Source organism: Arthrobacter sp. H20 (assembly GCF_000520515.1).
Lineage (GTDB): Bacteria > Actinomycetota > Actinomycetes > Actinomycetales > Micrococcaceae > Arthrobacter_D.
On record NZ_KI914712.1, the window covers coordinates 135,680 to 193,350 of the forward strand.

The window sequence follows — 57,671 nt, forward strand, 5'->3', positions numbered from 1 at the left end:
GGTCGTGGCGGGCTTCGTCGAGCCTCGAGAGTACGTCGCTGGCGAGGTCGCCGCTGCTGGCAACGACTGCCTCAGCCAGGTCCACCTCATTGACACGGGTCAGGGTGAGCTGCTTCAGCCCGGCACCTGAACCGATGAAGTTTTCGACGAACTCGTTGGCTGGATTCGCAAGAATCCGCTCAGGGGTGTCGTACTGCACCAGGTGGGCGCCGTCGGTGAAGATGGCAATCCAGTCGCCGAGCTTCACCGCCTCGTCGAAGTCATGGGTCACGCAGACAATGGTCTTCTGCAGCTCTGCCTGGATGTTCAGCAGCTCATCCTGCAGCCGCTGCCGGGTGATGGGATCCACTGCCCCGAACGGCTCGTCCATCAGCAGGACTGGGGGGTCAGCTGCCAGGGCGCGGGCTACGCCGACACGCTGCTGCTGCCCACCGGAGAGCTCCTTGGGAAAGCGATCACGGTACCGCGCCGGATCCAGTGAGACCAGTTCCAGCAGTTCATCGACCCGAGCCGCAATCTTGTCCTTGCTCCAGCCGAGCATCTTGGGAACAATGCCAATGTTGGCGGCGACACTCATGTGCGGGAACAGGCCGCCGGCCTGGATAACGTAGCCAATCCGGCGCCGGAGGCTATCACCGTTGATGTCGGTGACGTCGTCGTCGTCAAGGACGATGCGCCCCTCAGTGGGTTCAATCAGCCGGTTGATCATTTTCAGCGTGGTGGTCTTGCCACACCCGGAGGGGCCGACCAGCATGATGATCTTTCCGGCCGGAATCTCAAGGGTCAGGCCGTCCACCGCCGGGGAGTCCTGACCCGGATAGCGCTTGGTGACCTTATCCAACAGGATGCTGGCCCCGGTGATGTCATTCCCGGCGTTCTCGGAGTTGTGGGTTGCTGCGGAAATGGGCTCAGACACGGATACCTCGCGGGGTGGTTAGTCGGCCGAGGCCGATGAGCAGGAAGTCGAGCACAATGGCAAGAATGATGACGGCGATGACGCCGGTGGCTACTGACTCGAGGGCGTTGGCGCCGCCCAACCGGGATAGCCCGGAGAAGATGAAACCGCCCAGTCCGGGGCCCAGGGCGTAAGCGGTAATCGCCGCGATGCCCATCACCATCTGCGCGGAGACGCGAATGCCAGCCAGGATGACCGGCCAAGCGAGTGGAAGTTCCACCTGCACCAACGTGCGGAAACGGCTCATGCCGATTCCCCTGGCCGATTCAACTACTGAGCTGTCTATCCCGGTGAGCCCCACTACTGCATTCCGCAGAATCGGGAGCGCGGCGAAAAAGGAGACAACGATGACGGCAGGAGTGACACCAAACCCGAACGGGGCAATCATGAGCCCGATAAAGGCGAAGGAGGGGATGGTCAGGCCTACGGCTGAGACGCTGTTGGCCACCGACCTGAAAAAGCTGCTGCGGTAGACCAGGGCTGCAATGCCCACCGCAATGACCGTCCCAAGAATCAGACACTGAACCACCAGGGAAAAGTGCTGCCAGCTGGAGAACAGGATTTGAGGAAGCCGGTCTCCAAAGAAATCCAACAAATCAATACCCTCTTCACATTGGTTACGTGTCAGCCCGAAGGCACATTTCCGAAATTGTTCGGGGCGCACTGAATCAGCCTCCTTATCACCCAACCACAGCATTATTAAGGGACCGTCACGGGACGGTCACGATTAGCGGTCGATCCTGGAGTGAGGTGCATCACAAACCCCGCCTGGCCATGACTATCGCCCACACCCGGAGCGGGAAGATGGGGACCAGCGCGGCGAGAATGACCGCCCACAGGAGTCCATACCCGAAGCGGGATCCAGCCACGAGCGTGGCAACCATGTCGGCGGCGGCTGGGCCCTAGGTATCCTCTCATGATCCCTCGGGCGCTGTGGGGTTACACACATAGCCGGGGACGGTGCCCCATCTAAAGAGTGCATGCAGTTCAATCGATGCATGCACTTTTGGATCCGGAAATGCATGCAGTGCCTGCACTGCATGCACGTTATGAAAGAGAGATACCCATGCCGAACCTCACCATCCGCCAAGTGGACGCGGACGTCGTGGACCAGATCAAGGTCATAGCCGCACACAATGGCCGGTCGATGCAGCAGGAATTGCGCCTGCTCGTTAATCGATTCGTTAACCTACCGATCGAGTCCCGTCGAGCGCTCACTCCAATCGCTGCGCTGCCGTTGCCCGAGTGGTACACCAAGCTCTGGAATGTCCGCCTCTCGGTTGGGGCGGTCCCCAACAGTGCTCTGCCGCTAAGGAAGTCGCAGTTCCGGCGTCAGGAAGTTTCTCTATCGAGGCACCAGTCATGAGCATTCTGGACTCGGACGTCCTCCTGGCGCTCATCAGCTCCACCGAGGACGAGCAGGTGGCGGAATGGGTGAAGCAATTCCCGTCGAGGCCGCAGACCACCGCTTTGTCAGTGGCCGAGGTGACGGCAGCCATCCACTCGGCCTCTCACCCTCTGAAACACTTCGCGCAGGAACGCGCATTGGAGGTGCTGTTGGACGGGCTGTTTAATCGGCGGGTCCTCCCGTTGGACGTGGAGTGTGCAGCCCTTCTGGCGAAACTTTCGACGGCGAAGACTCCTGAAGGGGTGCACTACCCGTTGGGGGTGTTGATTCAAGCCGCGATTTCCCTCCGGTTTCGGATGCCGCTGGTGACAGGGCGGCCGCGCGACTACCTTGGCCTCGATCTGGAGCTGCATCAGCTGGTGCTCGATACCAGCAGTAATCCCGAGGCCAGTGGTGCCACGTTCGAGGCCGACTCGCCGGGTGCGGGAGCCAGCTAATGTTGCACTTATGGACTCTCCTATTGAAAATTATCTCCAGCGCATTCACCGGGAGATCGCTGAGCTGAAGGACGGCAAGCCGTACAGCACCATCCCTGCGATGGCCAACGTTGATCCGAACAACTTCGGTATCTGCCTCACCACGGTTGACGGCTACATCTACGAGATCGGGGATACCCGGGACGAGTTCAGCATCCAGTCCATCTCCAAGCCCTTCACCTACGGGCTTGCCCTCGCCGATCTCGGGATGGAGGCGGTCGACGAGAAGGTCGACGTCGAACCGTCAGGAGATTCCTTCAACGAGATTTCGCTGGCCGAAGGCACTGGCCGGCCCTCGAACGCCATGATCAACGCTGGCGCCCTGACCGCTACCTCCCTGATCAAGGGTTCGGGTGGCAACGGGCGGTTCAAGCGCATCCTGAATACGTACTCGGCCTTCGCCGGGCGCCAGCTGAGCGTCAACAACGAGATCTATGAATCAGAGCTCAAGCACGGCCACCGCAACCGTGCGCTGGCCCACCTGCTCCGCTCGTTCAACATCATCGAGGACGATCCCACTCCGGTGATCGAAGACTACTTCCGCCAGTGCTCCGTCCTGGTGAACTGCCTCGACCTGTCGGTGATGGCAGCTACCCTGGCCAACAGCGGCCGCAACCCGCTCACCAATCGTCAGGTGCTGGAAATCGGCCCGATCGAACGCGTCCTGTCGGTCATGACCACCTGCGGCATGTACGACGACGCCGGCGCGTGGATCAGCACCGTCGGCATGCCCGCCAAGAGCGGCGTGGGAGGCGGCACCATCGCTGTCCTTCCCGGCCAGGTAGGGCTCGCTGTCTATTCCCCTCCCCTCGATGAGCACGGGAGCAGCGTCCGCGGTATGGCCACCAGCCAACGGCTGTCCCAGGACATGGAACTGCACTTCGTCAGGGCCGCCCGCACCGGTAAATCGGCCATCCGGTCCACCTACGACATCTCGGCATCACCGTCTGGAATCCGCCGTAACGACGAGGCAATGGATATCCTCCGTGACAACGGCCACCGCGCCCGCGTGATCGAGCTCAACGGTGATCTGCTGTTCGCCGGCACAGAATCGATGGTCAGGGAACTGAGCTCGCTGGATACGACTGTCGAACTGGTCATCCTCGACCTCCGCCGCGTGGACGAGGTAGCTGACGTGTCCCTGCGCCTGCTGGCAGAGGCACGCGAAAATCTCGTGGACGACGACAGGGAACTGGTCCTCATCGACAGCGACGGCACCCTGGCCGAGACCTTCGAAGATGTGGACCGGGACGTACCTACCTTCGACACCCGCACGGCAGCGGTTGAATGGTGCGAAAACCGGCTGATTGCGAAGTACGGTGACGAACTGTGCCTCCCGGCGGTGGTGACCGTCACCGATTGCCCAGCGCTCAGCCCACTTACCGCGGCCGACGCCTCCGCCCTTGCCGACCGCATGGAGCAGCGGGAGTATGACGACGGCCACGTGATCCGCCGCGTCGGCCAGCGGTTCGGCGGGGTCTACTTCATCCTGTCCGGGAAGATCACCACCTCGGTGCCGGGACCCACCGGAGACCGGGTCCGCCTGACCACCCTGAGCGCCGGCATGACCTTCGGCGAGCTTGCGCTGGGGAGCGACGACCGCCAGGAAACCACAGTGAAGGCAGAGGGCGCAGTTAGGGTGATGGTGCTGACCGCCGATGCGATCTCCCACCTCGAGTCCGAGGACCCCCGCCTGGCCGTCGAACTCTGGAAAGCCCTGACCCGCGATGCGTACACCCGTGTGGATCTCTACCTGCGCGAGACAGCAGTCCGGGTCCGCGACTAATGGCACACTGGAGAACATGATCCGTTCCGCTGACGGCTTCGCCGGCCACTCACAGTCATGCCCTGATGACTGGGTGACCAAATGAGCTCCCGGTTTGAAGAACTCGACTGGCGCAAGACCCGGTTGGGTGAGATCAGCCTCCGACGGCGCTGGGACCCGACCTTCGACAAGGAGGTCTACGAGGTCAAGCTCGACGACGACTTTCTCATGTCCAGCCTCTTCACCGTCGCCGAGATCGAGTTGGCGGAGCTGGCGCTCGCTGAACTTCCTGGTGGCGGGCTCGACGTCGTCGTCGGCGGGCTGGGCCTCGGCTACACGGCGCAGGCAGTGCTCGACAGCCCGCGGGCGCAGTCGCTGCTGATCGTCGAAGCGCTCGGCGAGGTCATTGAATGGCACCAGAGCGGGCTCATCCCGGCCGGGAAATCACTGACCGCCGATCAGCGGTGCCGCTACATCAACGGCGACTTCTTTGCCATGGCCGCGTCAACCGAGGGATTCGATCCCGAGTCGCCGGGTCGGCGGTTCCACTCAGTGATCCTCGACGTCGACCACTCCCCGCGCCATGTCCTCCATCCCAGCCACTCAGCGTTCTACGACCCGGCCGGCACTCACCGCCTGGCTGACCACCTGCACCCCGGCGGGATCTTCGCCCTCTGGTCCAATGACCCGCCCGACGATGCCTACCTTGCCGTGCTGGGCCAGGTCTTCACCGAGGTGCGTGCTGAAGTGGTCAGTTTCGACAACCCGCTGCAGGGCAGGGACTCCACGAACACTGTGTATCTCGGGCGAAAACCGCTTGCCGCTTCCTGATGCTGCGCCGGTCCCCTGAATCCCGGCTACAGCCGTGCAATGAGTTCGATATCTTCGCTGAACTCCTGCGCTACCGACGCTGACACGGTGGTCCGCGTTTCGGCGATAGCGCTCAGATAGTCCTCGCTCGTGGGTCCGGCGGCCGGTGTGTCACCGTCGGCCGAGCCGAAAACCGCCTTCTCCAGCGCACGCTGGGATGCCTTACGTGCAGCAAATTCGATATCCGCCGGTGAAAAACCGTCGGAGGTGTCAACCAGGCGCGCAATGTCCACCTCGGATTCCACCTCCCGTGGAATGTACCGCTGCCAGATCGCGTGGCGAGCGGCGTCGTCGGGCAGGCCAATGGGGATGACATAGTCGAATCGGCCGTGCCGCAGGAACGCAGTATCCAGCGCGCGAATGAAGTTGGTCGCGCACACCAGCAGTCGTCCCGGCCGCTCCCGAAACGCGGGAATGATTTTCAGCAGCTCGTTGGTGACCCCCTGCAACGGTGACGGCGGTTCGCCCTGCCGCTGAGCGGCAATTTCTTCGACCTCATCGATGAAGACCACGGCGTGTTCCAGTTCAGCGATCTCAAGGAAGGTCTCGCGCAGCGCACCGGCGAGCCCCTTGGAGTCACTGGCGAGCCGCGATGGGAAGACCTCAACGAACGGCCACTCCAGCCGTGAGGCGATGGCCTTGGCGAAGGTCGTTTTGCCGGTTCCCGGCGGGCCGAACAGCATGACAGCTCGAGGCGGAACCACCCCATACTGCTCGGCGAGATCCGGGTTGGCCAACGGCAGGACGAGCCGGCGTTCAAGCAACTCCTTCTCCCGCTGCATTCCGCCCACGTTGTTCCACAGGTTGCGGGGCATCAGCCGACCACCGAGCTCGCTGAGGAGACCCATCTCCTGCCGCTGCACCGGGATGTCCCGTTCGAAATACCGCAGGTGCTTCCGGTCCTGGAACCCGGCGTTGAGCAGGGCATCCACCCGGTGCTCGGTGTCGGGCACCAGGGCGGATAGCTTGGTCAGGCCGTGCGGTGCCATCCGGCCCTCGATGGCAGCGAGGAGCGCGCTCCCGATGCCCAGTTTTCGCCAGCCCTCGTCGATGGCGAAGAACACTATCCACCCCTGATCGTGGGCGGCGCGGGCCACAGCCGTGCCAACGACTGCTTCGCCATGGACGGCGACGACGGCGTGGTCCTTCTGGCAGGACGCCAGAACCTCGGCGAGCGCGTAGACCGGTTCGACGCCGGCGCTGCGGGATTCCTCCCACAGGTGCAGGATTGCGTCCATGTCTGCCGAGTGGAAATCCCTGATTCTCCAACCGCTCATGCTGGTGACTCCTTCGTCGCGCGTCAATGCTGGCTGGATCTGATCATGGCATACGCTGCGAATCCCCAGAAGGATTGTGACGCCCCAGACCGCTGATGCCATGATGCTGTGATGCAGCTCAACCGGTTCCCCATTAAACGGGTCACCGCCCACCCGGCGTATCCGCTGGAGCCAGGGCGCTGGCCGGGTACCCTGGCGCCCGTAGCGCAACTGTTGGACGACGGTCTGGATCTCGGTGTTGCCACGGTGCTGGTCGGGGAGAACGGCTCCGGCAAGTCGACCTTGATCGAGGCGATTGCGCTGGTCTTCGGTCTCTCGCCGGAAGGCGGGTCCGCCGGCGCCCAACACTCCACCCGCCCCTCCGAGTCGGAGCTATCGGACCACCTTCAGTTGGCCCGCAACCCCGGTGGCAGCAAACGTGGCTACTTCCTGCGGGCCGAAACCATGCACGGGTTCTTCACCTACCTTGAGCGGAACCCCGGCATGAGGAAGGAGCCAGAGTTTCATTCGATGTCCCACGGGGAGTCGTTTCTGGAGCTCACTGTTGACCGGTTCCGCGGTCCAGGCCTGTGGGTGCTGGACGAGCCGGAGTCGGCGTTGTCCTTCGGGGGCTGTCTGGCGTTGCTCGGCATCCTGAAGGAACTGCTGGCCGACGGAAAATCGCAGGTGCTTCTGTCCACCCACTCACCGCTCCTCGCCGCACTGCCCGGGGCCTCAATCCTTGAGCTGGGGCCCTGGGGGTTCAGGGAAAGGCACTGGGACGAGTTGGAACTGACCACCAACTGGCGCAGCTTCATGAACTCACCCGACCGGTACCTGCGTCACCTCTGACCTGGTGTCCGAGCGCTGGCACCCCACGCGTCCCGAAGTCCGGATAGGCTCTTGATTATGCGTCTACACCACCCAAAGCATATGTTTGGCTTTGCCCGAACAGTTGTTGGAAGAGCTGCCCTGGCGCTCGGAGCACTGCAGGCAGCCGTCGCAGCAACACTGGTGATCATTGACGCGGTGCAGAAGAAGATCAGAACCAAGCGCGAGGGCTTCCCCAGACCCGGCATCTTCAAGGGCCACGTCGCCGGTTCGACGACCACCGTCTATACCTACGGGGAAGACCTGTACGAGGCGATGCTCGAAGCAATTCGGTCCGCCGAACATCAGATTCTGATGGAGACCTACATTTGGAAGGGCGACGCCGTCGGGCGCATCTTCCGTGACGCGCTCAATGAGGCGGCGGCCCGCGGAGTCAAGGTCTACGTGATCTATGACGGGTTCGCGAACATGGTGGTCAGACCCTCCTTTTACTCGTTCCACCCCGATGTGCACGTCTACCGGTTCCCGGTGCTCAGGCCGTCAGTGCTGTTTACAAATATTCGCGGGACGGGGTTCGACCACCGCAAGCTGCTGGTGGTGGACCAATCGGTTGGGTTTGTGGGTGGCTACAATATTGGCAGCCTGTACGCCACTAAGTGGCGGGACACCCACCTGCGCATTGCTGGCCCCTCGGTGTGGGAACTGCGCGAGGCATTTGTCAGCGTGTGGAACCTGTCAGCGTCCCGGTCGCGGCCGCAGCTGGGCGACGTCAGCGCCGATTTCTGGGAGCCACGCCTCCGAGCGGTCAACAACATCCCGGCGAATCTGGTGTTTCCCATCCGCGGCGTGTACCTCGATGCGATCAACCGGGCCAAGGAGCGCATCTTCATCACCACCGCCTACTTCATCCCTGACCAGCAGATTTTGAACGCCCTCCTGCGGGCCAGCAAACGGGGAGTCGATGTTCGGGTGATTCTGCCGGAGAAATCCAACCACGTGCTGTCGGACTGGTTGTCCCGCGGGTTCTACTCCTCGATGCTGGAGAACGGGATTCAGGTGCTTCTCTACCAGAACGCAATGATCCATGCGAAGACAGCCACCGTGGACGGCCAGTGGTCAACAGTGGGCACCGCCAACATTGACCGGTTGTCCCTGACCGGCAACTACGAGATCAATATGGAGATTTTCGATGAGGATCTGGCCAGCGATATGGAGCAGATCTTCGCAATCGACAGTGGTAACAGCCGCATCCTGACGATCAAGGAGTGGGAGCGGCGTCACATTGTGGCCCGCTTCAGCGAAGCCATCCTCGCCCCGCTCCGCCCACTCCTGTAAGCCGCAGCACCCCACCGCGGCGCTGCCCGGATCAGGGCGTGGCGAACCGGTCCAGGTATCCCACCCGGGACTGGTGGACGTGGCCGGCCATCAGCCGTTCGGCCTCGGCCGGGTTGCCGGCGTCGATCGCGGCCATGATGGAGCGGTGTTCGCTCCAGGACTGCTTGCCCCGGTGGTCAACGTCGGTGGCGTAGAGCCATTCGATCTTTCCGGAGATCTGGCGGAGCAGGGCGGTCAGGGAGGCGCTGCCACTGAGATCGGCGATCCCCAGGTGGAAACGGATGTTCAGTTCCGGCAGCAACTGAAGGTTCCCCGCAGCCACTGCCTGGTCGCCGTCGTCTAGCAGGTCAGCGAGCAACCGGCGCGCCTTCCACCATTCGGCGCTCGGCTCGCCGGCACTGAACTGGGCAGCAGCCCGCCGCGCAGCCCGCCGCGCGGTGGCTGCCTCAAGCGCTTCGCGCACGGAGAAGAGATCATCGGCGTCGTCAACGGGAATCTCCGAGACGGTCGATCCGGCGTAGGGCTTCGACTCGACGAATCCTTCGGCCTCCAGCGCGCGCAACGCCTCGCGCACAGGGATGCGCGACACCCCGTATTTGGCAGCGAGCACCGCTTCGGTCACGCGCGTGCCCGGCTGCAGGGAACCGAAAATAATGTCACGCCGGATCTCGTCCTGCACCCTTTGCCTGGGGGCAGGATCCGCCGGTTTGGGATCAGGCAGCAAAGGCAGCACCGGGGATAGCTCCCAGCAGTTCACTGGTGTACTCGGACCCGGGCCGGTTATAGACCTGATCCACACTTCCCGCTTCCATCACCTCGCCTGCCTTCATGACCACCACAGTATCGGCAATCTGCCGGACAACGGCCAGGTCGTGGCTGATGAACAGGTAGGTCAGTCCCAGCCGGTCCTGCAGATCGGCCAGCAACCGCAGGATCTGATCCTGCACCAGCACGTCAAGGGCCGATACCGCCTCATCGAGGATGAGCATCTCGGGTTCCAGGGCCAACGCCCGCGCGATGGCGACCCGCTGGCGCTGCCCGCCCGAAAGTTCGTTGGGCCGGCGCTGCGCCACGGCGTGCGGCAGGCCCACCTGGTTCAGCAGGTCGGCCACCTTGCGCCGGCGGTCGTCCTTGTCCCCCACCTTGAAAATCCGCAGTGGTTCATCGATCAGCCGTTCAATGCTGAAGGTCGGATCCAGCGAGCCGTAGGGGTCCTGGAACACCGGCTGCACCATGCGTCGCAACGCCCGGCGCTCCTGCCCGCGGCTCGCCGTAATGGCCTTCCCATCGATCAGCGCCTCACCCGATGTGGCAGTTTCCAGCCCGAGGATAATCCGCGCAACAGTTGTCTTACCTGAACCGGATTCACCCACCACCGCCGTCGTCGTCCCCCGCTGCACGCTGAAGGAAACATTCTTCACCGCCTGCACTGTGCTGCCCCGCTGCCCGCGCAGCTTAAACTCCTTGAACAGATCACGGATCACAAGGATCGGTTCCGGCCCGGCGATTGACGACGTTCCCCCGCCTGCCGGTTCCCGCCCCAGCACAGCTGCCACCGAGGGAGCAGCGGCGACGAGAGCCCTGGTGTAGTCCTCCTGGGGGTTGAGCAGGATCTCGCGGGGTGTGCCCACCTCCACAATGCGGCCCTCCGACATCACAATGATGCGGTCGGTACGGTCGGCGGCCAGCCCAAGATCGTGGGTAATGAACAGCAGCGAGGTCCCCCGGGCATCCACCAGGTTTTGGAGGTGGTTCAGGATCTGCCGTTGCACTGTCACATCGAGGGCCGACGTCGGCTCATCAGCGATCAGCAGCTCTGGCTCACCGGCGAGGGACATCGCGATCAGGACCCGCTGGCGCATGCCGCCGGAGAACTCGTGGGGGTACTGGCCGTACCGGCGTTCGGCATCGGGAATTCCAGCCTCGGTCATCAGCTCGACGGCGCGTGCCTTCGTTTGCGCGCGGGCCCACCGTTCACTACCGGGGGGCCTGTTACTCATGAGAGCGTCAGCAATCTGGGCGCCCACCTTCATCGAGGGGTTCAGGTTGGACATGGGGTCCTGCGGGACCAGGCCGAGCCGAGAGCCGCGAATGGACCGCATCTGGGCGTCCGACGCGTCGGCCAGGTCGACCATGGTCCCCCCGGAACCCAGTCTGATCGAGCCGTTGGAGACGTAGCCATTTCCCGGCAGAAGCTGCAGGATGGCGCCGATGGTCGTCGACTTGCCGGAGCCGGACTGGCCCACGATCGCCACCCGCTCCCCCTGCCGCACCTCGAAGCTGACGTTGTGCAGCACCGGCGTGTCGCCGAACGTCACCTCAAGGTTCTCGACTGCCAGCAGAACATCGTTGGATCCTGCACTCGGTTCAGCGACCTGCTGCATAGCCCTGAGCTCCTCTCGGGTTGGCTGCGGCTTTGAGAACACCGGTGGCTGGGTCGCTGACCACCGAGGAGATCCGGCCCAGAGCCCAGTCACCAGCCCGGGTGACTACGTGGCCGCGATCCTCCAGGTCGGTAATGACGTCGTCGCCCAGGCGGTCCTCCACCACTGCCCCACCCGGTTCCCAGGTGCGGGGGAAGAAGGAGCCGGGGATCGACGTCGTGTGCAGGGACGGCGCGTCGATCGCCTGCTGCGGTGAGTAGCCGCCCACGATGGTGCGCAGAATGTACAGCAGCTGCCACTGGTCCTGCTGGTCACCGCCGGGCGATCCCAGCGCCACCACCGGCACCCCGTCCTTGAGGATCAGGGTAGGGGTCAGCGTGGTGCGGGGGCGTTTGCCCGGGCGGAGGGTCGACGGCGCTCCATCTTCCAACCAGGTCATCTGCAACCGCGAGCCCAGGCAGAACCCCAGTTCGGGGATAGTCGGAGAGGACTGCAGCCAGCCACCGGACGGAGTGGCCGAGACCATGTTGCCCCACTGGTCGACGACGTCGATGTGGCAGGTATCGCCGCGGGTCTCACCACTGCGTGAGACGGTGGGTTCGCCAACCCCTGCCATCGCGCCGATCCCGGCGAGCGCCGGTGGGAGGTACTCGGTGCGCAGCGGCGGGATGAACGGTTCGCGGCCGGGCACGGTGCCGGGCCTGAACTCGGTGGAGGCCCGATCGGTGATCAGCTCACGGCGCAGGGCCGAATACTCCTCCGAGAGCAGGTATTCCAGGGGAACGTCGGCGTCGCCGTAGTAGGCCTCACGGTCGGCGATCGCCAGTTTCTGTGCCTCGAGGATGGTGTGGGCGCCGAGCGCCGTTGACGGGTCCAGGTGCTCATCGTCGTACCCGGCCAGGATGGCGAGGGTCTGCAGCAGGGCCGGTCCCTGCCCCCAGGCGCCGGTCTTGGCGATGGTGTGGCCGCGGAACTCGAAGGTGGTGGCGGGTTCGTACCCGGCCTGGCAGCCGGCGAAGTCCTCGAGGCTCATCACGCCGGCGTGGTCGGTGCCGGACGAGTGTCGGTGCGGCTGGGCGGTGAAGGCGACAGCGGCCTGCGCCACGAAGCCCTCGCTCCACTCGCGCCGGGCGGCGTCGATGCGCTCCTCGCGGGTGGCGTCGGGCGCGCCGGCCGCGACCAGGCGGTCCAGCACTGCGGCGTAGGCCTCGTTCCTGATCATGTCACCGGCCACGGGAGCTTTGCCCTCGGGCATCCAAAGCGCCGCCGACGTCGGCCAGTGGTCGTTGAACAGGTCGGCGACAGCGGAGATCGTCGCACCGACGCGCCCCACGATCGGGTGCCCGTTGCGGGCGTAACCGATCGCAAATTCCAGGACGTCGCCGAGCTCCCAGGTGCCGTGGTCACGCAGCAGGAGGAACCAGGCGTCGACGGCGGCGGGCACAGCGGCGGCGAGCGCACCCGAACCGGGCACCAGTTCCAGTCCTTCGGAGAGGTAATGCTCCCGGGTGGCAGCGGCCGGTGCGGGGCCCTGCCCCATCAGGACAACGGGCTCGGACGGGTTCACCGCCGTGGCAAACACGCCGGTCATATCGCCGCCCGGACCGTTGAGGTGAGGCTCCACCACATGAAGCACGAACGCGCTGGCAACGGCGGCGTCGAACGCGTTCCCGCCGCGCTCAAGGACTGCCTGCGCCGACGCGGTGGCCAGCCAGTGGGTGGAGGCGGTCATCCCGAAGGTGCCCTCGAGAGTGGGTCGGGTGGTGAAGGAAGCGGGTGCTGTGTAAGTCATCGACGTCACTTTCGGTTCTTTTTACGTGTTCGGGAGCGGGAACTTGAGGTACTGGTGGGATCGAGGGCGTCGCGCAGGGCGTCCCCGAACAGGTTGAAGGCCAGGCAGATCACGGCAATCGCAACGCCCGGGAAGATGGCGGCAGTGGGAGACCTGAAAATGTACTGCTGCGCATCCGAGAGCATGATACCCAGGCTAGGGGTGGGCGGCTGGATCCCGAGACCGAGGAAGGACAGCAGCGCCTCACCGATCACCGCGACCGGCATGATAACCGTGGCCTGCACAATGATCGCCGACGCCGCATTGGGCAGCACATGCTGCGCCATGATCCGCAGCCCCGACGCGTCCATGGTGCGGGCGCCAAGGACGAAGTCGCTCTCCTTGATTCGCAGCGTTTCGCCGCGGACCACCCGGATCATGGTCGGGATCTGCGCGATCCCCAGGGCGATGGCGGCGTTTGACAGGCTTGGCCCGCTGATCGCCGCCAGTCCGACGGCGATGATCAGGAACGGGAAGGCCAGGGTGACGTCAGTGAGGCGGGAGATGACGGCGTCGAACCCTTTCCAGTAGCCGGCCAGCAGCCCCAGGGGCGTGCCGACGACAACGGCCAGCAGCACGGACAGAGCGCCCACCTGGAGGGATGCCTGCATGCCGAAGAGCATCCGCGAGAAAATGTCCCGGCCCAGGTCATCGGTTCCCAGCAGGTACCCCACGGTCAGGGGGTCCTGGAAGGGTGCATCGAAGTGGACCTCGGTGGGATCGTAGGGTGCGATCAGGGGAGCCAGCACCGCTGCGAGGACCACGATGGCCAGCATGATGCCACCGGCAATGCCCAGCGGGTTGCGGCGCAGTGAGCGCCAGATCCGGCCGCGGGCCGAGCCGAGGCCCGCTCCCTCGGGCCCGATTCCGGGGCCGGTCCCCGTAGGAGCGATTTCAGTAGCGGCCATTAGTTGGCTCCTCCGACTCGGATTTTCGGGTTGACGACTGAGTACAGGATGTCCACGGCCAGGTTGATCACGATGTAGGACATGGTGATGATCAGCACCACTGCCTGGATGACCGGGTAGTCACGGGTGAACACGGCGTCGAGCGTCAGTTTTCCGAAGCCGGGCAGTGCGAAGATCCGCTCAGTCACCACGGCACCGGAGATCAGGCCGCCGAGCTGCAGCCCCACGATGGTGACCACCACGATCAGCGAGTTCCGCAGGCCGTACCGCATCAGCACCCGGCCCCGGCCCAGGCCCTTGGCCCGGGCGGTCCGCACGTAGTCGGTGCTCATGGTTTCGATCATCGACGCACGGGTCTGCCGCATGATCACGGCGGCCAGTCCGGTGCCCAGAATGACGGCCGGGAGGGTCAGGTAGTACAGGCCGCGCAACGGGTCGGTAGCCACGTCCACATACCCCGACGCCGGGAACCAGCCGAGCGTTACCGACAGGTACAGGATCGCGAGGATGCCGAGCCAGAAGTTCGGCACCGACAAGCCGACGAGCGCAAACCCGTTGGCGAACCATTCGGGCCAACGCCCGCGGAACCGTTCGGCGATGACGCCGAACAGGATCCCGACGACGACGGCCACCACGATCGCGTAGGCGGACAGCCACAGAGTGACGGGCAGGGTGGTGGCGATCAGCTCGGTGACGGCGGTCCCTGTGCGGGTTGATTCACCGAAGTCGCCGCGCATGATGTTGCCGATGAAGGTGAAGTACTGGCTGGTCAATGAGTCGTTGAGGCCCAGCTGTTCACGGATCGCCTCCACCTGTTCTGGGCTGGCTTCCTCTCCGGCCATGGCCAGGGCGGGGTCGCCCGGGAGCTGCCGGACGCCGATGAAGACCACCAGCGACGCCAGGAGCAGGGTCAGGGCCGACTGCCAGAGTCGGGTTGCCACATAGCGGATCATGGCTGGGCCCCTTCTGCTTCAGCCGAGGCTGCCTCTGCCGCTTCATCGATGAACGCCACGTTGCTGAGGTGCACCACGCCGTCGGCGAAGGTTTCCACCCCGGCGATGTCGGTGGTGTACGCGGTAAGGCTGCGCACCCGGTACAGGTAGATGAGCGGGTTGTCTTCCTGTACCCTCTCGATCACCTGGCCGTACAAGTCGGCGCGTTCGGCTTCGTCGATGGTCTGGGCCGCCTCCCGAAGGAGGGTGTCGACGTCGTCCTCGCTGTAGCCGGAGTAGTTGTTACCCCCGCCGGTGGAGAGGAAGTTGAACATGTTGCCGTGCGGGTCTACACGGCCCGACCAGCCGAGTTGCAGCATTTCGAAGTCCCCGCGGGACTGGACGTCCAGCAGGGTGGAGTACTCCACGGGAACGATGGTCAGGCTGAACGCGCCCTCCTCGGACACAGCGGCCTGCAGAGCCTGGGCGAAGCGCAGCGTGTCGGGTGCGTTGGAAACCTGCATCTCGATCTCGTACGGTGTTTCGATGCCTGCCTCTTTGAGCAGTGCGACGGCGCCTTCCGGATCGAACGGCGGGCAGTCCTCGCTGAGCTCGGAGGTGAAGGGGCTTTCCGGGGAGACGGGTGAGCAGGCTGGCTGGTACCAGCTGTTGAAGACCGTGTTGACGAGTGCTTCACGGTCGATCGACATGGACAGGGCCATCCGGACGGCTGCCTCCTCGGCGAGGGGCGTGTCGATGGTGCCCACCGGTTCACCGACGCCGTCGGTGTTACCGATGTTGATGGTGAGGCCCTGGTAGCCGAGCGAGCCAACCTGCAGCACGCCGATCCCCTCCTCCTGGGTCAGCGCGTCAATGTCCTGGGGTGAGATGGTGTCGGCCACGTGGACGTCGCCGGACCGCAGGTTCGCTGCGCGGATGTTCGCGTCGGTGATGATCCGGTAGGTGATACTGTCCAGGTGGACGTTCTCGGCGTCGTAGTAGAGCGGATCCCGCTCGACGGAGATCGACGTCTGGGGGACGCGGTCGACGAACTTGAACGGGCCCACGCATACCGGGTTGTCTCCGAAGTTCTCGCCCGCCGCGTCGAGTGCCTGCGGCGAGAGCATCATGCCCGCGCGGTCGGCGAGTGCGGCGGTCAGCGGGGCGAACGGGGTCTCGTAGGTGATCTCGACCGTATACTCGTCGGTCGCTTCGATGCCCGTGATGGGCCCCAGCTCGCTGGCCCGGGATGAGCCCTCGAGGTTCAGGTGACGGTCAATGGTTTTGCGTACCGCTTCGGCGTTGAAGTCGGTCCCGTCGGCGAACACTGCGTCCTTCCGGACCGGGATGGAGACGGTGAGGCCGTCGTCGGAGACCTCGGGAAGCTCGGTGGCGAGCTGAGGGATGAGTTCACCTGCGGCATCGATGTCATAGAGCTTCTGGCACATGGTCTGCATGACGTAGCGGGTATAGAGGGACGACGACGTCGTCGGGTCCAGGCGATCGGGTTCGGCTGACAGTGCCATCACCAGGTCTCCTCCCTCCACGATGGTCTTGCCCTCGAGGGACGCGGTGGTGACCTCTTCCCTCTCGGGGGCCGGTTCGAGCGCCTGAAGTGGCTGGCAGGCGGTCATGGCAAGGATCATTGCGGCGGCACTGGCAAACACGCCGGCCTTTTTGAGCGGGGACCGGGATCGCGTGTCCGGCGGGACCGGCTGCGTACGTGGTGTGGGCGGCATTTCTATCCTTGGTTCAGGAGGCGGGGGCTGCATGTGGCGCAGGTCTCATGTGACCGATTGCATACAACAATAAACAGAAAGGTGTATTTTGTATACATGCCGTCTGAAATGTGACGGTTCGTATAACACCAGTCTCAGAACAGCAGTTCGTACATACCGGAGGATCCAATGAAGCGTCAGCCCGTCTCCACCGAGCGACTCCACCTGTCGCTGATGCTGGTCCTCACGTTTTCAACCGGCGTGGTGGACGCCGTCGGCTTTCTTGGCCTGGACCAGGTCTTCACCGGCAACATGACGGGAAACGTTGTCCTGCTGGGCATGGCCATCGCCGGCGGCAGCGACCTTCCGGTGCTGCGCCCAGCGCTGGCTCTGCTCTTCTTCATGGTGGGCGCCGTCATTGGTGGGCGGGTATTGCGCAAGGCCCCCGGGGGGTGGAGCGGACGCACCTCGTTGACTTTCCTGGCGGTGGTAGTGCTCATTGGCGGCCTGGCCGTGTTCACGGCACTGATCGATGTGACGAGCGACCACCTGCTGGGCAGCATCACCACCAGCACACTGGCCCTCGCCATGGGCATGCAGGCTGCAACGGCGAAGCGTCTCAAGGTCGCCGAGATCACCACCGTGGTGGTGACGTCCACCATCACCGGGCTGGCCTCGGACTCACGTCTCGCCGGAGGAAAGAGCCAGTTCTGGGTGCGCCGCGCGCTAGCCATCTCACTGATTCTGCTCGGCGCCCTCGTCGGGGCTGCGGCACTTCACATCGATCTCTGGGTGGGAATTGCACTCTCGGCGGTCCTCACCTCGGTGGTGACACTGATCGGCCAGCTCCGGCACCGGAAGGACAAGCACGCCGACGCCGCGGCCCGGACGGACGAGGTTGCAGCCTTGGCCCAAAGGTAGTGAGCAGTTCACCGGCAGTTCACTAACGAGCTGTATTCCCTCCACCGGGCTGGACAAGCATGGGCAAGTGGGCACGGATTCGTGCCCAGCTGTTGGCTCAGCCCTCCACGGTTCTCGTCCGGGGGCGAGAAGGGAAATACGACGTGCGTAGAACTATTTCGGTTACGGCCACCCTGGCGGCGGCGCTGCTCCTTGCCGGGTGTGGTGGCGGGTCCACCGAGACCAGCAATGGGGAATCGGCTGAGGGCGCCACTCTGGTGGTCTACACCAACTCCAACTCCGACGGCAAGGGTGAATGGATTGAAGCTGAAGCTGCGGAAGCCGGGTTCAGCCTGGAGATTGTCGGCGCCGGCGGTGCAGATCTAACCAACCGGGTCATTGCCGAGGCAGGGAACCCGGTGGCCGACGTCGTCTTCGGCCTGAACAACATGTACTTCGAACAGATCAAGGCTGAGGGCATCCTTGAGCCGTACACACCCGCCTGGTCCAGCGAAGTGGATCCCGGACTCGGCGACGGCGAAGCCTTCTGGCCGCTGGTGCAGCAGGGTATCGTGCTGGCCTACAACTCCGACGCCGTCCCCGAGCGCGAGGCGCCGTCGGACTGGACCGACCTCTGGGAGGACGAGCGTTTCCACGACCGCTACGAGTCGGTCAACTCTCTTGAGGGCGCAACCGAGCAGATAGTGATGGCCGGCATTCTCACGCGCTACCAGGACGAAAGTGGCGACCTGGGGATTTCCGACGAGGGCTGGGCCCAGGTACAGGGGTACTTCGAGAACGGCTCGCCGGCCGTGGAGGGCGAGGACCTCTTCGCGCGGATGGCTTCGGGCACTGTCGACATGGGCCAAATGACCATCAGCGGACTGCCAGCCCGCGAGGCCGAGTACGGGATTGCTGCTGGCGTGGTTGAACCGTCGGTCGGGATCCCCTACGCCGTCGAACAGGTGGCAATGGTCAAGGGCACGAGCAAGCAGGAGGAGACGCAGCGGTTCATCGACTGGTTCGGTAGTGCTGAGGTTCAGGGCGGCTTCGCCGAAGAATTCTCAACCCTGCCCGCCAATGAGGGTGCACTCGAGCTGGCGGATCCCGCCGTCGTTGAGCAGTACGAGTCTCTTCCTCCACAGGACCTGGACTGGGAGTTCATCCGGGACAACATTTCACCGTGGGTGGAAAAGATTGAACTGGAATACATGCCCTGATGATCAGGTACGAGAATATTGAAGTCTCGTTTGACGGCTTCGTGGCGGTGCCTAACCTCAATCTTGAGGTCAAGGAGGGTGAGTTCTTCACTCTCCTTGGCCCGTCGGGTTGCGGCAAGACGACGGCGTTGCGCACCCTTGCCGGGTTCGTGAACCCCAGCCGCGGCGAGGTCTACGTGGACGGCAAGCGGGTCACCCAGTTATCCAGCGACAAGCGCAGCATCGGCATGGTGTTCCAGAACTATGCCCTGTTCCCCAGCATGAATGTGTGGGAGAACATCGCCTTCGGACTCAAGGTCCGCAAGGAAAGCAAGGCCGATACCGAACGCCTGGTCGCCGACATTGCTGCAAAAATGGAGCTGACCGATGAGCAGCTGAACAAGAACATCTCCGAGCTCTCCGGCGGCCAGCAGCAGCGCGTCGCCATTGCGCGCGCGTTGGTGCTGCAGCCGAAGATCCTGCTGCTGGACGAGCCACTCTCGAACCTCGATGCGAAGCTGCGTGTACAACTGCGCGGCCAACTGAAGGACCTGCAGAGCCAGTTCGGGATTACCACCGTGTATGTCACCCACGATCAGGACGAAGCCCTGACCATGAGCGACCGGATTGCCGTATTCAACAAGGGCGTGGTGGAACAGGTGGGACCGCCCGAACAGATCTACGACTCCTCCTCCACAGAGTTCGTCTGCAATTTCATCGGTGACATCAACGTGCTGGACGGCGCGCTGATCCAGCGACTGAACGCCGTGTCAATGCGGAAGCTTGATCCGGCAAAGAGCTCCTACCTCAGGGTGGAGAAGGTAGGGCTGGCCCGCGACCTGGTCGGCGCCGCCGCCGTGAAGGTCAACGGTCGGGTGACGGCCCGCAGCTACCACGGCATGCACAGCCGGTACACGGTCGACGTCGGCGGCAACAGCATCAAGACGCTGGTCACCGAGAACGGTCCACGTGCGCTCCACCTCGGCGCAACCGTCGACCTGTTCATCAACCCCGACAACGTACTTCAGTACTGAGGACGGCCTGATGAAGACATCGCTGCGGTCAATGGTCCGCTCCCCCATGGTCCTGGTGACCTCAGTGGTGCTGACCTGGTTCATTGTCACCTTCCTCATTGCCCCGAATGTGGGACTGCTCGCCACCACCTTCTTCCCGAACGGCGAGTTCACCCCACGGTCAGTCGACAAGCTGTTGAGCTCCGACCGCGCCATGAAATCGCTGGGCAACAGTTTCATTCTCGCGATCGTCCTGGCCGTGACAGTCAACATTGTTGGCATTTTCATTGTGCTGGTCACCCAGTACTTCGACATTCGGGGCTCGCGTATCCTGTGGCTGGGCTATGCCACCACCCTGATCTACGGCGGCATCGTCCTGGTGGCCGGCTACAAGTTCATTTACGGGCAGAACGGGTTCATCACCAATCTGCTCCTGAATTACTTCCCTGGGATGAACGCCGAATGGTTCACCGGATTCCTGGCCGTCGTCTTCGTGATGACCTTCGCCAGTACGTCGTACCACATGCTGTTCCTCACCTCGGCGCTGAACAAGGTGGACTTCCAGACCATCGAGGCAGCCAAAAGCATGGGGGCGTCGACGCTGACCGTCCTGTGGCGGATTGTCCTGCCGGTGCTGCGCCCCATCCTGTTCGCGATCACCATCCTGGTGTTCCTCGGCGGTCTGACCGCACTCACTGCACCGCAGGTGCTGGGCGGTCCCAACTTCCAGACAGTCACCCCGCTGATCCTCACCTTCTCCGGCAGCACCACGTCCCGTGACATCGCGGCCCTGTTGGCGCTGATCCTCGGCGTCGCCACGATGATCCTGCTCGCGGTGATGAGCCGGGTGGAACGCGGTGGCACCTACTTCTCCGTCTCCAAGGTCTCAGCGACCATGCAGAAGCAGAAAATAACCAACCCGGTGGCCAACGCGGTGGTGCACGTCGTCGCCTATGTGCTCTTCGTGGTGTACACCCTGCCGATCCTGCTGATCGTCGTGTTCTCCTTCACCGACTCCGCCAGCATCCAGACCGCCACCCTGTCCTGGGACCGGTTCACGTTGGATAACTACATCACCGTGTTCACCACCCAGAGTGCGTTTGAGCCGTTCATCGTGAGCGTCCTTTACAGTGCGGCGGCGGCCGTTGTCGTCGTCGGCGGCTTGCTGTTCGTCGCCCGTATCCTGCAGAAGTACAAGAACGCTGCCACGACAGTTGCCGAGTATCTGTTGCACATCCCCTGGATTCTGCCATCCACCATGATTGCTCTGGGGCTCATCCTCACCTTCGACCGTCCCAATGCCCTGATCGGTGGGCAGGTGCTGACGGGAACGGTCTGGGTCCTCCTGGTCGCGTACATCATCATCAAAATCCCGTTCACCCTGCGAATGCTGAAGGCTGCCTTCTACTCGGTCAGCGACTCGGTGGAGGATGCGGCACGGATTCTGGGGGCGAAGTCCCTGTACACGTTCCGACGGGTGCTGCTGCCGATCGTTTTGCCCACCGCTGCGGCAATCACCGCCCTGAATTTCAACAGTCTCCTCGATGACTACGACACAGCTGTGTTCCTCTACTCGCCGCTGTATGAGCCGCTGGGAATTGTGATCAAGAACAGCACCGACGGCGACAATATCAGCGATGCAATGGTCTTGACCCTGGTCTACACGGTGCTGCTCATGATCATCATGGGCTTGAGCATGTACGCCGTGTATGGGCGGTCGGTGACGTCACGGCGGAAGAAGCGTCCTCGGGCGCTGCCTGAGGTTCCGGACCAGCCCGCTACCCGGGTGGGTCGGGAGCCCCAGCCCGACGACGCACGGGTGACCGTCCGCTGAGCACCACTTCTTCCCACTGATCACGAGCCATCAGTGGGAATGTCTAGACATTCCCACTGACCGGCCCCGATCAGTGGGACTGATTGACTCTGCCGCGCCCGATCGACGCCCAACCTACTGCGGCCCGTCCCTGTAGACTCGACTGTCACGGCTTTTAGGCTGGTTCGAGAAGGGAAACATCGTGAGCGCTGCATCGGGAACGGTCCTGATCGCCGGCTGTGGGGACTTGGGGACCGAGGCCGGGCTGAGATTCGCCGCAGCCGGGCACCGGGTGATCGGCTGGCGGAGGTCACCTGAGAAGCTCCCCGCGGACATCGAGGGCGCCGCCGTGGACCTCACCGGCGAGCTGCCACGGCTTCCGGTCGATACCAGCATCGTGGTCCTGGCCACAGCAGCCGACGGCCGCACCGAGGACGCCTACCGCGCTGCCTATCTGACCGCCACCACCAACGTGCTCGACGCTCTGGACCGTGACGGCGTCAAAGCGCACGTCCTGCTGGTGTCCTCAACAGCTGTTTATGGCGGTGAGGAGGGCGAGTGGGTCGACGAATCGACTCCGGTGTCGCCTGGAACCGCCACCGCCACGATCCTTGCCAGCGCCGAGGATCAGCTGCGCGCACGGCGCCCCGACGCCACTATCCTGCGCCTGTCAGGGATCTATGGGCCCGGCCGCACCCGCCTGATCGACCAGCTCAGGGCGGGGACCGCGGTGATTCCCGAGGAGATCCAGTGGACCAACCGGATTCACCGCGATGATGCGGCCGAGGCGATCGTGCACCTGACGACCCGGGTCGCCGATCCAGGACCGGTCTATGTGGGGGTGGACAATGAACCGGTCAGCCAGGGTGAAGTACTGAAATACCTTGCGGGCGAGATGGGCCTGCCGATCCCGCCCACCGGACCGACGACGTCGCGCTCCGGCGGCACCCAGCGCTCCGGCGGCAAACGCCTCAGCAACGCGCTGCTAAGTGCCACCGGATTCGACTTCACCTATCCGACCTTCCGCGAGGGGTACCTGGCCGTGCTCAAGGGAGAAGGAACCAGGCACCCCTAATTGGAGCCGGTTAGTGGGCGGCTGGCACTCCGGCTCCGTCGACCGGGGCTTCGGCTCCGTCGACTGGTACCTCAACGGGTTTCCTGATGAAGAACGCAGCGACGACGGCGAACATGAACACGATCGCACCGCAAAGGAAGGCGGCCTGGATGCCGCCGGCTTCGGCAGCGACCTCGGTGGCGCCGTCGCTGAGCAAAGCGGTCGACTGGATTGTCAGTAACGAAATAAACAGTGCGGTGCCCGTGGCCCCGGCCAGCTGCTGGACCGTGCCGACGATCGCGCTGCCGTGGGAGTAAAGCTGGGGACGGACCGACCCGAGGGCCGATGTGAGCAACGGAGTGAACATCAGCGCCAGGCCGATGCTCAGGAAGACGTGAGCGACCATCACCATCAGGAATGGAGTGGTCTCGCTGAGCATGGTCAGCCCCCAGAAGACCAGGCTCACGAGGATAGCGCCGGGCACCACCAGGACCCGCGGCCCGCGTTTGTCGAAGATACGACCCACGATGGGGCCGAGTAGACCCATGGTCAGGCCACCCGGGAACAGCAGCAGACCGGCCACCACCGGCGACAGGCCGAGGACATTCTGCACATACAGCGGCAGCAGAATGATGGTTCCGAACAGCGCCATCATGGACACCGAGATCACCAGGATGGAGATGGTGAAGGTGCGGGACTTGAACGTCCTCAGGTCCAGCAGGGCGCGGTCGGCGCGCTGCAGGCCGCGCTGCCGCAGGACGAAGAGGACCAGCGCTCCGCCGCCGACAAGCAGGGGTAGCCAGGGGGGAACTGGTCCACCACCCTCGGCTGCTTCACCGAACTGGCTGAGGCCATAGATCATTCCGCCGAAGGCCAGGGCTGAGAGGATCACTGACAGAACGTCGATCGGCAGGCGTCGAGGAGTGGTGACGTTCTGGATGCGGGTGGCGCCGAGAATCAGGGCGCCGACGGCGATGGGGAGGACCAGCCAGAAGAGCCAGCGCCAGTCCAGCACGCTGAGGATCAGACCGGAGATCGTGGGGCCAATCGCTGGTGCCACCGAGATGACGATGGCGATGTTGCCCATGGTGCGGCCGCGTGAAGCTGGCGGCACCAGGGTCATCACGGTGGTCATCAGCAGCGGCATCATGATGGCGGTTCCGCTGGCCTGGATGATCCGGCCCACCAGCAATACCTCGAACCCGGGTGCCAGTGCCGACACCAGGGTACCCATGCTGAACAGGGACATGGCGGCCATGAACACCGGGCGGGTGTGGAACCGTTGCAGCAGGAACCCGGTGACGGGAATGACAACTGCCATGGTGAGCATGAACGCTGTGGTGAGCCACTGCCCGGCGCTGACGGTGATCCCGAGGTCAACGGTCAGCGACTGCAACGCAACGCTCATGATGGTCTCGTTGAGGATCACCACAAAAGCTGAGACCAGGAGCAGCGAGATGACCAGCTTGTTGCGCTTGGCGTCAGTTGCGTCCTCTTGGCGCTCGGCCGACTGGGTCACACCCGAACTGGTTGCAGCGGCGGGCTGGGCACTATGGGGCACAACTAATCCTTTGACGAGGGTGCGGGAAGGAAAACTTATTAGCTCCAACGCCCACAGGAACGGGATCTATTCCGGTGCGGGAGAAAGCAGCGTGCCCTCATCACTTTCCGGAGTCCGACGTCGGCACATACCCCAGCGCCTTGTCCACCGGGTGGGGCAGCGGTTCTCCCGACTGCCACGTGAGGAAATTGCTCTCGAACTGCAGCGCCAGATCTTCCAGCCAGGAGTCTGCGTCGCTGGCCATGTGCGGAGAGATGAGCACCTGCTTCATCCCCCAGAGCAGACTGGTTGGCGGGAGTGGCTCGACGGCGAAGGTGTCCAGGACCGCACCGGCAATGCCGCCGTCGTCGAGCACCCGAGCCAGCGCCGCTTCGTCGACGAGGCGTCCCCGTCCCACATTGATCAGCACCGACGTCGGGGCCATGGCGGCGAGCACGTCGGCGCTGATTATTCCGTCGGTCTGAGGCGTGAGCGGTGCTACCAGGACCACGTAGTCATAGGCGCCGACTATACCGGCCAGGTCTGAACTGGCGTGGACAATGCCGAAGTCCGGGTCAGCGGATCGTCCGACCCGGCCGGCGCCGTCGACGTCGGCACCCGCGGCTCTCAGGAGCCGTGAAGTGCACCGGCCGATGCTGCCCGTTCCCACGATGAGCACTCGCGCGCCGGCAATATTGCGGGTGGTGCGCCGCCCCCAGACCCGGTTGTGCTGCTGGTCCCGGGTCTGCCCGAAGCCTTTGGCCGAAAACAGCATGGCACCCAGCACATATTCGGCCATGGGGCGGTCAAACACGCCGTGGGCATTGGTGACAGTGACCGGCGATTCGATCAGGCCGGGAAAAAGGAGCTTGTCCACGCCGGCTGCTGCGACGTGGAGCCACTGCAGGGAATCGGCGTGGTTCCAGGCCGGTTCCAGAGCACCTGAGAAGAAATCCCATAGGTAGAGAACGTCAGCTCCGCGGAGCGCAGCGGGGAGTCCTGCCGCGTCAGTCTCGCGGATCTCAGCCAGCGCTCCGACGCGCTCCAGCCCTACAACCGGGCGGTCGCCCATCAGTACGGTGACGATCGGTTTGCGGCCGGAACGGTCAGAGAAGGTCATGGTCTGAATCCTCCCATGACAGGCTGGTGCTGACCGCCATCACCACGATGACCCTGGCGGCCCGGGTCTTCGGGCTCGTCTACTAGAGGAACTTCAGGATCTCGTTCAGGACGTCCCGGGGCGCTTCCTCGGGGAGGTAGTGCCCGGCGTCGAGCGCCCTGCCGGTGACGTTGGGGGCAACCGCCCGCCAGAGAGACAGCGGATCAAACTGCTTGCCGACGACTCCGTGCTGCCCCCACAGCACCCGGAGTTCAGTGGTGATCAGGAAGCCGTTGGATCGGTCCTGGCGGTCGTGGTCAAGGTCAATTGACGACGACGCCCGGTAGTCCTCGCACATGGCGTGCACTGCGCCGGGGCGCGACAGGGCCGCAACATACTGGTCGAGAACTTCCCGCGGGAACGGAGTGAGCCCGGCGTACCGACTTCCCATCAGGTTCTCAATGTAGGCACGGGGGTTTGCCTCGATCAGAGACTCCGGCAGAGGCCGCGGCTGGATCAGGAAGAACCAGTGGAAGTAGGCCTCGGCGAATGCCCTGTCAGTCGATTCATACATGTCGAGGGTGGGGGCAATGTCCAGAAGCATTGCTGCAGTCACCAGGTGCGGGTAGTCGGCGAGCAGCCGGTGGGCCACCCGGGCGCCGCGGTCGTGCGCGCAGACAGCAAACTGGTCGAATCCGCGTTCGGCGCCGAAGTGCTCCATCAACAGCGCCTGGTCGCGAGCCATCGTGCGTTTGCTGTAGGTGTGGTGCTCCGGGTCGCTGGCCGGGGTTCCCGACGAGCCGTAGCCTCGCAGGTCAGGCATCACCACCGTGTAGTGCTCAGTGAGCTGGTCGGCGATCTTGTGCCACATCAGGTGAGATTCGGGATGCCCGTGCAGCAGCAAGAGCGCCGGCTTGGGGTCAGCCGTCGCGTGGGAGACCCTGCCGCCGATCTCCACGTCTCCAACAGTTACTGAGAACTTAACAAATGTCTCAAACATGTGTCCCTTCCGGGAGTTAGTCCTGTGTGGCAGTCAAGCAGGCTTGGGTGCTCCACCGAGGCGCACCGGGAATCGAGGCGCTGAATGAGCTACCTAGACCGGGGTGAATGCCGCGGTGCCGACAACCGCCTTGCTGCGAATCTGCTGGACCAGCCAGTCGACCAGCAAGCGGCCCGACGACGGATGGCTCGCCTCGACAGCGTGCTGCTGAGCATGCCAGCGGACGACGTCGTCGCTGGCTGGGCTGTCAGCGAGCAGCCCGGTCAGCGGACACCTGCTGAGCGGCCGCGGATGCGGAGCCCCCAGCCGGGCGAACTGCCAATGGTAAGCCAATCCGCCCAGGTAGGTTCTCGGAGTATGAGGGTGTACGTCGAGGGCGAAACCGCGGGCCCACGCGGATGCCTCGGCGGCGGGAAGGGGGCGGGAAAAGTGATATCCCTGACCCAACGGCGCGCCAAGAATCACCGCTGCCTCGGTCATACCCAGGTCTTCCAGCCCCTCGATCGCAACATTCATCTCGAAATCCCTACCCATCTGGATCAGGGAGGCGATCATACTCAGCGTCTCGACCGGCTTCCTTCGGATCTCGGTGAGGAGTTCCCGGTCAAGTTTGATGGCGTTGAAGGGAAGCACTGACAAACGTTTCAGCGAGCTGTAGCCGGCGCCGAGATCGTCCATGGCCAGTCCCACTCCCAGCCCCACCAGCTGGTCCAGCGCATCGCGCTGCACCTCCCACTCGATGGTCTGCGATTCCAACAGCTCCAGGCCTAGCCGGTCGGCGGAGATACCGTGTCGCTGCAAAGCATTCCGCACCAGGTCGAGGCAATCGGGGTTGAGCAGTGTGCTGGGGGCCAGGTTCACTGAGATGTTGGCTTGCAGACCCTCCCGGTCCCACAGTGCGACCCACCCGAGTGCCTGGTTGATCATCCCGGCGAAGAGATAGTCGAGCTCGGCCTCTGTGAGATAGGGGAGGAACTCGTGGGGTGACACGAGGCGCCCGTCGGGCATCCGCAGGCGAGCTAATGCTTCAAACAGGTGAACAGATCCATCACGGAGGTCAATCACTGGTTGCATATGTGCCTCGAGCCCACCCGAGCGCAGTTGCTCCCGGTACCCGTCGATCACGCCTGTGTCAGGCAGCACTCGGGTATCCGCGGTGGCGAGCTGGTGATGGTTGACCTCCGACTCACCGTTAACCGCCCGTTCCACTGCTGCCAGTGTCCACCAGCGGGCCCGATGACTCTTCTCCTTCTTGGATTGATACAGCGCATCATCGGCGTTGCGCAGCAGTGACGCCATGTCGCACCCATCGTGTGGGTACAGCGCCAACCCCATGCTCATGCCCACCCGAACGCTCGTGCCGGCGGCCAGGAAGGGTCGCTCCACTGCGCTATGAAGCAGGTCCAGAATGCCGGCGAGCACCACCTGGGCGGAGGCCCGGTCGATGTTGTTCAGCACCAGGATGAATTCGTCGCCACCCATCCGCCCGAGGAAATCGCCGTCGCGCAGGTTGGCCTGCATACGCACAGCCCACTCCTTCAGCAGGAGGTCACCGGCTTCGTGGCCGAACGCGTTGTTGACCGCACGAAAGTCATCAAGGTCAATCATGCCGACGGCGGCTGTCACCTCGCTCTGGTCAGCGCCTGAGAATATTTCGGAAAGCCGCTCGGCGAGCGCTACCCGGTTTGGCAACCCGGTCACCGGGTCATGCAGGGCCTGAAACCTCAGCTGCTCATGCAATGCCATCCGGGTATTGATGTCCCGGTGGACGCTGACAAAGTGAGTGAGTCTGCCACCGGAATCGTGCAGCGGCACAATGCTCAGATCGTTCCAGAACGCTGACCCGTCTTTGCGGTAGTTAAGGATCTCGCCGCGGAAGGCCTCCCCGGCGGTCAGGGCGGCCCGCATGGCACGCATCGTCTCAGGATCCGAGCCGGGACCCTGCAGCAGTTGGCAATTCTTGCCCATGACGTCTTCCGGGCGGTGCCCGGTAATGGCTGTAAAAGAGTCGGAAACATGAAGGATATTTTGGCTGGCGTCGGTGATCAGGGAGACTTCGGACACGGCCGCATGTGCCTGCGCAAACAGTGATTCAGGCAACCCCTCCCCCTTGAATCGGGGTCCCCACTTCAGCGCCATTCAACTCATCCCCCATTGTGCAATCGATCGCTACACCTGCAGCTACATCTCTACAGGAATGGTAGCGGCAATTATGAGAGGTAGGTCACCAGGGGGCTGGCTTCCCATCCGGTGACGCCGTTACATTTGGGGCCAGACCCACCCACCTCACCGAAGGGACGCCGTGTCCACACAGCACTCAACCGAGCACCCCCTGGCGAAGGCCGCTGTGCACCTGTACACGCTGCCGCTTGAGGACTTCACTGCTGATCGCAACGCGCTGGCCAAGTCAACCGATGACGAGTTGCTGTCCGGTCAGATCAGGCGGCTATCCAAGCCGTCAATGGCGGGATGGTTGATCAACATGCTCGTCCACCATCGACGCGACGCCGTCAATGAGGCGCTGGAGCTGGGGGTTGCTTTGCGCAGCGCCCAGGCGGACCTCGATCAACCACTGATGAAGTCACTGGGCCAGCAACGGCAGCGGCTACTGGCCGGGTTGGGCAATGACAGCCTTTCCCTGGCCAGGGAACTGGGCCATGGTGTCACCGCCTCAGTTGCGGCGGAGGTCGACCAGACGTTCCGCGCCGCGATGACTGACCCGGATGCCGCCGCCGCTGTCTCAAGTGGAAGGCTCCTGCGCGCTTTGAGCGCCAGCGGCTGGGACGCCGTCGACCTTGAGGGTGCGGTGGGCGGGCCGTTCGATCGGGCCTCGGGTACCGGGGTTTCTGCCCCAGCAGGATCAGGGACCGCGGAATCCGACTATGACGAGCGGGTCGAAAGTGCCCGCGGCCGTCTTCAGGATGCCGAACGCGCGCTGGCGGAGGCCGACGCCGATGCCGAGGACGCCGGACGACTGCTCGAGCAGTTTCAGGACCGCCGCACCGGTGTAGCCGGCGAAATAGATGACCTGCAGCGCCGCCTCACCGAGTTGAGGTCCGATCTCAGGGCACTTGACAGCCAGATCGACGACGCCGAACGGGAACAGTCCGGCGCAGACCGCGCCGCCCGTGGTGCGCGGCGTGCCGTTGACGGTGCGAGGCGCAACCTGGAAAAACTCCTCTGAAGGGTGCCGGGATGGCCGGGTCTGACGCCCTGGGCGCAATGGGCTAGCCGCGCTGGTCCGCGGCTGACTTGTCCCGCCACCAGTTGACCGTTGCGGCAGCCGCTTCGGCCAACGGCGTGGGAGCCAGCCCCAGCTTCTTCTCCGACGCCGTGGAGCTCATGGTGAAAGGTCGCTCCGTCTGGTACAGCAGTTCAGCCAGCTCTCGCATCAGGGGCTGTACCCGTCCCAGCGCTCGCACCACCCACCCCGGAACTGCTCCAACGTGGGGCGGCGGGACGCCAGCCGCGGCGGCAAAAGCAGCGACCATCTGACGCTGGGTTCCGGCGCTCAGGGTCGGCGCGTGCAGCACAGTGTTCCATACCCCCTCATCCAGGGCTGCAGCGATCAGCGCCGTAGCAAGATCAGGGACATAGGTGAACGAATGCAGCGTGTCGGCGCTCCCAATAACGCTGATTCTTTGGCCTGCAATCACCCGGGGAACTACGCGCTCCCCCATGTGGGACTGCAGGACCCGAGGGCCGAAGAAGTCAGCGGCGACCACACTCACGGTTGGCGTCGATGACGCCTCCCGTGCTTTCAGCAGGTCGGTCCGCACCCCGCGTTTGCCGCCCGACGCGTCCCTGGGCCCAGCCTCGGTCATCACCTGGTCCGGTTGGCTGTAGGAGTATAGGCTTTCAGGGAAAGCGACGACGGCGCCCTGGCTCCCTGCCGCAGCCAGGATATTCTGCTCAGCCTGGGGAAGTTCCTTTCGCCACGCGTTGGCGTTGTAGGCGGCGTGGATGCAGTGAAAGACGGCAGTCGCTCCATCGACTTCCTTCATCACCGTTACTGGATCGGACACGTCCACCGCCTGGCACTGAATCAATGATGATTCAGGCCCATTGCCGGTCCTGGAGAGGATCCGCACCCGGTGGCCGGCTGCTGCCAACTGCTCGGCAACCGTCCAGCCAACCGGACCGGCGCCCGTTACCACCATCTGTTCCATGGGTGTTCCTTCCGGCAAATCAAAGGGTGCACATCGACGAGATTGAGTTACCGGGATTATGTCGCATTCCCAGTCCGCCGTCCATGCCAGGGCCAGCCGTTGTGCTGATCGCTCTTCCATTGCTAACCGGCCCGAAACCCCGCGTTAATCCGGTGCTGTCACCATGAGTGATCATCCGGCCTTCCACTGAGGAAACAATGAAACGCATCGGCTTAATCAGAGTTCTTAGCTCGAGTGATCCTCGGCTGCTGAACATCCATGGTCGCGCAGTCCGTGAAGCGTTCGGCGTCGAGGTGCTCTCCCGCGCCGTGCAGGACCAGCCCGAAGGCGTCCACGATGTGGAAACCCACCTCGTCGCTGCGCCCAAAGTGATCGCTCTCGCAGCCGACCTCGCTCCGTACGTGGACGGCATCATGATTAGCTGCTCATCGGATCCCGGCCTGAAAGAGGTCCGCGACCAGTTGGATATCCCGGTGGTCGGTGCCGGGTCGGCGGGAGCGGCGGCCGCCCTGGCCCTTGGCTCGCGGATCGGTGTGCTGGCGTTGAGCGTTGAGCCGCCCGGGGCGGTGGCCAGGGTGTTGGGCGGCCACCTCCATGGCGCCCAATCGCCCGACGGCGTCACTCACACCCAGGACCTACTCACGCCGTCGGGAGTGTACGAAACCTTTCTCGCGGCAGAACGGCTGGTCGACGAGGGGGCCGAGGTCATTCTGCAGGCATGCACCGGGCTGACCAGCATGGGAGTATCCCGCGAACTACGCCGTCGGTATGGCCTCCCAGTGGTCGACGCGGTACTTGCGGCAGGCTCAGCGCTCACCCTTCACCTGGGCAACCCGGGGGCCCGACAGCACGCCGCTGACGCCTTCGACACGCTGTCACCCTAGGCGAACCTTAGAAAGTTGTCTTCGCGCAGGAGATGCACAGGTAGTCTCCGGTGAGGATTCGAGTACCTGCCACTCGTGCGCCTGGTTGCATGGCGCTCTAGCCTGTTAATTCCAGACGTCGGCTGCCTCGGGTTACCGAGCCAGCCGGGCTGAGGAAGGAACAGGAGAGAATGATCGACTACGCGTTCGAAGCTCTGCCCCTTCATTCCCCCGATGCGCTGCTGGAGTTGGAGCGCGAACTTGAGAACCCGGCGGCGTACCACGCGTTCATCCAGATCTCCATCGGAATGTGGGACCAGCGCTTCTACCGGCTCAACCGTGCCGCTGAAGACCGGGATGAGCCCAAGCTGATGGATGTCATCCTGAGCATCGAAAGTTCAAGCAAAATGCTCGGACTTCACCAGCTCGCCGCGCTGGCTGGCCTGCTCAAGCGCCGGCTGGACACTCACGATGTGGACAGCGCCATCGGTTTACTCCCGGCCCTTGAACGCTGCGGCAGGCTCAGCATGCGCGAACTGCGGGCAGCCTACCCCGCCTGAGATCGGCTCACAGGTGGCGCGGTTGGCAGTGGCGCACGGGTATGACGTGGTGGTGAGCAATTCGCGCGGCCCGGAAACCCTTCAGGATCTGGTCGCCGAGCTGGGGGACACCGAGGGCACGGGGACAGCGCGTGCGGGAACGGCCACCGAAGCGGCCGAGGCTGGCGACGTCGTCGTCGTGACCATCCCGTTGAAGAGCATCGAGTCAGTGCCCGCCGAGCCGCTCGCCCGCAATATCGTCGTTGACACGAACAACTATTACCCGGAGCGCGACGGGCAGGTCGACGTCCTCGATAATGAGGCCACCACCACCGCCGAGCTGCCGCAGGATCTCCTGCCGGAATCGCACGTGGTGAAGGCGTTCAACAACATCCACTCCGGCGACCTAACAACCAAGGGCACAGCTGAAGGGACACCGGGCCGCAGGGCGTTACCCATCGCTGGCGACTCGGCTGATGCCAAACAGGCGGTTGCAGAGTTGGTCTCGGAGTTCGGCTTTGACACGGTCGACGCCGGCGCGCTCGCTGAGGGCTGGCGTTTCCAGCGGGATACACCCGGCTATGGACCAGCGTTCGACGTCGATCAGCCGCGGGACGCGCTCGCTCAGGCAAAGCGCTACGCTGACATGGGCTAGGAGGGCAGGTCGCCGAGGCTGGAGTATTTGCGTCTCCAGTCGCGGCCGTCTTCGCCGCCGTACAGCGTCCAGTACTCGCGCCCTGAGATGATGACGCCGTCGGCAACTGTCCAGATGGACACCACACGGAAGATACCGACGTCCTCCTGCGGCACCTGGACCTCGGACACCACTACCTCGCCGGCGTCGTAGACGTTCAGGACGTCGATGCTCCACCCGTTGGGGTGCTCCGCGTTCACCGCGATCATGTTGTTCCGGCCACGGATGATCTCACGCGTGACGGGCCAGAAGACCTCGATATCCTCGGCGAGCGTCTGTCCCACGGCGTTCCAGTCCCGGCTCCATACTGACGACCAGTACCGCCGGACAACCTCGGTAGTTTCCATACGCCGATGCTACTGGACGCACCCCGGATCCGCCGCCGTTGCGAGCCGCTGCGGGTTGCTGTCACTACCGGAGAGGTACGTGATGACTCGGTCCACCATGGCTCGCGGCGGGACTGAGATGTCGACGGTGAGGCCGCGTTCATCGTCGCCCAGTGTCTGCAGGCTCTCATACTGGGAGGCGAGTAGTGAGGGCGGCATGAACTCGTGCTCGCGGGCTGAAATGCGAGCCGCCACCAACTCCATGGTCCCGTGCGGATGCACCACTACCAGCTCGGGCACATGGCCTCGGAGCAGATCCCGGTAGGCAAGCTTCAGAGCGGAGCAGGCGACGACGATGCCGTCCTGACGCCCCTGAGCGAGCACACTGCCGACGGCATGCAGCCAGGGCAGCCGATTCTCGTCGGCCAACGGGGCACCGGCCGCCATGAGGGTCTTATTGTCGGCAGGGTGCAGATCATCGCCGTCAACGAAGCTGACGCCAAGGCGGTCAGCCAACAGGGCTCCGATGGTGCTTTTACCAGAGCCCTGGACGCCCATGACCACGATCGGTGGGGTGGTTGCGTCTGCCCCGCGGCGTGATGCAAGGGTTCCACTCGGCGATGCAGCGCCTCCCTGCCCGTCTCCCCGCATAGTTTTGCGCTGCACTCTTACTCCACCTTCTTCGTCGGGGATACCGGATAGACCGGGTCAGGGAGTAGACAATGGGTCTACATCTGCTCTAGACGACGATAGTACGGCCCCGATGGATGAGCACCCTCTGGAATGAAGCGGCACACAAGTAGGTCAAGTGCCTGACCTTTTGGATATCCCCCTGCCGCACCCTGTAGCCTTACCATAATCGAAAGCCCACTGATGATTGGAGCCGTAGTGAATATCAACGACGTCACCTGGAACGAGCAGGCCCGCGAAAAGATCCTTTCGGATGCGGACAAAGCCCTCCAGGAAGCAGTCCAGGAAGCCGCCTCTACTCAGGCAGACAGCAACCGGGATCAGATCTACAAGTTTCTTTTTGAGAAGCTTCAGCCCCAGTTCGTCGACTTCGAGCCCGGGCCGGACCTCGGTAAGTACGCTGATGCACTAGCAAACGGGGAGATTTCGTCCGAGTAACAGCGCCACCCGAAGGAGACTGAATGGAACTGATGCGACTGGGCGAAGCCGGCCTGGAGATCCCTGCAGTGCGACACGAGGGTGCGATCTACGACCTGCGGGGGCTGACCCCTGACATCGACGGTACATTCCTCGGAGCTGGCGGGATCGGGCGCGCGCGCGCGGCACTGGCTGCGGGCGAGCTGCCGGAGCTTGAGGACGCTGAGGCGCTGCGGGTTGGGCCGCCGTTGACGAACATCGGCGCCGTCGTCTGCGTGGGCCAGAACTACGCGGCTCACGCAGCCGAGACCGGCGACCAGCCGCCTCAGGCTCCGATTATCTTCTTCAAGCATCCCAATACCGTGGTCGGGCCAAACGACAACGTCGTCATCCCGCCGGGTGCGGTGAAGGTGGATTGGGAGGTGGAGCTGGCAGTCGTCATCGGCAGGCGAGCCTCCTACCTCTCCAGCGCCGAGGAGGCCCTCGAATGCATCGCCGGGTTCACCATCAGCAATGATGTGTCAGAGCGTGACTACCAGATCGCGCACTCCGGCGGCCAATGGTCAAAGGGCAAATGCGCCCCTACCTTCAATCCGATGGGCCCCGCGCTGGTGCCAGCCTTTGAGGTGGCTGATCCGCAGGCGCTGCGGCTCTACTCGACTGTCAACGGCGAACCCCGGCAGGAATCCACGACGGCGGACATGGTGTTCAGCGTCGCCGAGATCATCCGGGACCTGTCCCAGTACATGGCATTGGATCCGGGAGACGTGGTGAATACCGGCACCCCTGAGGGCGTTGCGCTCTCGGGCCGGTTCCCTTACCTGGCCGTCGGCGACACAATGACCATCGGCATCGAGGGCCTGGGCGAGCAGCAACAACGCCTCGTCGGCTCCCAGATTGCCCTGTCGGAACAACCTTTACAGGCGTAAAATCGGGACTACAACGCACTTTCAGGTGCCGCGTTAGTCAAGGAGGACTGTGATGGAGAGAAACCTGGAGGATCCACATGTAGTCGTCGGCGTTGACGGTTCAGGACCTTCCATCCTTGCCCTAAGGCTGGCAGCCAAACTTGCTCCGGCGCTCGGATCCGAAATACACGCGATAGCGTGCTGGGATTATCCGAAAATGTACGAAGAGTATCTTCTACCGGATATGACGATCTTTGAAAAAGGTGCACGCAAACGCCTCGACGAGGCAATTCAGGAAGCCTTCGGCGATGAGACGCCGCCCGGGTTCACCAGCTCGACCGTCCGAGGCCATGCCCCAACCCGCCTGGTCGAAGCTGGCGCCACAGCACAAATGCTGGTGGTCGGTCGGCGCGGCCACGGCGGGCTGCGCGGCTTGCACCTGGGATCAGCGAGCAACGCCTGCGTAGCCCGTGCCGTTTGTCCGGTCGTGGTGGTGCACGAAGACGGACCGGCGGAGCCTCACCACCGCTGGAGGGACCGCTTCCACGAAGATCGTCCACTGGAGCCCTATGACCTGCTCTAACCGTTACTCCGGGAGATAACCGGCCGGCATCGTGATGTAATGCCTGAGGTGATGCTGGCCTGGTGGGGGCCTCGCCGCTACGTGACCCGCGTTTCGTCGGAGAGGACGAAGATGACTGAATCACGGCTGGGGCCAGATCCGCTGTTCCGCGACCGACGGCAGATTGACGGCGTGCAGGAGCGCCTGGACACGGTGGCCGAACTGGCGCGTGACCTCGCTGGAAGATTCGAGCTGCAACCACTTCTCGAACGGAACCTACGCGAAAAAGGTGGATTTCGGCGTCGGCTGCCAGGAAGGGCAGACGTTCTCGTTGGAGGAAGGCCTCACCGGCCAGGTGGTGCGGGACCGCTCGACGGTCATCCTCAGGACCTACAGTGACGTCGCGAAGGGCCACATCTCCCCCGACGATCCGCGGTGGAATTGCGCGGTCATTGGGGTGCCCATCCAATGGGATGAGCGGGTGATCGGCACCTGCATCATTTTTTGGGCCAATCCAGAGCGCGTGTTCACCCCCGACGACGCAGCGCTGGCTGAGCTCTTCGCCAGCCACGCAGCGATAGCGTTGAAGAATTCGGAGCTGCACGCTCTTGCATCCGAGCGCGAGCAGGAAGCGGCGATCGGAGCTGAACGGGAACGCGCCGTCCGCGACGTTCACGAAACCATCGGCCGGTCCCTTGCCGCCCTCCTGCTCAGCCTTGAAGACGCTGACAAGGCTTTCCGCCAGGACGGGCTCGACACCACAGCATCCCAGCACATTGGAACCGCCCGGAACATTGCCCACGATGCGCTGGCGGAAACACGCCGCACAATTCTGAGGATGGGCCCGGCGTCGCTCGCAGGCCGGGACCCCAGAGTGGCAGTTGCCGAGGAACTGACCTAGGTTGAATCGATGGGCGCCGCTGAAACCCGGCTCACTGTCATCGGGGCTCCCCGTGCCATCGCCCCGGAGATTGAACATCAGGCGTTCAAGATCATCCATTAGGCGCTGGGCAATGTGGTGTCGCATTCGCGGGCCACGAGTGTGCGGCTGGGACTGGTGTATGACAGGGATTCGCTAGGCGTCCTGGTGGAGGACAACCGCAGTGGTCGACGCTGGCGGCAACCTGAAGTCGCACGTCCGGATGGACGGGGCGAATATCGGCAGCATTACCATCGCCATCAACAAGGCCTACACCGCGATCGCTTTCCAGTGCGAAACCGGCGACCTGCAGGGAATGACCCCACCAGACGGCCCGATCTACGTCCTGAACGACGCACACGGCGGCCGGCTCGTGGTGTTCCCCGGAGGTATCCCGCTGGTGCGGGGACGGGAGCATCGTCGGTGCCATCGGTGTGTAGACGGGATCGATCGATCAGGGTCAACTGGTGGCCGAGGCGGGCGCTGCTGCGTTCTCGGGCGTTACGGTGGCCTTGCTCCGCCCTGCTGCCCCCGCGCTGCCTGCTGACCCGCTCCGCCCTGCAAGCCAACATGCCCCGACTCTCTTAGCCCGCCTTACCTCGGGGTGACTGGACAGGTGTTGGGACAACCATGGTGATTTTAAAGGTGCTTGCAATGCCTGCAATGCATGCACCAGGGCGATCAAGAATGCCTACATTGCAGGCACTGCAGGCACCTTTATCCGGCACCCCTGGCGAAGCGCACCCGGGGAATGAGCGCCGGGCGTTGCATCCGGGTCGTATCTAATCGGCCAGGACTCGCGCCATCAGGGCTGGATCGACCGAGCCACCCGACACGATCGCCGCGACCGTTGCCCCACGTGGTGCCAGATCATGCATCCAGGCTGCGGTGGCGACGGCGCCAGACGGCTCGGCCACGAGGCGGCCTTCCACGGCGATATGACGCACCGCGGTGAGGATCTGATCTTCGGAGACGGTGACGATGTCGTCGACGTACCGCCTGATGTGCCCCCAGGGGTGCACGCCGACGGCTGGAGTGCGCAGCCCATCGGCCACCGTGCGGTAGGTGAGTTTGGTATCCCAGGTGATCCGGCGCTGCTCGCGCAGACTTTCGGCGGCGTCCGCTGCGAACTCGGGTTCAACGCCGATCATCTGGACCTCTGGGCGCAGGGACTTGATGGCGGTCGCGATCCCGGAGATTAGCCCGCCGCCGGAGATGGGGACGAGGACGACGTCGACGTCGGGTAGTTGCTCAATCAGCTCCAAACCAACGGTGCCCTGACCGGCAATGATGCGCAGGTCGTCGTAGGGCGGCACCTCGACGTAGCCATATTCGGCGGCGAGCTCGAGCGTCCGGCTGTCCCGTTCGGTGGCCGGTACCAGCACCACCTCGGCTCCGAGGGCCCGGACGGCGGCGACTTTGGTGGGCGGGGCGGCGTCGGGCATCACGATGACCGCGTGCAGGTCGAGTCGCTTGGCGAGCCACGCTACAGCGCGGGCGTGGTTACCCGAGGACTGGGCGATGATGCCACGTTCGCGGGACTCTTCGAGCACCTGGGAGATGGTGTTGTACGCGCCGCGGAGCTTGAAAGCACCGGTGGGTTGTAGGGATTCGGCTTTCAGGTGCAGCACTTCGTCTCGGCGGTCCGGATGCGGGAGCGCGATGATCGGCGTGCGCAGGACCAGGTCCTGAATCCGGACGGCAGCGGCCCTGATGTCGGCGAGGGTAACCAAGTCGGTGGCTGTGCCGGCTACTGACTGGTCGGCGGCGGCGTAGGCGTTATCCATAGCTGGAGCTTACGCTGTGGGGTCTTTTCGGACCGACTGCCCTGTCCGCAGCTACTCGCAGCCCGCCCCGTCGCCGTCGCGGTCCAGATGGGTGCCATAGCCTGGGTGCCCGGCGTACACCGGTGCAGCGCCAGCATTGCGTGCGGCAGTGCAGTTTTCGTAATAGGCGGCCGGGGCTGGAACAGGCACTGGCTCTGGAGCTGGTGCAGGCGCAGGTTCCGGGGCCGGAGCTGGGGCGGGTGCAGGTGCTGGGGCTGGCGCGGGAGCCTGAGTGGGTGCTGGTTCCGGTGTCGGCTCGGGGGCAGTTTGATTGGTCGGTGCCAGCTGGTCGGAGCAGGTCGCCAGAACGCGTGCCATCGCGTCCCGTTCGGCCTGGGTGACCCACAGGCTGTAGGTCGCTTTCACCGAGATCTGCCGGGCAACATACTCACAGCGGAACGACTGGTTCGGCGGCAGCCAGGTGGCGGCGTCGCCCGCCCCCTTTTGCGCATTGGTGGGCCCGTCTGTGGCCTGAAGATTCAGGGGGTCGTTGGCGAAGGCAAGACGCTGCTCTGCGCTGAGCTGCTGGGCGCCCTTCTGCCAGGCATCGGCCAAGGCCACCACATGGTCGATCTGGACGTCGATACTGGTGGACTGTCCCCTAAGGAAGTCGATAGTGGTGCCGGTATAGGGGTCGTCAAGGACGCCCGACGCGACCTTGCACGGCACCGAGTTGGCGTGGATGATCGCCGTGAGATCCCGGTTGAGCATGTCGTTGCGGGTATCACAGCCGTTGCGGTCGACGTCGGCCCAAGCCTGTCCAAACAGGTCCCTGTCATAGCCGGTTTTAGACGCCCGGCCTTTGACTTCGAGGGTATCCAGCAAATCCAGGGAGCGAGAGCCGTATGCGGGCTGGCCCTCGGGCGCTGTTGAATCGCCATCAACAGGAACCACTTCAGCGCTGTCGAGTGGAGCCACCTCCGCGCTCGGAGTGGGCGACAGCGTGGCGGGCGGTGTCTTTTTCGGCGTCGCGGACGGGGCCGGAGTGGCTGACGGGGTCGGGACGGCTGACGGCGGGGGGGCTGAGGTAGTTTCCTCGGCGACGGCTGCCGGTGCGGTGGTGTCGCTCGGCGGCGCGAGGACCGCCCCGACAATAAAGGCGACCAGGGCACCCGCCATGGTGATCGAGCCCATCTTCCGGCCAGTGATTCCGGCCCACGACGGCCTGTTGGTGACAACCACGTAGAGCCCGGTACCGAACGCGACCAGACCGGCCATGATGACCGCGCCGCTCACGCCGCTGCTGATGAATCCCATGACGATCAGGAAGAGACAGACGCCGGCCGCGATAGCCGTGGAGACCTGGGTCTTAGGCTTGTCCGTCGGTGGCGGGGTAGTCGGGGCAGGCGGCAGCGACGGACTATTCAAGTGGTTCCCCCAGGGTCGTGATCGTGACCGAAGCATACAGCGAAGACACCGACTGGAGGGCAGCCCTCGCATCAATCTCAGACCAGCCGGTCCTCCCGGGCGATGATCGCGGCCTGGGTGCGCGACCTGCAGCCAAGCTTGGTCAGCACGCGCGACACATGGGTCTTGGTGGTTCCCGATGAGATGTTGAGCCTCGCCGCAATGTCCCGGTTCGAGAGCCCCTCGGCGATCAGTCCCAGCACTTCGGTCTCCCGGTCGGTCAACTGATCGCCTGGCACGACGGCGCCCGGCGCTGCGTTTCTCGCCGCCTCGCGGTCCAGCGAAACGTATGCATCCAGCAGTCGGCGCGTAGCTTCCGGCGTAATCACCGCGTCACCGACCGCTACCTTCCGCACGGCATCGAGCAGCGCCGCCGGTTCAGCAGTTTTCAACAGGAACCCGGCTGCTCCAGCGCGGAGGGCGCCAAAGATGTACTCGTCGACGTCGAACGTGGTCAGGATCAGCACCTGAGCCAGCCGGGCGCCGACGATGGCTTGCGTCGCGGCGATCCCATCCATCCCCGGCATCCGGACGTCCATCAGGACGACGTCGGGGCGCAGCGCTGTCGCATTGGTCACCGCAGCGTTGCCGTCGGAGGCTTCGCCAACCACCTCAATCTCGGGTGATGATTCAAGAATGAACTTCATGCCGGCCCGAATTGCCGCGTGGTCGTCGACGATGAGGACCCGGATCGGTGTGCCGGCTCCAGCGGTCATGGGGAAACCACCTTTTGGCCAGCATGGGTCGCTTCGGCAACTGCCGCTTTGGCAACTGCCGCTTTAGCGCCCGCCAGCGGCAGCCGGGCAGCTACCGTCCAGTGGCCCGCTTCGGCGCCGGCCTCGACCAGTCCCCCGATGGACGCCGCCCGTTCCTTCATCGAGATCAGTCCCAGGCCGAGGCCCGCCGCCCCCTGCACGGGCTGCCTGACGAGGGCATTGCGGATGCTGATGCTCAGGTCCGCTCGGTCCTGCCCCGGGTGGAGCTGCACGGACACCCCGCAGCCAGGAGCGTGCTTCGCCGCGTTGGTCAAGGCTTCCTGCATGATCCGGTAGCCCACCAGTTCAGTTGCTGTGCTAAGCCTCCCAGCGGGAACCGTCGACAGTTGGTCGTCGACGGCGACTGTCAAACCATTAGTGCGGGCCTGATCCAGCAGCGGCTGGAGGTGCGTGAGCCGGGGCAGGAAGGCAGCGCCGTCGTCGTCGGCAGCGTAGTCACCGCCGTCGTCGGCAGCGGAATTGGATTCAACCTCCGGCGCGCGAAGCAGGGTGATCATGGTCCGCATGTCGGCCATAGATTCGATGGCTGACCGACGCACCTGGGCGAGCGCGGCGCGGTCCTTTGCCTCGTCGGGCGGGGTGGCCAGCGCACCGCCGGAGTGAAGCGCGATTGCCGAGAGGTGGGAGGCGACGACGTCGTGCAGGTCCCGGGCGAGGGAGTCCCGTTCCTGCCGGATGGCTTGCTGGCGGCCGGCGAGCGAGAGACGCTCGACGGCGTCGGCCCGGGCGGCAGCGACGTCCGCCAGTTCGGTTTTGCGTCGCACGTCCATGGCCCACCAGAGCGGGCAGATGAAGATGGCTGCCTGCTGCAGGCCGATCAGGACGATGAGCCGAAGGTCGGCAGTCTCCGAGAGCACGTAGATCATCGGCGTAGCCACCAAGACGCCGGCACTAATCCACAGCGCCCGGCGCACCAGCGGTAAGCAGATCAGCGCCGCTGTGTAGAGCAGGTCGAAGAAGGGCAGGAAGATCGCGATGCTCCCGCCCATCAGAAGGTCAGCGGTGAGCGCCAGAAACCCAACCGCAAGGGTCACCACCGGTGCGCGCCGCTTAAACAGCATGGCCACACAGGACACCGAGACGGGGAGTGCAAACCACCACCGCTCGTCCCCGGTCAGCTGCACCAGCCCGATCTGACCGCCCCACACCTCGGTGAGACCCAGCCCAATCAAGACCAGTGAGCACCCGAACGTAATGGCTGCGGTGAGTGCATCACGGCGCTGGCTGGGGTTGTCCACCCAATCATTGCATCACAGCTGGGCCGGTGGCGGGTCAGCCGAAAGAGGTATGGGGCGGGCGCAGATCATCCTTTTCGCAGACGTCGCGGGCCGGCCATCGCCGTAGCGTTCCAGGCATGACCCTTGCACTTGCCGGCGCGCTGGCCGCCCTCGCCCTCGCCCTCATCGATTCCACCAGTTTCGGCACCCTGATGATCCCGTTGTGGCTGATGCTGGCCCCGGGCAGGATGCGGGCAGGGCGCATCGTGTTGTTTCTCGTGACCGTCGCTGTTTTCTACTTCGGAGTGGGACTGGCCATCATGTTTGGGGCTGAAGCCGCGGTGGCGCAGCTGGGTGGCTTCTTCAGTTCCAGGCTCGCCCTCACTGTGCTTTTTGCTGCCGGTGTAACGCTGATCATTTGGAGCTTCCTCCTGGAGGCGAAAGCCAAACGGGAAAAGAAAGCGGGGGCGCCTACGTCGGCCCGGATACTGCGGTGGCGGGACCGGGCGGTGGGATCCGGGGCTTCAGGGGCAGGCGGGTCAGGCAGGTCGGGCGGCGTCGCGTTGATGGGCCTGGCGCTGGGCGCCGGCACCGTCGAGGTGGCAACGATGCTTCCCTATCTGGGGGCGATCGGGTTGTTGACCACGTCGGATGTGCAGTGGCCGGTGACCGGCGCGGTGTTCGCTGCGTATTGCCTGGTGATGATCCTTCCGGCGCTGGTGATTCTGGTGCTGCGGCTGGTCGCTGCACGGTGGGTTGATCCGATCCTGAGGAAACTCGACGGATGGCTCACCCGCAACTCGACCAACACGCTGTCGTGGGTGGTGGGGATCCTCGGCGTCCTGCTGGTGGTGAATACCGCTGGTGAGGTGCTCTAGCGGTTCTGCGCGACGCCGTTCCTTGACCGGCAGCTGGCTGTGCTTTCTATCGTGGTGTCAGTCATCTTTGCGTTCTACATCGTCGTTCTAGCGACAACAGGCGGGGATCCGGGGCAGATCGCCCGTGGAGCCGCAATCGCGGTCGCTGACACCTCGCCGCGAAACACAACGCGGCTCTGCACGCAGGAGCCTCCGGACCCCCTAGCGGCAGATCGGTGAACAGTCTGGACAAGCGTGGCCGGTATTTCCCTATCAAATGTCCAGGTTGACCGCTGTGTCCGGGTTGACCACCCTCATCCCACGGTTGACTCTAGCCCCGCGGCCGAAACCGGAGTAGACATGGCTATGAGCAAAGCGAAGGGGTCCGCCGCATTATTGGCCGGGGCACTGGCCATCGTCCTGGGTACCGAGGAAATCCCGCTCCGCCTGCGGGCATGGGACGGTTCGGAGGCCGGCCCGGAGGGTGCACCGGTGATCGAGTTCCGCTCCCGGCGAGCGCTGCGGCGCATGCTCTGGTCCCCCGGCATGCTGGGCCTGAGCCGGGCCTATGTGGCACGCGATATCGACGTCCCCGGGGATCTCTACGAGAGCTTCACGGCGCTCAGCGCCGTCGGAAAGTTCGCCGACCTTGAACCCTTCAGCCCGCCGACACTCCGCGAACGGGTCGCCCTGCTGAGCACCGCCGTCCGCCTCGGCGCCATCGGCCGCAACCCTCCGCTGCCACCAGAGGAAATCACCATCGACCGCGTGGGCAGGAAACACTCGAAGAAGCGCGACGCCGCCGCCATCTCCCACCACTACGACGTCGGCAACGACTTTTACGCGCTCGTCCTCGGTCCGTCCATGGTGTACTCGTGCGCGGTCTGGGACTCCCCTGGCACCGGCCTCGATGCAGCGCAGGAGGCGAAACTCGACCTGGTCTGCCGGAAACTGGGGCTGCAGCCTGGGATGCGAGTGCTCGATGTGGGGTGTGGTTGGGGCAGCTTCGCGCTGCACGCCGCCCAGCGGCACGGGGCCGACGTCGTCGGCGTCACCCTCTCCACCGAACAGGCGGAGCGCGCCCGCAAAAGGGTGGCCCACGCCGGGCTTAGCGAGCGGGTGCAGGTTCGGGTGCAGGATTACCGCGACGTCAACGACGGCCCGTTCGATGCGATCAGTTCCATCGGCATGTCCGAGCACGTGGGGCGTGACCAGATCGCAGCGTATGCGGGCCGCCTGTTCGGCCTCCTGCGCCCCGGCGGACGACTTCTTAATCACGCCATCTCCTGGAACGCCGGGGACACCATGCGGCCGGACCCCGATTCGTTCATCCCCAAGTATGTCTTTCCCGACGGCGAAATGCTCAGCCTCACCGTGATGCTCGGTGCACTGGAATCCGCAAAGTTTGAAGTGCTCGACGTCGAAGCATTGCGGCGACACTACGCGCTCACCCTTCGGGCGTGGGTGCAGAACCTTGAGGATCATTGGGAGGAGGCGGTGGGCCTCACCAGCGAGGGCCGCGCCCGGGTGTGGCGCCTGTATATGGCGACCAGTGCGCTGGGGTTCGAGAACGGACTGACAGGCGTGAACCAGGTGTTGGTGCAGCGACCCGGCGGGGCGGAGCCTCCGCTGCGGCGGACCATCTGAGGACTCGCCCCGTTAAGGGGGGAGCCGTGCCCTAGCATTGAATACCAAAGGCATCCTAGGGTTAGGTGGACTCAGGGCGGATGGATTTCTACGGGGTCAATTCCCTACGCGAAAATAATGCAGGCTGGTCGTTGCTCCGCGCCCAAAACGCCCCGCTGGCAATAACCTTCTTCATTACGGCCTTCACCGGGCCCAATGAGCGTAATCTCGGCCGCCAGCAGCTCGTCGATACCCTGGACGACGTGCTCTTTGGCCTCCGGGACTCATTCGGGGATGACAGCTATCCCCGTACCGCCGCCGACTACCTTGATGATTGGGCGGCACCCGAACGCGCCTGGTTGCGGAAGTACTACGTCACGGGCCAGGACGAACCGCGCTACGACCTGACGCCAGCAGCCGAAAGCGCGCTCCGGTGGGTGGAGAGTCTGCAGGGCCGTGACTTCGTCGCCACGCAGTCGCGGCTCACCAGCATCTTCGCCGTCCTCAAACAGCTGGTCCAGCGCTCCGAAACCGATCCGGATGAGCGGCTTGCCGAGCTGCAACGGCAGCGCGACGACATCGACGCCGAGATGCAGCGCATCAGGGACGGTCATATTGCGGTGATGAGTGCTCCCGAAGCACTGGACCACTTCCAGCAACTCACCGCGCTGGCACGGGACTTGCTCGCGGATTTCCGCGAAGTCGAACAGAACTTCCGCAAACTCGACCGTCAGGTGCGCGAACAGATCGCCACGTGGGACGGCACCCAGGGCGAACTGCTGGCCTCCATCTTCGCCAATCAGCAGGACATCAGCAGCTCCCTGCAGGGACGAACCTTCCAGGGCTTCTGGGACTATCTCATGTCGCCCCGGCTCCGCACGGAACTCAGTGATCTGCTGGAACGCGCCACCCAGATCGACGCTCTCGCGAAGCTCGACAATATTCATGCGGTCGCCAACCTGCATCAGGACTGGCTCCCCGCGGTCGAGCAGACTCAGACGACCGTCCGCCAGCTGTCCCAGCAGATGCGTCGCCTACTGGATGACAAAGTATTCCTGGAGAACAAACGCATCATGCAGCTCATTCGCAGCATCGAATCCGGTGCCCTGGAGACCCGCGGGCGACCCGCGCCGGGCACCTTCATGTACCTCCCCGCCCCGGCCGTGGAGGTGGCGCTTCCCTTCGAACGCCCCCTCTACGAGCCGAGCCGGCGAGTGCTGGTCGACGACGCCATCGTGACCGCCGACGACTCCGACCTGGACGCCGCCGCCCTGTTCAGCCAGTTCCATGTGGACTCGGCGCGGCTCGTATCGCAGATTGATGCTGTGCTGGCCGACACCGATCAAGCCAGCCTGGCGGACATCACCACCAGCTACCCGCTCTCTCAGGGGTTGGCCGAAATTGTTGCCTACTACCAGTTGGCCACTGAATCCCAGTGGGCCACCATCAACCCGGATTCCACCGATCAGCTCTTCTGGACACTTCCCGATGGAAGCATCAGGGAAGCCACCATCGACCAGATCATTTTTGTGAGGCCCACATGACCCTTGAAACGGACACCACCACGCCGCAGGAACTTCCCGGGGTGATTACCCGGCTCTTCAAAGGGGTGGTGTACGCGGAATCCGATGAGAAAACCTGGCAGGCGTTGCTTGAGCTCACCTCGCAGGTGAGGGATTACGTTGCTGTCCTCGGCCTGGACCTCATCCTCGACGAACCGGAAGGATACGCCTTCCTGCGCTCCCGGGAAGACCCGGAGAGCACCCTTCCACGGCTGATCCCCCGCCGCCAACTCACCTTCAACGTCAGTTTGCTGCTGGCCCTCCTGCGGGGCCGGATGCTCGAATTTGATACCAACAGCAGCGAGATCCGGCTGATCATGACGGAACAGGACATCGCCGATCTGGTGTCGGTCTTCCTTGCCGAATCGAGCAATGAGGCCCGGGTGCTCGACCGGCTCGGCTCGGACATCAAAAAGGTGGTGGAGTTGGGTTTCCTCCGCAAAATGCGCGGGCAACCCGGAACCTATGAGGTAGCGCGGATCCTCAAGGCGTTTGTTGACGCGCAGTGGCTCGAAGAGTTCGATGCTCGGTTGGCCGACTACCGGGCGTCCCTGGCTGGGTCGGGCAGCAAGGAAAGCGGCGGCAAAGACGTCGGGGAGGTCGCGGGAGATGACAACTAACCAACAGGACAGCCTGTTCAGCCTTGATGAACCGTTGGAGGACGGCGCAATCCCCCCGGGGTTCCGCCTGCACCGACTCGAACTGCTGAACTGGGGAACCTTCCACCAGGGTGTGAGGACGTTCAGGCTCGACGGCGCCAACAGCCTGCTGACCGGCGATATTGGCTCGGGCAAGTCGACAGTGGTGGATGCCATCACCACCCTGCTGCTCCCGGCCAACCGGATTGATTACAACAAGGCCGCCGGTGCGCAGAAAAAGGAACGCACCCTGATGTCCTACGTGCGGGGCTTCCACAAGAGCACACGCAGCGCCGGCGGCGAATACTCCAAGCCTGTTGCCCTGCGCAGCACCGGCACGCTGACCGTGGTCCTCGGGATCTTCCACAACGAACAGCTGGGCAAGTCGGTGAGCCTCGCGATCACGCTGTGGGCCACGCAGGAGGCAGGGCAACCCAACCGTTTCTACTCCCTGTCCGAACACGCCCAGACCATTGCTCAGGACTTCGCCAATTTCGGCCAGGAACCCGCCAAACTGAAGAAACAGCTGCGGGCCGCTGGCGCCGTCGTGCACGATGCGTTTGATCCTTACGCCGCCGCCTTCAAACGGCAGTTTGGCATCACCGGGAACCAGGCCATGGAGCTGTTCCACCGGACCGTGTCCATGAAGCAGGTGGAAAATATCACCTCCTTTGTCCGCACCAACATGTTGGAAGAGGACGACGCCGCCACCCGGATCGGCACCCTGATCCACCATTTCGATGACCTCAAGAAGGCCCACGACGCCGTCGTCCGCGCCAAGGATCAGATCACCCTCCTCGAACCGATCCGCGACGGATCCGCACTGCACGCCAGGCTGAGCCACGAGCACGAACTGTCACGCGCGCAGCGGGACCAGCTGCATCCCTGGTTCACCGACCGGAAGCTCCAGCTCAGCCTTGAGCATCATGAGGAGCTGCGCAGCACCGGGCTTCGCCTGAACGAGGACGCCGCCATAACCGCAGCGGACCTCGCCGACGCTAGGCATCAGGTGGGAGCGGTACAGGAAGACATCCGTTCGAACGGCGGCGGCCGGCTCGCGGCGATCGACGCCGACGTCTCCCGCCTGGGCTCGGAGCTGTCCCGCCAGCGGTCCCGCTTCGACGGCTATTCCACGGCCGCAGCAGACCTGGGTTTGCAGGCCCCGGAGGATCGCGTGCTGTTTGACCGCAACCGGGGCCGGTTGCCCGAGGTGGAGGCTGAGCTTCGCTCGCGATCCGCCGAACTGCAGGAGTCGGTGACCGGGCTGACCATCACTCGGACAGAACTCGACGGGCGGCTGCACGCTATTGACGCCGAACTCGCCAGTCTGCAGGCCCGCGTCGACTTGCTGCCCGGCTACCAGGTGGAGCTGCGGCGCCGTCTCTGCGAGGGAACGGGAATCCCCGAATCGGTGCTGCCCTATGCGGGCGAGCTGTTGCGGGTACGCGACGGCGAGAGTGTGTGGGAAGGCGCCGCGGAACGCACCCTGCGGGGTTTCGCACTGTCGCTGCTGGTACCGGAGAAACACTATGCGGCGGTCAGCAGCTGGGTGGACGGAAACAACCTGAAAGGACGCCTGGTCTACCGGCGGGTGGGAGACCGATATTCCCCGCGACCGGCCGAACCAGGAACCCTGGCCTCGAAGGTCTCGGTCAAACAGGCGACACCGTTCAAAGACTTCCTCCTTGATGAGCTGAGCGGCCGGTTCGACTATTTCTGCTGTGAGTCAATCGAGGACTTCCGCCGGCGCCCCCGAGCCCTGACCATGAGTGGCCAGCTCAAGGGTGGAGGCGGGCGCCACGAGAAGGACGATCGGAAAGACCTCGCGGACCGGCGCAACTTTGTCCTCGGCTGGGACAATCACGACAAGATCGCCCAGATCCGGGCGGAGCGGGACGAGCTGGCGGGTGATCGCTCCGGGGCTGATGCACGACTGACCAAAGTGTCCCAAGCGTTGGGCGCGCTCGGCCGGAAGCATCAGTATCTGGGCACCATCAGTTCCATCGCCGAGTTCGGCGAAATCGGTTGGCAGGAGACCGCCCAGAAGATCGAGGGGCTGAAAGCGGAACGTTCACGCCTCGAATCCGCGAGCGATGTGCTCCAGCAATTAGCCGTCCACGAATCCGAACTCAAAGTCCAGGTGGGACGGCTCGAGGAGAAGGCGGGCAGGATTCAGCAGCGCCTGGGCGCCAACGAGAATGCGGCACGCGACATCGCCGAAGCGGTCGAGGACTGCCGCATGGTCCTGGCGGACACCCCGCTGACCGACGACGACGACGTCCTCGCCGCCGTCGGGGTGTTGGCCGCCGAGGCGTTGGGGAGCGCGACCCTGACCTACAAAAACACTGCCAGCGTGGAGTCGACGGTCCGGAACAAGCTGACGGGCGCCATCGACGCGTTGACCAAGCGGATCGCCACCGCTGCCGAGTCAACGGTGCGCAGGATGGCCGACTTCCGCAACAAGTACCCGAACGAGACCACCGAGTTCGATGCTGCCCTCGAATCGGCTGGAGACTTTAACCGGATGCTGGACGGCTTGGTGAGCAATGACCTGCCCCGGTTCCAGACCCATTTCAAAGAGTCGTTGAACCAGAACACCATTCACGAGGTGGTGGCGTTCAACGCTTTCCTGGACAGCCGCCGGCAGGACATCGTTCACCGCATCAAGGAGATCAACGTGTCGCTGGCCGGGATTCCCTACAATCCCGGGCGGCACATCCAACTGGAGCACCAGCCGACCACGGATCTCGACGTGCGGCAGTTCAGCATTGACCTGCGCGCGTGTTCGGAGGGAAGTCTGAACGATCAGGATCAGTACTCCGAGCAGAAGTTCCTGCAGGTGGAACGGCTCATCGAGCGGTTCCGGGGGCGTGAGGGGTACACCGCGCTCGATGAGAAGTGGACCTGGAAGGTGACCGATGTCCGCAACTGGTTCACCTTCTCGGCGTCGGAAAAGTGGACCGAAACCGGTGAGGAGTACGAGCATTTCACCGACTCCGGTGGTAAATCTGGTGGCCAAAAGGAGAAGCTGGCGTACACCATCCTTGCCGCGGCCCTGGCCTTCCAATTCGGGCTCGGGTCCGCGGGCAAGACCAGCGGGAAAGCCGCCGGGCGCAGCTTCCGATTTGTTGTGATCGACGAGGCGTTCGGCCGCGGATCGGATGAGTCGGCTCGCTACGGCTTGGAGCTTTTCCAGCGGATGAAGCTGCAACTGCTGATCGTCACGCCCCTGCAAAAGATCCACGTGATTGAACCCTTTGTCTCCCATGTGGGGTTTGTGGCCAACTCCAACGGCGATGATTCCCAGCTCCGCAACATGACCATCCAGGAATACCGGGATGAGCGGGCTTCACGTGCCGGCTGATTCCCGGTGGACTTCTCTGGCTGAGTTGCGCGCGCAGTCTGTTAAAGCGTGGGGTCGGGGCACCCTCCTGCGTGAACTGCTGGACCCCTCGGGCGCCTACCCTCGCCGTCGTTCGCTGAAAAAACCAACCGCTACTCAGTTGCGCGACAGCTATCCTGCGGTGCGCACCTGGTCAGGGGAGTTGTTCGAAGCCGTCAGTGAGTTCACTCTGGAAACGGCTGACATTGGCCGAACCACCATCGGAACAAACAGTATTCCGGCCGCTGCGGTGTTTGCCCGGGTGGAAGACGAAATCGCTTTTGCTGGCAAAACCCGGGACTCCCTTCGTGCCCTGGCAGTAGCCGGAAATCTTGCGGCAATTGACCCTGCCCTGCACGCCTGGGCAGCAAAGCGTCCACTGGAGCTACTGCGATTGGGCGACTCGGCGTTGCTCGCCGCCAGGGCCGCCGTGTGGCTTTCGACTAATCCAAACCCTGGAATCTTTGTCCGGCAGATGAACCTGCCCGGGATCCACACGAAGTTTGTCGAGAGCCACCGGCAGGCGGTGGACGAGATGGTTGTCGCCCTGCGGGCTCGGGAGCCGATCGAGGGTCCCACTCCTTCCCCGCTGTCGACGGCCGGCGAGGACGATGCGCTGATCTTGCCTGAGGCCGTAGCCCCCACTGAAGCACTCGGGGCTTTTTCGCCGCGTACCCCGGCAGCGCGTTTCGCCCGGCGTTATGGATTTATTCATCCGCCCGAGCTGGTCCGCTTTCGACTGCTCGACGATCCGCTGCCGCATCTGGGCGCGCTGGGTAACGCCCGCGACATCACAGTAACGGCCGAGGTTTTCCGGACGCTGAGCTTGCCGGTGAGCACAGTCATTATCACCGAGAATCTGGTGAACTTCCTGTCCCTCCCGCATCGGCGCGCAAGCATGGCGCTTTTCGGCGCGGGCTACGGCTTTTCGGCGGTCCGCGACGCCGCGTGGTTACAGGATTGCGACGTCCTTTACTGGGGGGATATCGATACCCATGGTTTCCGCATCCTGGATTCATTGCGCTCAGTGCATCCTCACGTCTCCAGCATCCTGATGGATGAGTCGACCTTGCTGGCGCATCGCGCTGAGTGGGTCACCGAATCTTCGCAGGCGCAATCTGAACCGGTTCGGCTGAACCCTTCTGAATCGGCCCTGTACCGTGCGCTACGGGACAACGTGCATGGCTCTGCTGTGCGGTTGGAACAAGAGGTGATCCGCTGGGACTGGGTTACGGATCGGTTGCCCTAATGTCTGTTGGTGTTCCTCAGCCTCGCCGGGTAGTGGGAGTCGCGCGAGTAAGGTGAACCAGGTCACCACAACCCGCGAAAGGCAGCAATGACGCTTGCGACAGTTTTGAGGAACGGCCATGTGTTCGACGGCGAACGCTTCCTCCCAGGGCCCACCGACGTCGTCATCCGCGACGGGATGATCGAAGCAGTGGGCCGCGACGCCGGGCTGGCGGAGGCGTACGCAGATGCCACGGTGGTCGATTGTGCTGATCGCACGGTCCTACCCGGGATCATCGACCTGCACGTCCACGTGATGACCTCTACCCCCGGCTCCATCCAGGCAATGGTCGAGCCCTACTCTCTACAGTTCTACGAATCCGCGCGGAACCTTGAGGCCACCCTGCGCGCTGGCGTCACCACCGTGCGCGACGCCGGCGGCGCCGATCTGGGTGCCAAGCAGGCGGTCGAGACCGGGATCGTCAAAGGTCCACGGCTCCGCATCGCGGTCAGCATCATGTCCCAGACCGGCGGACACGGCGATCTGTGGCACCCCTCAGGACTGGACTCCCCCGACTTTGGGCCTCATCCCGGCCGCCCCAGCGGAATCGCCGACGGCGTCGACGAAGTCCGCAAAGTCACCCGCACGCTCCTGCGGGCCGGCGCCGACCAGATCAAAATCTGTTCCACCGGCGGTGTCCTGTCGCCGACCACCGACCCTAAGCACTCCCAGTTCACCCCTGCGGAGATCGCCGTCGTCGTCGAGGAAGCCGAGATGCAGGGCAAGTACGTCATGGCCCACGCGCAGGGCACCGCCGGGATCATCAACGCGCTGCGGGCCGGCGTGCGGACCATCGAGCACGGCATTTATCTCACCGACGAGGCAATCCAGCTGTTCCTCGACACTGAGGCCTACCTCGTGCCCACCCTGTCTGCCCCACTGGCCGTGATCCGCAAGGGCGAATCCGGGACCAGCGGCCTGTCGCAGCAGGTCGTCGACAAGGCCCAACGGGTCGCGGAGGACCACCGCCAGTCGGTCGCCCGGGCCATCGCCGCCGGGGTCAAGATCGGCATGGGCACCGACGCCGGAGTCGGCGCACACGGCGACAATCTTGAAGAGCTCACACTGATGGCCGATGCCGGCATGACCCTCGAGCAGGTCCTGGCCGCTTCCAGCTCGGTGCCGGGCGAGCTGATCGCGCCGGTCGGCTCGGTGGGTCGGTTGGCAGAGCAGCAGCTGGCCGACGTCGTCGTGCTCACCGGCCAGCTCGAATCAGTGGAGCAGTTGCCTCACCTGCGGTCCATGATCGGACAGGTATACCAGGGCGGCGTGCTGCAGTTCCCGACTGTGTGATTGTTGACTGGTTGCGCCGCCGTTGGGTGCTGCCCAAGCAGGTCGGGCATTCGCTAGCTGATCGGCAAGGAACTGGATGGCGTGGCTGTGGCCGCTCGACGGCTGGACCCTGTCTATGGCCCTAGCCGGGGATCCGATCTTATTCGAATGTTTGTTCGAGAGGTTTGTCCACATAGGTTCACGAGATCTCTGGAATATCGGAGCCGTTTGGGACAATAGAGGTATGGACGGCAGCAAGGCTCCTACATCGATTCGGAAGGAATCTCCCCTCCCGGGAACCGGCCCGCGCGGTTCTTCTGGTCCGGGTAGTACTGCTGATGGCAGTACTGCTGATGGCAGCGCTTCCCGGGATGCTGGCATTCGGGTTTTGCTCAACTCTCTCCAGTCGCTGAAGCCAGCCACTGACTCCGCCGGGATGATCAATCAGCTCCGCGGACTAGAGGACGTGAAATCCGCCATCGCCGGCGTGCAGGCCCAGATTGCTGTGGCCTTCGACCTCTCCGAACGCCACTCCCAGGCCAACGCCGGTGTGCCAGGCGTGGAGCAGGGCAAAAGTGTTGCCGCTCAGATCGCACTTTCCCGGCGGGAATCACCATCCCGCGGCAGCCGGCTCCTGGGCTTGGCGCGGGCGCTAGTCACGGAAATGCCACACACCCTCGCCGCCCTGCACACCGGCCAACTCAACGAGTGGCGGGCCACCCTGTTGGTGAAAGAAACCGCATGCCTGTCCGCCGCCGACCGGTGCGCCGTCGATGAAGAACTTTCCGCCGATACCGGAACGTTTACCGGATGCGGGGACAAAGCCATCATCGCCGCGGCGAAAGCTGCCGCGTACCGGCGGGACCCCCGTTCAGTGGTCAACCGGGCCGCCCACGCCGCCGGTGAACGCTATGTCAGTATCCGCCCGGCGCCGGACACCATGGCCTACCTCACCGCGTTGTTGCCGGTGAAGGGGGCCGTTGCAGCCTACGCGGCACTGACCCGGCACGCTGATGCGGCACGAGCCAGTGGGGACACCCGATCCCGCGGTCAACTCATGGCCGACACCCTCGTCGAACGCACCACCGGTGTGGCCGGAGGTATCTCCAGAGTAGAGCTCCAAGTCATCATGACCGACCGGGCACTCCTTCAGGGTGACAGTGAACCGGCACGAATCCCCGGTTACGGCATCGTCCCCTCGTCCTGGGCGCGGGACCTCATCCAACCGGCTGAGCCCGCTGAAGCGCCTGAATCAGGGCATCCCGGCTTCAACGTCTGGGTCCGCCGCCTCTATACCGCGCCCACGACCGGTCAACTAGTCGGCGTGGACTCCAAAGCCAGGCTTTTCACCCCGTCCCAGCGCAGATTCATCGCTGCTAGAGACGACACCTGCCGCACCCCGTACTGTGATGCACCGATCCGGCACTACGACCACATCATCCCTTGGAGCCGAGGAGGCCCCACCACGATCAGCAACGGCGCCGGGCTCTGCGAAACCTGCAACCACACCAAAGAACAACCCGGCTGGACAGCCCATGCACGCCCCGGACCAAGACACTCACTCCGGATTACTACCCCCACCGGCCACAGCTATGACTCCACGGCCCCACCCCTACCCGGCACGGAACCCGCAATTCATCGCGCTTCTGTTGTCACCCGATTGCGCGACCGGGTCACGAACGATCCAACCACGACCACCAGTACCAGCACACCCGCTGCCCAGGCCAGCCCCGCGTAGCCAATCAGCACCAGTGCGACGCCAGCCGACGCTCCGCCAGCAGCTCCCGCAAGGTTCATCACCAGGTCCGTCCGGCCCTGGATCCGGGCACGTGCCGCACCGGTCACCAGGTCTGCGACCAGCGCCGATCCGGCAACAGTTGCGGCACTCCACCCCAGCCCGAGAAACACCAGCCCCACGGTCACCAGGACCGGATCGTCCTCTCCCAGCGCAACGATCGGCAGCGACACAGCGAACAGGCCTTGACCAAGCAGGATGATGGTAACTCGTCCCACTTTGTCACTCAGCCACCCGAACAGCGGCGACAGCGCGAACATCCCGGCGATGTGGAGGCTGATCGTCAGTCCAATGATGGTCAGCGTGACGCCGTGGTTAATGAGGTGCACCGGCGTCATCGACATCACTGACACCATCACCGCATGGCTGATCGCGATGGACCCGATCGCGAACACCAGCGGTCCTCGGCCGCGGATGGCGCCCGGCTCGGCCTCGTCGGCGTTCTTCTCCTGCTTCGATTTGCTCACCAGGTACGGGTCCGGGCGCAGCGCCACCAGGTAGACCGACGCGGCGGCCAGCTGGGCAACGACGGCGATCAGGAACGAGCCGGTCAATGACGGCATTTGCAGTGTCGAGGCAATGACTTCCCCTGGCCCGATCAGGTTGGGGCCGAGCACCGCACCAATGGTCGTGAACCAGACCACCAGGGAAAGGTCGCGGCCGCGGTGCTGGGGGCTCGCCAGGTCGGTGGCGGCGAATCGGGCCTGAAGGTTCACAGCGGTGCCGACGCCCAGAAAAGCGAAAGCAAGCAACAGCAAAGGGAACGAGCTCAGTGTCGCAGCGAGGATAGCCACCACTGACCCCGAGGCCGCAAGGAGGGCACCAGTGGTCAGGGCCCGCCGTCGGCCCATCCGTTGGGCGAGCCGCGCAAGTGGAATGGCACTCGCTGCGGCGCCGAGGGTGCTCAGCGTTGTCGCCATTCCGGAGAGCGCGTCGGATCCGGAAATGTTGGCGGCCATGACCGCACCGATCGACACGGTGCTCCCGATACCAATTCCACCGAGCACCTGCCCAACGATCAGCACCCAGACGGTGCGCCGCTGGACGGCGTCCACGTCGACCGCCTGGGTCGGTCCGGCTGCGCCGCGGCCGTCGTGAGTGCCGCGGGTGCCGGGACCGCTGTGAGTGCCGAGTGCTCCGGAAGCGGACGCGGCGCCGGGACCGTCTGACGTGCCGGGCGGTCGATTCTGAGGCTGACTGCTAGTCATGGAAAGAGCGTAGCCCGATCCGTCCATTCCACCGAGGTGTGACCTATGGCGACTTCCGCGCCCCGAAAGTCGCCTTAGCTCACGGTTCGGCGGGGGTGGGTGAGACCGCCGGACCAAACTCTGTGGTCAATACAGCTAGACGCCTTACACCGACCGGAGATGGCCGCCTTTGACTCCGCCGGCACCGACTGTTGCCAGCCCTGCCAGATACCCGGGGATGTGCACTGCCGAGCTGAACGCAGCTCCACGTTGCATCCCGGAGGCGTCGACGTGACCGGCAAGTACGGCCTGCAACCGATCCAGGATCTCAGAGCGGTTCAGCCCCTGTGCCCGCAACCGTTGGGCCGCCTCCCACACCTGTGGCGGATCGTTGTTCCACAGTTGAGAAACCACCAGCTCCCTCAGGGCTGCGGTCCACGCCGCGGTGCCGTCCGGTTCGTTGCTGGAGGGATACTCGTCCTTCCCCACTAGGTGCAGTTCTTTCAGCTCGCCAAGCACCAGTAATCGCAGTTCGTCCGGCTTATTCGCGTTCAGCCGTGGGTAGTCCTCGTCGCGGATCCGGGTGCCAAAGTACGGCATAGCCAGTTGTCGGCGATCCATTGCGCTCTGGGCGTCCTCGAGGTTCGCCATGTCCAGTCCTTCAAGAAAGGTCATCCCCGGCGACCGCTCATCCTCGTCCGAGTCCCTCAGTTCGTCAGCGTCCTCGAGTGCTACCCCAGCAGCATCCACCAGCAGGTCCACAGCAGTCTCTGTCAGGCCCATCCGTTCGCCGCACCAGTCGACCCACGCGTCGAGGAACCAGGGAAGGGCTTCCAACTCCACCTCGTCAAGCATCACCTTGCGCGGAAGGAACCACCCGATAAACGTGTTCAGCTTCAGCGGGCTCACGCGCACCAGCCTGCCGTCGTCGTAATGACGGCCAAAGCTAATCGCCAGCTCGGCAAGGCGAATGAATTGCTCTTTGAACGTCCGCACTGCTGCACGAGTTGGGTCCTGTTCAATGGCCGCCATGAACGTGGCAACCAACAGCTCGGACTCGGCCCCATCGGCGTTGATCTGCGCCTGTTCCTCGGCTTCGCTCGGCACCCTCCGCGCGCTAAGGTCGACGACGCCGTCATCAGGCAATGCCTGAAGCCGCTTCAGCGCCAACGCCCGGTCCAGGTCATAGTTGGGACCCACCTCCGGGTCGCTGGTGATGTCCGTGGCCGCGATGGCATCAACACCCCGGCGGCGTGCTTCCGCCAGCCCAACCGGCTCCACTGTTGCCCCCGCCATCCTTGAGGCCGAGCGTTCAAGGTCCTTGAGGAGGCTGCGGGCACTGTCACTGAACAACACCGCGGTGGCGTAACCACCCAGATGGTTGGTGTCGATGCTGAAGTACATGCCATGTTTCCGCCGCCCGGCTCGGAACTCGACGACAATCTCGATGAAGTCTCCAAACACGTCAGTGAGCTTCCAGGCCGCGGCGGCTTCCAACGTGCGCAGCGGGGCAAGCCAGGCTGGCGGCGTCACACCGGCATCAAGCAGGCGCCCCGCAGCGGCGGCAGCCTCGGCGTCACTGGGCGCGTCTGCGACCTGCGCCATCGCCCAAAGCACTGCGGCCGCCGTCCGATCCGCCTGGCGCTCGGCGTGGCGAATCCATTCGCCGAACAGCTTGCTGTCAATGCCCGGGCCCAGGTTGGTGGTCTTATGCATGCCTGCGTAGAGGTTCGATGCCAGCCGTTCACTGGGTAACGACGACGTCTGGTCCAGATCCACAGCAAAGTGCGGCGCGATCCGACGGTAGAGGTCAGCAATGGGACTGACGGGCGGGCCGGGTGGGCGCCGCTTCTCTTTACCCACTGACTTCGGCTTACGCGTGCGACTTTTTGGGCTCATCAATCGATGATGTCATCTTTGCCCCGAAAGCGTCTTTGGAGCAAAATTGTTGAACAATCTGCCAAACTCGTGCATCCTAGAGGGACCACTCAGAAGAGACGAGGATCACAATGGTGTACATCGACCTCAACAGCGACGTCGGCGAATCGTTCGGAAACTGGACCATGGGCGACGACGCCGCCATCTTCCGCTCGGTCTCCAGCGCCAATGTGGCATGCGGGTTCCACGCCGGGGATCCCTCCACCATTTCGCAGACCTGCCGGGACGCCGTCGCCGGGGGTGTGACGATCGGCGCGCACGTCGGCTACCGGGACCTGGCCGGGTTCGGGCGCCGCTTCCTCGACTGCTCCCCCACTGAACTGGCCGACGACGTGCTCTACCAAATCGGCGCCCTCGACGCGATCTCCCGGGCAGCCGGCGGCACCATCCGCTATGTGAAACCCCACGGCGCCCTCTACAACACCATCGTCAGTCACGAAATCCAGGCGCAGGCCGTAGTGGATGCAGTCAAGGCGTTCGGCGGTGATCTGCCCCTGCTGCTCTTGCCGGGCTCGGTAGCACTCGT

50 protein-coding genes (1 of these 50 cut by a window edge) are annotated in these 57,671 nt (G+C 64.0%); 28 read left to right on the forward strand and 22 right to left on the reverse strand.

Features of this window, described 5'->3' with window-relative positions; translation table 11 throughout:
- A partial coding sequence (locus Y703_RS17565) for an ABC transporter ATP-binding protein (protein ID WP_035763631.1) occupies positions 1–916 on the reverse strand: 916 nt, incomplete at its 3' end.
- Positions 909–1,550, reverse strand: a complete 642-nt coding sequence (locus Y703_RS0103090) for an ABC transporter permease (protein WP_026551549.1) — start codon at positions 1,548–1,550, stop codon at positions 909–911. The genes Y703_RS17565 and Y703_RS0103090, both read right to left, overlap by 8 nt.
- 471 nt (positions 1,551–2,021) lie before the next feature.
- Here Y703_RS0103090 and Y703_RS17570 point away from each other — a divergent pair, with 471 nt between their 5' ends.
- The 4 genes from Y703_RS17570 (at position 2,022) to Y703_RS0103115 (ending at position 5,435) form a co-directional block, all read left to right on the forward strand.
- Positions 2,022–2,321: a FitA-like ribbon-helix-helix domain-containing protein gene (locus Y703_RS17570; RefSeq protein WP_035763579.1), complete on the forward strand. Its 300-nt coding sequence runs from the start codon at positions 2,022–2,024 to the stop codon at positions 2,319–2,321.
- Positions 2,318–2,800, forward strand: coding sequence for a PIN domain-containing protein (locus Y703_RS0103105; RefSeq protein ID WP_026551550.1), 483 nt, complete (start codon positions 2,318–2,320; stop codon positions 2,798–2,800). Before Y703_RS17570 ends, Y703_RS0103105 begins: the two co-directional genes overlap by 4 nt.
- A gap of 10 nt (positions 2,801–2,810) precedes the next feature.
- The gene (gene glsA, locus Y703_RS0103110) at positions 2,811–4,625 is read left to right on the forward strand and encodes a glutaminase A (protein WP_026551551.1); all 1,815 of its coding nucleotides are present in this window, start codon (positions 2,811–2,813) and stop codon (positions 4,623–4,625) included.
- Between the two features lie 81 nt (positions 4,626–4,706).
- Positions 4,707–5,435, forward strand: a complete 729-nt coding sequence (locus tag Y703_RS0103115) for a spermidine synthase (RefSeq protein WP_026551552.1) — start codon at positions 4,707–4,709, stop codon at positions 5,433–5,435.
- Between the two features lie 26 nt (positions 5,436–5,461).
- On the opposite strand, the gene Y703_RS0103120 is transcribed toward Y703_RS0103115, so the two are convergent.
- Entirely contained in the window at positions 5,462–6,751 is a 1,290-nt protein-coding gene (locus Y703_RS0103120) for an ATP-binding protein (RefSeq protein WP_026551553.1), read from the reverse strand.
- A 111-nt stretch (positions 6,752–6,862) separates the two neighbouring features.
- Here Y703_RS0103120 and Y703_RS0103125 point away from each other — a divergent pair, with 111 nt between their 5' ends.
- Together Y703_RS0103125 and Y703_RS0103130 are read left to right on the forward strand one after the other, a co-directional pair.
- Entirely contained in the window at positions 6,863–7,582 is a 720-nt protein-coding gene (locus tag Y703_RS0103125; protein WP_026551554.1) for an AAA family ATPase, read from the forward strand.
- Between the two features lie 57 nt (positions 7,583–7,639).
- Positions 7,640–8,896 carry a phospholipase D-like domain-containing protein gene (locus Y703_RS0103130; protein WP_253907911.1) on the forward strand — a complete coding sequence of 419 codons (1,257 nt, stop codon included), beginning with the start codon at positions 7,640–7,642 and terminating at the stop codon, positions 8,894–8,896.
- 31 nt (positions 8,897–8,927) lie between these two features.
- Here Y703_RS0103130 and Y703_RS0103135 read toward each other — a convergent pair whose 3' ends face one another.
- From Y703_RS0103135 to Y703_RS17580, 6 genes are read right to left on the reverse strand one after another with little or no spacing between them, the layout of a single operon-like run.
- Positions 8,928–9,575, reverse strand: coding sequence for a GntR family transcriptional regulator (locus Y703_RS0103135; protein WP_026551556.1), 648 nt, complete (start codon positions 9,573–9,575; stop codon positions 8,928–8,930).
- Between the two features lie 34 nt (positions 9,576–9,609).
- Positions 9,610–11,280 (reverse strand): dipeptide ABC transporter ATP-binding protein, encoded by a 1,671-nt coding sequence (locus Y703_RS0103140; protein WP_026551557.1) that lies wholly within the window; start codon positions 11,278–11,280, stop codon positions 9,610–9,612.
- On the reverse strand, positions 11,264–13,072 hold the full coding sequence (locus tag Y703_RS0103145) for a gamma-glutamyltransferase family protein (RefSeq protein ID WP_026551558.1): 1,809 nt from the start codon (positions 13,070–13,072) through the stop codon (positions 11,264–11,266). Before Y703_RS0103145 ends, Y703_RS0103140 begins: the two co-directional genes overlap by 17 nt.
- A 5-nt stretch (positions 13,073–13,077) precedes the next feature.
- Positions 13,078–14,019, reverse strand: coding sequence for an ABC transporter permease (locus tag Y703_RS17575; protein WP_081743363.1), 942 nt, complete (start codon positions 14,017–14,019; stop codon positions 13,078–13,080).
- Positions 14,019–14,972, reverse strand: coding sequence for an ABC transporter permease (locus tag Y703_RS0103155; RefSeq protein ID WP_026551559.1), 954 nt, complete (start codon positions 14,970–14,972; stop codon positions 14,019–14,021). Before Y703_RS0103155 ends, Y703_RS17575 begins: the two co-directional genes overlap by 1 nt.
- Complete coding sequence (locus tag Y703_RS17580; RefSeq protein ID WP_081743364.1) at positions 14,969–16,690, reverse strand: ABC transporter substrate-binding protein; 1,722 nt, start codon at positions 16,688–16,690, stop codon at positions 14,969–14,971. The genes Y703_RS0103155 and Y703_RS17580 overlap by 4 nt, the downstream gene beginning before the upstream one ends.
- 168 nt (positions 16,691–16,858) lie before the next feature.
- Between Y703_RS17580 and Y703_RS0103165 the strand changes: the two genes are divergently transcribed.
- The 5 genes from Y703_RS0103165 (at position 16,859) to Y703_RS0103185 (ending at position 22,669) form a co-directional block, all read left to right on the forward strand.
- Positions 16,859–17,590, forward strand: coding sequence for a YoaK family protein (locus Y703_RS0103165; protein ID WP_026551560.1), 732 nt, complete (start codon positions 16,859–16,861; stop codon positions 17,588–17,590).
- 59 nt (positions 17,591–17,649) lie between these two features.
- Complete coding sequence (locus Y703_RS0103170; RefSeq protein WP_343212865.1) at positions 17,650–18,789, forward strand: extracellular solute-binding protein; 1,140 nt, start codon at positions 17,650–17,652, stop codon at positions 18,787–18,789.
- Positions 18,789–19,802, forward strand: coding sequence for an ABC transporter ATP-binding protein (locus tag Y703_RS0103175; RefSeq protein WP_026551562.1), 1,014 nt, complete (start codon positions 18,789–18,791; stop codon positions 19,800–19,802). The genes Y703_RS0103170 and Y703_RS0103175 overlap by 1 nt, the downstream gene beginning before the upstream one ends.
- 10 nt (positions 19,803–19,812) lie before the next feature.
- Positions 19,813–21,615 carry an ABC transporter permease gene (locus Y703_RS17585; protein ID WP_081743365.1) on the forward strand — a complete coding sequence of 601 codons (1,803 nt, stop codon included), beginning with the start codon at positions 19,813–19,815 and terminating at the stop codon, positions 21,613–21,615.
- A 181-nt stretch (positions 21,616–21,796) separates the two neighbouring features.
- Positions 21,797–22,669: an SDR family oxidoreductase gene (locus Y703_RS0103185; RefSeq protein WP_035763582.1), complete on the forward strand. Its 873-nt coding sequence runs from the start codon at positions 21,797–21,799 to the stop codon at positions 22,667–22,669.
- Positions 22,670–22,679: 10 nt separating this feature from the next.
- Here the strand turns inward: Y703_RS0103185 and Y703_RS0103190 are convergent, their stop codons facing one another.
- The 4 genes from Y703_RS0103190 to Y703_RS0103205 form a co-directional block, all read right to left on the reverse strand.
- Positions 22,680–24,167 carry an MDR family MFS transporter gene (locus Y703_RS0103190; RefSeq protein WP_155849389.1) on the reverse strand — a complete coding sequence of 496 codons (1,488 nt, stop codon included), beginning with the start codon at positions 24,165–24,167 and terminating at the stop codon, positions 22,680–22,682.
- A gap of 142 nt (positions 24,168–24,309) precedes the next feature.
- Entirely contained in the window at positions 24,310–25,308 is a 999-nt protein-coding gene (locus Y703_RS0103195; protein WP_026551565.1) for a D-2-hydroxyacid dehydrogenase, read from the reverse strand.
- 82 nt (positions 25,309–25,390) lie between these two features.
- Positions 25,391–26,287, reverse strand: coding sequence for an alpha/beta fold hydrolase (locus Y703_RS0103200; RefSeq protein ID WP_026551566.1), 897 nt, complete (start codon positions 26,285–26,287; stop codon positions 25,391–25,393).
- Between the two features lie 93 nt (positions 26,288–26,380).
- On the reverse strand, positions 26,381–28,387 hold the full coding sequence (locus Y703_RS0103205) for a putative bifunctional diguanylate cyclase/phosphodiesterase (RefSeq protein WP_162148860.1): 2,007 nt from the start codon (positions 28,385–28,387) through the stop codon (positions 26,381–26,383).
- A 202-nt stretch (positions 28,388–28,589) separates the two neighbouring features.
- Here Y703_RS0103205 and Y703_RS20680 point away from each other — a divergent pair, with 202 nt between their 5' ends.
- A complete protein-coding gene (locus Y703_RS20680) occupies positions 28,590–29,471 on the forward strand; it encodes a hypothetical protein (RefSeq protein ID WP_051427237.1) in 882 nt (293 codons plus the stop codon).
- Between the two features lie 43 nt (positions 29,472–29,514).
- Here the strand turns inward: Y703_RS20680 and Y703_RS0103215 are convergent, their stop codons facing one another.
- Positions 29,515–30,456, reverse strand: coding sequence for an NAD-dependent epimerase/dehydratase family protein (locus Y703_RS0103215; RefSeq protein ID WP_026551568.1), 942 nt, complete (start codon positions 30,454–30,456; stop codon positions 29,515–29,517).
- A 197-nt stretch (positions 30,457–30,653) separates the two neighbouring features.
- Here Y703_RS0103215 and Y703_RS17595 point away from each other — a divergent pair, with 197 nt between their 5' ends.
- From Y703_RS17595 to Y703_RS0103230, 3 genes are all read left to right on the forward strand, one after another.
- The gene (locus Y703_RS17595; protein ID WP_051427238.1) at positions 30,654–31,340 is read left to right on the forward strand and encodes an aspartate/glutamate racemase family protein; all 687 of its coding nucleotides are present in this window, start codon (positions 30,654–30,656) and stop codon (positions 31,338–31,340) included.
- A 170-nt stretch (positions 31,341–31,510) separates the two neighbouring features.
- A complete protein-coding gene (locus Y703_RS0103225) occupies positions 31,511–31,879 on the forward strand; it encodes a hypothetical protein (RefSeq protein WP_026551569.1) in 369 nt (122 codons plus the stop codon).
- A 1-nt stretch (position 31,880) separates the two neighbouring features.
- Positions 31,881–32,513: an NADPH-dependent F420 reductase gene (locus tag Y703_RS0103230; protein WP_026551570.1), complete on the forward strand. Its 633-nt coding sequence runs from the start codon at positions 31,881–31,883 to the stop codon at positions 32,511–32,513.
- On the opposite strand, the gene Y703_RS0103235 is transcribed toward Y703_RS0103230, so the two are convergent.
- Positions 32,510–32,899 (reverse strand): nuclear transport factor 2 family protein, encoded by a 390-nt coding sequence (locus tag Y703_RS0103235; protein ID WP_026551571.1) that lies wholly within the window; start codon positions 32,897–32,899, stop codon positions 32,510–32,512. The two genes, Y703_RS0103230 and Y703_RS0103235, sit on opposite strands and share 4 nt — an antisense overlap.
- Before the next feature lie 9 nt (positions 32,900–32,908).
- Positions 32,909–33,544 (reverse strand): gluconokinase, encoded by a 636-nt coding sequence (locus Y703_RS17600; protein WP_343212866.1) that lies wholly within the window; start codon positions 33,542–33,544, stop codon positions 32,909–32,911.
- A gap of 222 nt (positions 33,545–33,766) precedes the next feature.
- Between Y703_RS17600 and Y703_RS0103245 the strand changes: the two genes are divergently transcribed.
- The 4 genes from Y703_RS0103245 to Y703_RS0103260 all read left to right on the forward strand — a co-directional run bounded on the left by Y703_RS0103245 (position 33,767) and on the right by Y703_RS0103260 (position 36,356).
- The gene (locus Y703_RS0103245) at positions 33,767–34,006 is read left to right on the forward strand and encodes a hypothetical protein (RefSeq protein WP_026551572.1); all 240 of its coding nucleotides are present in this window, start codon (positions 33,767–33,769) and stop codon (positions 34,004–34,006) included.
- A 23-nt stretch (positions 34,007–34,029) separates the two neighbouring features.
- A complete protein-coding gene (locus tag Y703_RS0103250; protein WP_026551573.1) occupies positions 34,030–34,914 on the forward strand; it encodes a fumarylacetoacetate hydrolase family protein in 885 nt (294 codons plus the stop codon).
- 52 nt (positions 34,915–34,966) lie between these two features.
- A complete protein-coding gene (locus Y703_RS0103255; RefSeq protein ID WP_026551574.1) occupies positions 34,967–35,476 on the forward strand; it encodes a universal stress protein in 510 nt (169 codons plus the stop codon).
- A 208-nt stretch (positions 35,477–35,684) separates the two neighbouring features.
- Positions 35,685–36,356, forward strand: a complete 672-nt coding sequence (locus tag Y703_RS0103260; protein WP_026551575.1) for a GAF domain-containing protein — start codon at positions 35,685–35,687, stop codon at positions 36,354–36,356.
- 800 nt (positions 36,357–37,156) lie between these two features.
- Here the strand turns inward: Y703_RS0103260 and Y703_RS0103275 are convergent.
- The 4 genes from Y703_RS0103275 to Y703_RS0103290 form a co-directional block, all read right to left on the reverse strand.
- Positions 37,157–38,161, reverse strand: a complete 1,005-nt coding sequence (locus tag Y703_RS0103275; protein WP_051427240.1) for a threonine ammonia-lyase — start codon at positions 38,159–38,161, stop codon at positions 37,157–37,159.
- 51 nt (positions 38,162–38,212) lie between these two features.
- Complete coding sequence (locus Y703_RS0103280; RefSeq protein WP_253907913.1) at positions 38,213–39,568, reverse strand: GmrSD restriction endonuclease domain-containing protein; 1,356 nt, start codon at positions 39,566–39,568, stop codon at positions 38,213–38,215.
- Positions 39,569–39,645: 77 nt separating this feature from the next.
- Entirely contained in the window at positions 39,646–40,323 is a 678-nt protein-coding gene (locus tag Y703_RS0103285; protein ID WP_026551578.1) for a response regulator, read from the reverse strand.
- Complete coding sequence (locus Y703_RS0103290) at positions 40,320–41,621, reverse strand: sensor histidine kinase (protein WP_026551579.1); 1,302 nt, start codon at positions 41,619–41,621, stop codon at positions 40,320–40,322. Before Y703_RS0103290 ends, Y703_RS0103285 begins: the two co-directional genes overlap by 4 nt.
- A 116-nt stretch (positions 41,622–41,737) precedes the next feature.
- Here Y703_RS0103290 and Y703_RS0103295 point away from each other — a divergent pair, with 116 nt between their 5' ends.
- The 8 genes from Y703_RS0103295 to Y703_RS17615 all read left to right on the forward strand — a co-directional run bounded on the left by Y703_RS0103295 (position 41,738) and on the right by Y703_RS17615 (position 53,963).
- Positions 41,738–42,478 (forward strand): GAP family protein, encoded by a 741-nt coding sequence (locus Y703_RS0103295; RefSeq protein WP_026551580.1) that lies wholly within the window; start codon positions 41,738–41,740, stop codon positions 42,476–42,478.
- Between the two features lie 345 nt (positions 42,479–42,823).
- Positions 42,824–44,104, forward strand: a complete 1,281-nt coding sequence (locus Y703_RS0103300) for a class I SAM-dependent methyltransferase (protein WP_026551581.1) — start codon at positions 42,824–42,826, stop codon at positions 44,102–44,104.
- A gap of 80 nt (positions 44,105–44,184) precedes the next feature.
- The gene (locus Y703_RS0103305; RefSeq protein WP_026551582.1) at positions 44,185–45,627 is read left to right on the forward strand and encodes a DUF3375 domain-containing protein; all 1,443 of its coding nucleotides are present in this window, start codon (positions 44,185–44,187) and stop codon (positions 45,625–45,627) included.
- Complete coding sequence (locus Y703_RS17610) at positions 45,624–46,265, forward strand: DUF4194 domain-containing protein (protein ID WP_035763585.1); 642 nt, start codon at positions 45,624–45,626, stop codon at positions 46,263–46,265. The genes Y703_RS0103305 and Y703_RS17610 overlap by 4 nt, the downstream gene beginning before the upstream one ends.
- On the forward strand, positions 46,255–49,647 hold the full coding sequence (locus tag Y703_RS0103315; RefSeq protein WP_026551583.1) for an ATP-binding protein: 3,393 nt from the start codon (positions 46,255–46,257) through the stop codon (positions 49,645–49,647). Before Y703_RS17610 ends, Y703_RS0103315 begins: the two co-directional genes overlap by 11 nt.
- Positions 49,622–50,914 (forward strand): Wadjet anti-phage system protein JetD domain-containing protein, encoded by a 1,293-nt coding sequence (locus Y703_RS0103320; RefSeq protein WP_026551584.1) that lies wholly within the window; start codon positions 49,622–49,624, stop codon positions 50,912–50,914. The genes Y703_RS0103315 and Y703_RS0103320 overlap by 26 nt, the downstream gene beginning before the upstream one ends.
- A gap of 87 nt (positions 50,915–51,001) precedes the next feature.
- Entirely contained in the window at positions 51,002–52,246 is a 1,245-nt protein-coding gene (locus Y703_RS0103325; protein WP_026551585.1) for a metal-dependent hydrolase family protein, read from the forward strand.
- A 415-nt stretch (positions 52,247–52,661) separates the two neighbouring features.
- Positions 52,662–53,963 carry an HNH endonuclease gene (locus Y703_RS17615; protein ID WP_253907918.1) on the forward strand — a complete coding sequence of 434 codons (1,302 nt, stop codon included), beginning with the start codon at positions 52,662–52,664 and terminating at the stop codon, positions 53,961–53,963.
- On the opposite strand, the gene Y703_RS0103335 is transcribed toward Y703_RS17615, so the two are convergent.
- Complete coding sequence (locus Y703_RS0103335) at positions 53,861–55,228, reverse strand: MFS transporter (RefSeq protein WP_253907914.1); 1,368 nt, start codon at positions 55,226–55,228, stop codon at positions 53,861–53,863. The two genes, Y703_RS17615 and Y703_RS0103335, sit on opposite strands and share 103 nt — an antisense overlap.
- A 144-nt stretch (positions 55,229–55,372) precedes the next feature.
- Positions 55,373–57,106 (reverse strand): hypothetical protein, encoded by a 1,734-nt coding sequence (locus tag Y703_RS0103340; protein WP_155849385.1) that lies wholly within the window; start codon positions 57,104–57,106, stop codon positions 55,373–55,375.
- A gap of 110 nt (positions 57,107–57,216) precedes the next feature.
- Here Y703_RS0103340 and Y703_RS0103345 point away from each other — a divergent pair, with 110 nt between their 5' ends.
- Positions 57,217–57,671, forward strand: the 5' portion of a protein-coding gene (locus Y703_RS0103345) for a LamB/YcsF family protein (RefSeq protein ID WP_026551588.1). The gene runs 304 nt beyond the window's last position; 455 of the gene's 759 nt are visible here — the first part of the coding sequence; the start codon lies at positions 57,217–57,219; the stop codon falls past the right edge of the window.

Excerpts from the sequence above, each read along its gene's own strand:
- Y703_RS0103275 (WP_051427240.1), bottom strand. The coding sequence starts at position 38,161 with ATGGATAACGCCTACGCCGCCGCCGACCAGTCAGTAGCCGGCACAGCC.
- Y703_RS0103250 (WP_026551573.1), top strand. The coding sequence starts at position 34,030 with ATGGAACTGATGCGACTGGGCGAAGCCGGCCTGGAGATCCCTGCAGTG.
- Y703_RS0103305 (WP_026551582.1), top strand. The coding sequence starts at position 44,185 with ATGGATTTCTACGGGGTCAATTCCCTACGCGAAAATAATGCAGGCTGG.
- Y703_RS0103335 (WP_253907914.1), bottom strand. The coding sequence starts at position 55,228 with ATGACTAGCAGTCAGCCTCAGAATCGACCGCCCGGCACGTCAGACGGT.
- Y703_RS0103325 (WP_026551585.1), top strand. The coding sequence starts at position 51,002 with ATGACGCTTGCGACAGTTTTGAGGAACGGCCATGTGTTCGACGGCGAA.
- Y703_RS0103115 (WP_026551552.1), top strand. The coding sequence starts at position 4,707 with ATGAGCTCCCGGTTTGAAGAACTCGACTGGCGCAAGACCCGGTTGGGT.
- Y703_RS17610 (WP_035763585.1), top strand. The coding sequence starts at position 45,624 with ATGACCCTTGAAACGGACACCACCACGCCGCAGGAACTTCCCGGGGTG.
- Y703_RS0103320 (WP_026551584.1), top strand. The coding sequence starts at position 49,622 with ATGAGCGGGCTTCACGTGCCGGCTGATTCCCGGTGGACTTCTCTGGCT.
- Y703_RS17595 (WP_051427238.1), top strand. The coding sequence starts at position 30,654 with ATGAAACGCATCGGCTTAATCAGAGTTCTTAGCTCGAGTGATCCTCGG.
- Y703_RS0103215 (WP_026551568.1), bottom strand. The coding sequence starts at position 30,456 with ATGGAACAGATGGTGGTAACGGGCGCCGGTCCGGTTGGCTGGACGGTT.
- Y703_RS0103300 (WP_026551581.1), top strand. The coding sequence starts at position 42,824 with ATGAGCAAAGCGAAGGGGTCCGCCGCATTATTGGCCGGGGCACTGGCC.
- Y703_RS0103145 (WP_026551558.1), bottom strand. The coding sequence starts at position 13,072 with ATGACTTACACAGCACCCGCTTCCTTCACCACCCGACCCACTCTCGAG.
- Y703_RS0103255 (WP_026551574.1), top strand. The coding sequence starts at position 34,967 with ATGGAGAGAAACCTGGAGGATCCACATGTAGTCGTCGGCGTTGACGGT.
- Y703_RS0103105 (WP_026551550.1), top strand. The coding sequence starts at position 2,318 with ATGAGCATTCTGGACTCGGACGTCCTCCTGGCGCTCATCAGCTCCACC.
- Y703_RS0103295 (WP_026551580.1), top strand. The coding sequence starts at position 41,738 with ATGACCCTTGCACTTGCCGGCGCGCTGGCCGCCCTCGCCCTCGCCCTC.
- Y703_RS0103340 (WP_155849385.1), bottom strand. The coding sequence starts at position 57,106 with ATGAGCCCAAAAAGTCGCACGCGTAAGCCGAAGTCAGTGGGTAAAGAG.
- Y703_RS17575 (WP_081743363.1), bottom strand. The coding sequence starts at position 14,019 with ATGGCCGCTACTGAAATCGCTCCTACGGGGACCGGCCCCGGAATCGGG.
- Y703_RS0103120 (WP_026551553.1), bottom strand. The coding sequence starts at position 6,751 with ATGAGCGGTTGGAGAATCAGGGATTTCCACTCGGCAGACATGGACGCA.
- Y703_RS17615 (WP_253907918.1), top strand. The coding sequence starts at position 52,662 with ATGATCAATCAGCTCCGCGGACTAGAGGACGTGAAATCCGCCATCGCC.
- Y703_RS0103130 (WP_253907911.1), top strand. The coding sequence starts at position 7,640 with ATGCGTCTACACCACCCAAAGCATATGTTTGGCTTTGCCCGAACAGTT.
- Y703_RS0103140 (WP_026551557.1), bottom strand. The coding sequence starts at position 11,280 with ATGCAGCAGGTCGCTGAACCGAGTGCAGGATCCAACGATGTTCTGCTG.
- Y703_RS0103225 (WP_026551569.1), top strand. The coding sequence starts at position 31,511 with ATGATCGACTACGCGTTCGAAGCTCTGCCCCTTCATTCCCCCGATGCG.
- Y703_RS0103165 (WP_026551560.1), top strand. The coding sequence starts at position 16,859 with ATGAAGCGTCAGCCCGTCTCCACCGAGCGACTCCACCTGTCGCTGATG.
- Y703_RS0103175 (WP_026551562.1), top strand. The coding sequence starts at position 18,789 with ATGATCAGGTACGAGAATATTGAAGTCTCGTTTGACGGCTTCGTGGCG.
- Y703_RS17585 (WP_081743365.1), top strand. The coding sequence starts at position 19,813 with ATGAAGACATCGCTGCGGTCAATGGTCCGCTCCCCCATGGTCCTGGTG.
- Y703_RS0103195 (WP_026551565.1), bottom strand. The coding sequence starts at position 25,308 with ATGACCTTCTCTGACCGTTCCGGCCGCAAACCGATCGTCACCGTACTG.
- Y703_RS0103235 (WP_026551571.1), bottom strand. The coding sequence starts at position 32,899 with ATGGAAACTACCGAGGTTGTCCGGCGGTACTGGTCGTCAGTATGGAGC.
- Y703_RS17580 (WP_081743364.1), bottom strand. The coding sequence starts at position 16,690 with ATGCCGCCCACACCACGTACGCAGCCGGTCCCGCCGGACACGCGATCC.
- Y703_RS0103155 (WP_026551559.1), bottom strand. The coding sequence starts at position 14,972 with ATGATCCGCTATGTGGCAACCCGACTCTGGCAGTCGGCCCTGACCCTG.
- Y703_RS0103285 (WP_026551578.1), bottom strand. The coding sequence starts at position 40,323 with ATGACCGCTGGAGCCGGCACACCGATCCGGGTCCTCATCGTCGACGAC.
- Y703_RS0103170 (WP_343212865.1), top strand. The coding sequence starts at position 17,650 with ATGGGCAAGTGGGCACGGATTCGTGCCCAGCTGTTGGCTCAGCCCTCC.
- Y703_RS17570 (WP_035763579.1), top strand. The coding sequence starts at position 2,022 with ATGCCGAACCTCACCATCCGCCAAGTGGACGCGGACGTCGTGGACCAG.
- Y703_RS0103125 (WP_026551554.1), top strand. The coding sequence starts at position 6,863 with ATGCAGCTCAACCGGTTCCCCATTAAACGGGTCACCGCCCACCCGGCG.
- Y703_RS0103315 (WP_026551583.1), top strand. The coding sequence starts at position 46,255 with ATGACAACTAACCAACAGGACAGCCTGTTCAGCCTTGATGAACCGTTG.
- glsA (WP_026551551.1), top strand. The coding sequence starts at position 2,811 with ATGGACTCTCCTATTGAAAATTATCTCCAGCGCATTCACCGGGAGATC.
- Y703_RS0103200 (WP_026551566.1), bottom strand. The coding sequence starts at position 26,287 with ATGTTTGAGACATTTGTTAAGTTCTCAGTAACTGTTGGAGACGTGGAG.